We start from the raw sequence: 56,845 nt of genomic DNA on the forward strand, positions 1-56,845 counted from the left end.
ATACCGAGTTAAACGTGAGACGGACGAGAACATCACCCACGACTCGCCGGCCACGATCCGATTGATCTGCCCAGCAGCTTAATTTAACGGCATTGGTCCATGATGGACGCTGCCGCATCTCCGCCCGCCCGAGCCAGCGACATCGGAAGTGCCTCGTGATGCACAGCGACCCCCGCCAAGGCGAAGAATCCTGCTCGATGCCGCACTGTGGCCGTCCGTCGTGTTTCCACGTGCGATTGGAGGCGGCCGCACGCGGAAACACGGCGGACACCGGGCGCGATTCCTGCGGCACCCATCTCGCCGAAGTCGTCCAGCAATTGGCGCTGCGCGCACGCGAGCGCCGCAAACGGCCGGCGCGCCTCGTCGTGTACGCCACGGGCGCCCGCGGGCGGGCGAATGAGCCCGGCCCTTTCGACCGGCTCGCGCTCGGCACCATCCCGGTATGAACGTCCGGCGCGGCGGGCCATTGCCCATCGCCGCGCGGCTTCCGATACTGGGCGGGCCATGCCGGACGACGCCGGACGAAAGAGGTCGCCATGGGATTCCAGCTCGGCTTGTTCTCCCCCAACACCGAATCGGGACTGGCGATCACGAAGGCACCGGAAAGGTGGCACGCGACCTGGGAGAACAATCTGCGGCTCGCCCGGATCGCGGATGAGAGCGGTATCGACTTCCTGCTCCCCGTCGCCCGCTGGACCGACTGGGGCCCCGACACCGACTTCCACAAGAGCGCCCTCGACCCGCTCGTGTGGGCGTCCGGGCTCCTCGCCCGCACCACGCGGCTCCGCGTGTTCAGCACCGTCCACACCGCGTTCCACCACCCGGTGGTCGCCGCGAAGCAGCTCGCGACCGCCGACCACCTCAGCCAGGGCCGGGTCGGGCTGAACATCGTCGCGGGCTGGCACGCCCCCGAGTACGAGATGTTCGGCCTCACGCTGCCGGACGACCACGACACGCGGTACGCGCTCGCCCAGGAGTGGTGGGACGTCGTCAAGCGCATCTGGTCGACCGACGAGCCGTTCGACCACGACGGGCGGTTCTTCAAGCTCCAGCACGTCGTGGGGCGTCCCAAGCCGTTCAACGGGCACAGCCTGCCGGTCATCAACGCGGGGTCGTCCAGGCAGGGGCGCTCGTTCGCCGCGCGCAACGCCGACCGCGCGTTCACCGTCGTCGCCGGGCCGGAGGACGGCGCCGAGATCGTGCGGGCCATCCGCGCGGAGGCCGCGTCCTACGGCCGGAAGGTCGGCGTCTTCACGCTCGGGCACGTCGTGTGCCGGCCGACCAGGAGCGAGGCGGAGGACTTCCTGCGCTACTACGCCGACGAGCAGGCCGACTGGCCCGCCGTCGATGAGGTGATGCGGCTGCAGGGCCTGCACGCGCAGTCGTTCACGCCGGAGATGCTCCAGATCTACCGGGACAGGTTCGCCGCCGGCCACGGCAGCTGCCCGCTGGTCGGCGACCCCGACGACGTGGCGGACGGCCTCGCGGAGTTCGCGCGTGCGGGCTTTGACGGTATCGCTCTGTCGCTCCTCAATTACGCTGATGAACTGGGCTACTTCGCCGCCGAGGTCATGCCTCGGTTGAGGACGCGAGGTGTCCTGCCCATCGACCGTCCCGAACCGGCTCCCTCCACATGCACATGACTCTTACCGATACCTCGCCCGATACCTCGCCCACCTCGCCGCCACTGTCCGCCTACCAGCGCGTCAGCAGCTCGGACATCGACGTTCTGCACGACTCGGTCGAACCGTTCGCCGTGGGCCACGACCTCCAGGCCCGCGCACCGGACGCCCGCCTGGACGGTGCCGTCAACGCCCTCGCCTTAGGTGCGGTCAACCTGGTCTGGGTGCGCTACGGGGGCAGCGGGGTCATCGTCGACACACCACCGACGGAAGGCCACTTCGCCTTGTGCGCGCCCATGGCACCGATGGGCGTCGAGTACCGGTCCTCGCACCACAACGACGTCGCCGGCGGCAGCCTGGTGCTGTCCCATGACGAGGCGATGCGCATGACGCCGCATCCGACGCTGGGCTGCCTCGTCATCGCCACGAGCACGGGACGGCTCGCCGACCACCTCGCCTCCCACCTCGGGCGTCCCTACACCGCGCCGCTGCGCTTCCACCGGGTCGGCAGGCCCGCGATCGCGCCGGCCTCGATCGTGGAGCGCACCTGGCGGCACGTGTGCGACGTCCTCGACCATGCGACGGGCCGGGGCGGGCTGCACCCGATGGCCGCGCGCACGCTGGAGGAGTCGCTGCTCACCGCCATCCTGCTGGGCCTGCCGCACACGGCCACCGAATGCCTCGCCGAGCCGCCCGCGCGGTCCCCGCACCATCTCGCCGGCACCATCCGCGAGTGGGTGGAGCACCACCACCACCGCCCCATCGGCGTCACCGACATCGCGGCCGCCGTGGGCATCAGCGTCCGCCAGCTCCAGGCGATCTGCCAGGACCAGTGGGGTCTCACCCCCACCCAGCTCCTGCGCGGGGTCAGGCTCGACCACGCGCGCGCGGCGCTCAGCGTGGCGCAGCGCGGGCCCGGCACGGTCGCGGACGTCGCCAGGGCCGCCGGCTACTTCCATATGAGCCGGTTCGCCGCCCATTACAAGCAGCGCTTCGGCGAGACGCCGACGCACACGCTCAAGCGCATCGGCTGAGCCGCTCCCCAGCCGCACAGACCGCCTCAGCGCCGCACAGACCAGCTCAGCACCGCGCGGGGCCGTTCAGACCGCGCGGGGCCGTTCAGGACGTCGGGCTCGCCGACAGGCCCGTGCAGCCGCGCAGGCCGTTCCACCGCTTGAGCTCCGTCCGGGCGGCGGCGCCCTTCATGGGGATGGGAAGGCCGCCGCTGATCTGGGCAGGGCTCCACTTGTCCTTGGTGACCTTGCCGTCCTGCACCTTCAGGAACAGCACACCGGACTTCGCCGTCTGGCCGTTGGCGGAGTAGAACACGAAATTGCCCATGCCGTAGTGGACGTAGGCGTTGTCCATGTAGCCGCCGCCCAGCGGGATGTGCGCATGGCCGCCCACGATGATGTCGGCACCGGCCTCAACGAGCTGCCGGGCGAGTTCCTTCTGGCGCGGCAGCGGGCACGGCTGAAGCTCGGCGCCCCAGTGCAGGTGGACGATGACGACGTCCGCGCCCTTGCGCGCCTCCTTCACCGCCTGCACCATCCGCGGGACGTTCTTGGCCGAGGCGAGACCACCCTTGGTGTCGGTGGCCGTCCACGCCTGGATCAGGTTGTCGTCCAGCACCTGCGTGGCGCCGACGACGGCGAGCTTGTTGCCCTTCACCGTGACGCGGTACGGCTTGAAGGCGTCGTCCGCGTCCTTGCCGATGCCGACGACCGGGAAGCCCGTCCGCTTGATGGCGGCCAGGGAGTCGCGCAGGCCGCCCTCCATGTAGTCCATGCCGTGGTTGTTCGCCATGGAGACGACGTCCACCCCGGCGGCCTTCAGCGCCTTGAACGCGGTCGCCGGGGCCCGGAAGGTGAACTGCTTGCCGGGCGCGGGCGTACCACCGGTCGTGATGGCGGTTTCGAGGTTGAGCATGGTGAAGTCGGCGGCGCGCAGCTGCCTGGCCACCGGGCCGAGCGCCGTGGACGGGTTGCCCAGCCGGCCGCGGAGCTGCCCCTCGAAGTGGGTGTCGCCGCCGAACGCGATGACGATCGGCTCCTTCGCCGGCGCCGCGGGCTTGGTGCTCCCGCCCCCTCCGGTACCGGACGTCGCGGGCGGCGGCGCGTCGCCCTCCGCCTCGGAGCCGCCCGAGCCGCCGCACGCCGCGGCCGTCACGGCGGCCCCGACCAGGACCGCGACCACCGCCGCCTTCCCCCGCCTGCTCATCGCCTCGCCTCCGTCCGGCCCAGTCGACCTGCTGGGTCGGCCAAGCATGCCATGAGCGGGGGACCGGGCAGCCAAAGGCGAACGATTCATTATCTTGAACCGGTCGTATCTATGGCGTTAGATTGAGCCGACCGCGACGCGGTCCACGGTCCATCACCAGAGGGACGGCACGGCCTCGAGCCGCCTCTCACCCATGAAGCGGCCGGGTGGCCTCCCCCGCCCGGCCGCTTCCTTTGCGCGCCTTCCTTCGAGCACCGCCCGCCTGACCTCCCGCGTCAGGGCGATGCCCGGGGTCGGCCATGGCGCGTTAAGGACTCACCGGTCATCATGGGACAACGGTCCCGTTTGACAAGGAGTGCCTCGATGGGCGACCGCACAGCGTTCCGCACCTGTCCTCTTTGCGAAGCCCTGTGCGGGCTGGAACTGACCCTGGACGACACGGGAGCGGTGACCCGCGTACGCGGCGACGCCCAGGACCCGTTCAGCAAGGGCTTCATCTGCCCCAAGGGCGCGACCCTCGGCAGCCTGGACGGAGACCCCGACCGCCTGGCGGAGCCCCTCGTCAACGGCGAAACGACCGGATGGGACGAGGCGTTCGAGGCCGTCCGCCGGGGTCTCGCGGGCGTCATCGAGCGGCACGGGCGCGACGCCGTCGCCGTCTACATCGGCAACCCGACCGCGCACTCGATCGCCGGACCGCTGTACGTCGCCGCCATCGTGAAGGCGCTCGGCACCCGGAACCTGTTCACGGCCAGCACCGCCGACCAGATGCCCAAGCACGTCTCCTGCGGCCACATGTTCGGCGACCCCCTGGCGATCCCCGTCCCGGACCTCGACCGCACCGACCACCTCCTCATGCTGGGCGCGAACCCGCTCGAGTCGAACGGCAGCCTGGCCTCGGCCCCCGACTTCCCCGGGCGGCTCAAGGCGATCCAGGCGCGCGGGGGCAAGGTCACCGTCGTCGACCCGCGCCGCACACGGACGGCCGCGCTCGCCGACGAGCACCTGTTCATCCGCCCGGGGACGGACGCGTTCTTCCTCATGGCACTCGTCCACACCCTGTTCGCCGAGGACCTCGTCGCGTCCCCCGAGCACCTGGCCGGACGCGTCAACGGCCTGGACGACCTGCGCGCCCTCGCCCGGGACTTCGCGCCGGAGCGGGTCGCGGACGCCACCGGCATCCCGGCGGAGGCCATCCGGCGGACGGCCCGCGAACTGGCCGGAGCCGGACGCGCCGCCGTCTACGGGCGCATCGGGACCTGCACGCAGGCGTACGGGACGCTCAACAGCTGGCTCGTGGACGCCCTGAACGTCCTCACCGGCAACCTCGACCGGGAGGGCGGCGCGATGTTCCCGCGTCCCGCCCACATGCCCGTGTACCGGCGCAAGAAGAAGCCGTTCACGACCGGGCGGTGGCGCAGCCGCGTCCGCTCGCTGCCCGAGGTCAACGGGGAGCTGCCGGTCGCCACGCTCGCCGACGAGCTGGAGACCCCCGGCGAGGGGCGGATCAGGGCGCTGATCACGATCGGCGGGAACCCGGCGCTGTCGGCCCCGAACGCCGCCCGGCTGGACGGCGCGCTCGCCGGGCTGGAGTTCATGGTGAGCGTCGACCCGTACCTGAACGAGACGACCCGGCACGCGCACGTGGTGCTGCCGCCGCCGCGCCCGGCGCAGACGCCGCACTACGACATCGCGCTGACCGGGCTCGCCGTCCGCGACTACGCGCGCTACTCGCCGCCCGTCGTGCCGCTGCCGGAGGGACGCCCGAGCGAGGCCGAGCTGCTCGCCCGCCTCGCCATGGTCGCCGCCGGGACCGACGGCGACCCCGCCGCCCTCGACGAGATGATCATCACTTCGACGCTGGCGAAGGCCACGGCGCTGCCGGGCTCCCCGGTGCACGGCCGCGAGCCGGACGAGCTGCGCAAGATGCTCGACAGCGGCACGCCCACCGAGCAGCGGCTCGACATGATGCTGCGCCTCGGCCCCTACGGCGACGGCTTCGGCGCCGACCCGTCCGGCCTCACGCTCACAAGGCTGCGCACCGAGCACCCGCACGGCATCGACCTGGGCGCCCTCAAGCCGCGCCTGGACGAGGTGCTCTGCACGACGTCCGGACGGGTCGAGCTGTGCCCGTCCACGTTCGCCGCCGACGTCGACCGGCTGCACGCGGCGCTGAACACCCCGCAGAGCGAGGGCTTCGTGCTGATCGGCCGCCGCCACCTGCGCTCCAACAACAGCTGGCTGCACAACGTCCCCGAACTGGTGCGCGGCTCCAACACCTGCACGCTCCAGCTCAACCCCGCCGACGCCGACCGTATCGGCGTCACCGCGGGCGGCACCGTCCGCGTCACGTCGCGCACGGGCACCGTGGAGGCCGTGGCCGAACCGACCGACACCGTCATGCCCGGCGTCGTCAGCCTGCCCCACGGATGGGGTCACGACCGCCCCGGGACACGTACCGCCGTCGCGCAGAAGCACGCGGGCGTCAACGTCAACGCCGTCACCGACGAGCAGGAGATCGACCCGCTGTCGGGCAACGCGGTCTTCAACGGCGTCCCCGTCACTCTGGAGGCGGTCACCCCCGCACCGGTGCTCTGACCCCGTTGTTTAGCCCCTCCCGGCCGCAGGTAGGTATGACTGGCCGCAGGAGAACGCGAAAGACTAATGTCGCACCAGGCGTCTCATAGCCGCGGAGGAGGGACATGCACCGACGGGTGAACATATTCCGGCGCGGGTCCCGGCCACAGGCGGCACCGGGCTTCGCGGACGCCACCGAGGCGCTGGAGCAGGCGACCGGCTTGGACCGTACCATCCGCGTCCTGTCCAGGGCCGTGCGCCGCACGCTGCGGCCCGGCCCGGCCAAGGACGCCCTGCACGGCGTCCCCCTCGGCCAGCCCGCCCACCCTCCGCTCACCGACGTGCCCGTCGGCCTGTGGGTCTCCGCCGCCGTCCTCGACCTCATGCCGGGGACGCGGCGTGCCGCGCAGGCCCTCGTGGCCGCGGGCCTCGCCGGAGCGATCCCGACCGTGCTCACCGGCATCGCCGACTGGGGCTCGCTGCACCGCGAGCAGCAGCGCGTCGGGCTCGTCCACGCCGCCGGGATGGCCACGACGAGCATGCTGTACTCGGCGTCGCTCCTCGCCCGCTACCAGGGCCGGGACGGCGCCGGCCGGGCGCTCGGCTTCGCCGGTCTGTCCACGCTGGTCGCGGGCGCCTACCTCGGCGGGCACCTGGCGTTCCGGCAGGCCGCCGGCGCCAGCCACGCCGACCAGGTCGCCCACCTCGTCCCGCTCGGCTGGCACGACGTGTGCGCCGCCGAGGAGCTGCCGGACGGCTGGCCCGTCACCCGCAGGCTCGGCTACATCCGGCTGTTCGTGCTGCGGACCGGCGAGGACGTCCACGTCCTCGCCGACCGCTGCAGCCACCTCGCCGGGCCGCTCCACCAGGGCCGCGTCATCACCGACGACGAGGCCGACGTCTGCGTCGTCTGCCCCTGGCACGGCAGCACGTTCCGCGTCGCGGACGGCTCGGTCGTGCACGGCCCCGCCACCGCCCGCCAGCCCGCCTTCGAGACCCGCGTCACCGAAGAGGGCATGCTCCAGGTACGCCCCACCTGACCCGCACGCCCGAGCCCCCGCGGCCGGGCTAGCCCGTCTCGCCGCGCTCCGTGGTGACGGGGTGCTCCACCAGGGCCAGCACCCGGCTCGACATGAAGCGCGCCGTCCGGACGGGGGTACCGGTACGGGTGACCTCGGTGACCTCCACGACGCCGCGCCTGGTCGCGATCTCCACGCGGCGGCCGGCACGGCTGGCCGTGACCTCGTACGTCCGCGTTCCGTCGCCCCCGGCGTCGACCACGATCTCGACCCTGTCGCCCTTCATCCGCGCGAACCTCCGGTAGTCGAACGTATATTCGACATATACCCGAAATACCGGGCAGCGAATCCCGCGCCGGGGCTCGAAAACGCTGGTCAGCCCAGCAGCAGGTTCACGACCGCGGCCACCCCGACGGCCACGATCACGCCGCGCAGCACCAGCGGCGGGATGCGCCGGCCGATCCGCGCGCCGATCACGCCGCCGCAGGTCGAGCCCGCCGCGATCAGCAGCACCGCGAGCCAGCTCACCTCGGTGTCGGCGAACAGCCACATGAGGGTGAACAGGATCGCCGCGGTGCCGTTCACGACGGCCGACAGGACGTTCTTGCCCGCGTTGATGCGCTGCAGGTCGTCGTCCAGCATGATGCCGAGCAGCGCGATGAGGATGATGCCCTGCGCGGCGCCGAAGTAGCCGCCGTACATGCCCGCGAGCAGCACGCCCGCCCACAGCACCGGGCCGCCGTGCGGGCGGTGCTCGCCCTCGCGGCGGCGCACCATCCAGCCCTGGAGCCGCGGCTGCACCACGACCAGCACCAGCGCGATGAGGATCAGCGCGATGACGATGACGTTGAACGCCTCGGCGGGCAGGCCGAGCAGCAGCAGGCCGCCGATCACCGCGCCGATGAAGGACGCGCTGGCCAGCCGCACCAGCCGCCCCCGCTGCCCCTTCAGCTCCTCGCGGTACCCGTACGCGCCGGTCACCCCGCCGGGGACGAGCCCGATGTTGTTCGACACGTTCGCCACCACGGGCGGGTAGCCGAGCGCGAGCAGCGTGGGGAAGGTGATCAGGGAGCCGGACCCGACGACCGTGTTGATGCTTCCGGCGGCCACCCCGGCCGCGAAGATCGCGGCCGCGTCCAGCAGGTTCACGTGCGTCCCATCTCAGCGCTGCGGTTCACGGCGGTGCGCACATCGTAGGGACACCGGTACCCGGCACCACCGATCGGGGGGTGGTTCGGGTGCGTTCCGCCCGAATTCAGCGGAGCGAGCGGGCGTACCAGCGGCCGTTCTGGCGGTCGATCGCCAGCGGCAGCCCGAACGTCTCCGAGAGGTGCTCCGGGGTGAACACCTCGTCCACCTTGCCCTGCGCGACGACGCCGCCGGAGCGCAGCAGCAGCGCGTGCGTGAAGCCCTCCGGGACCTCCTCCACGTGGTGGGTGACCATCGCCATCGTGGGGGCGGCCGGGTCGCCGGCCAGCGCGGCGAGCCGGGCGACGAGGTCCTCCCGGCCGCCAAGGTCGAGGCCCGCGGCGGGCTCGTCCAGCAGAAGGAGCTCGGGGTCGGGCATGAGGGCGCGGGCGATCTGCACGCGCTTGCGCTCGCCCTCCGACAGCGTGCTGAACGTCCGCCGGACCAGGTCGGCGCAGCCGAGCGCCTCCAGCAGTGCGACGGCGCGGCCCACGTCGGTCGTGTCGTACTCCTCGCGCCACCGGCCGATGATCGCGTAGGAGGCGGTGAGCACCAGGTCGATGACCGTCTCACCGGGCGGGACCTTCTCGGCGACGGACGAGCTGGCGATCCCGATCCGGGGGCGCAGCTCGAACACGTCGGTGCGGCCGAGCTCCTCCTCCAGGATCTCGACGCCGCCCTCGGTGGGATGCAGCAACGCGGCGGCCACCTGGAGCAGCGTCGTCTTGCCGGCCCCGTTCGGGCCCAGGACGACCCACCGGTCGCCCTCGTTCACCGTCCAGTTGACATCGCGCAGCAGGGACGCCCCGCCGCGCCTGACCCCGACTCCGCGGAGCTGAAGCACCTCGCCGGCCATCGCGCGCCGTCGTCTCCCATCCGGTAGCCCGTGATCCCTCAGGAAAGAACCTATGCGATCCCGGAGGGCCGTGGGCCGCCGGATCCCCGGCGGAAACGGCGGTCCCACCGTGCTCCTCCGCCGCGATAGGTCCCTTACGTCCGGTGGAACCGGCGATCCGAGCGCTTATCGTGGATCGCATGCCCATTGGGAACTGTCTGGGAATGAGCCCGAACGCATGAGCGGGGCCGTCGCCACCGCGCTGGTCGCCTGGGGCAACGCCTGGCTGACGGGGAACGTCGGGCTGGACGAGGCGGTCGACGCGGTCGAGAAGAACGCCGGCCCGCAGATCCTCGGCGGCGAGCCCGCCGAGGTGACGCTGCGCCGCGGCCTCGGCGACCTGCGCGTCGGCGGGCTGTCGGCGCTGCGGCTCGCGCTGCCCGAGCCCGGCGACCCGCTCGGGCTGACCGGCCCGCCCGCGTTCAACGCCGCGGCGATCGAGGCGGGCGCCGCCGTCGTCGCCGTCCTCGACGGGCGGGCGATGGGGCTCGTCCCCGCCGAGGACCGGCGCGGCTCGTCCTACGTCGGCGTCCGCTGGACGCCCCACGAGGCGTCGGCGGCGCTGCCGGACGTCCCGTCCCTCGCCGAGGCCGACCGGAGCCTCACGCTCGCGATGCGGGACGCCACCGAGGCGCTGCTGACGGTGGACGACTTCGCCGGCGTCCCGCCCGAGATCGCCGACGCGCTCGGCGACCTGCGCGACCCCGACCGCGGCGACCACCCGCTCGCCCCCGGCTACCCGCAGCGCGCGCACCGCGTCGCCGCGCTCGCCGGGCGGCTCTCCCTCGTCGTGGACCTCGCCCGCCGGCTCGACGACCGCGGCCTCATCGCCGACCAGATGGCCCGCCGCGGCGAGGCCCTCCGCCTCCTCGACGCCGCCGTCCGCCGCGCCCTCGTGGCGGCGTGCAATTCGGCGTTCGACCCGGTACCGGGAACGGAGCGCTAGCGGAGTTCCCGGTACCGGGTCGAACCGGCCCTTGCCGGGGGTTGTGGGGGTCGCCCCCCACAAAGGAAACAGACCCGGCACCGGGAACGGAGCGCTAGACCCCGCTGCTCCCGGGGGCGTGCATGCAAAACGGGGCGTCCCCGGTGGGGACACCCCGTCTCAGTGGCGTGCGTCAGGCGCGGACCACGATCGTGTTGCAGATCTTGTCGGCGAAGGTCTGCTTGCGGTCGTCCCACAGCGGCCAGAGGAAGCCGAGGTAGCACAGGAAGCTGTCGGCGACGTGCGCGATCTTGCGGACGAACGCCATGCCGAAGCCGATGGGCTGGCCCGTCTGCGCGCTCACCAGGCGGATGCCCATCTGGCGCTTGCCGATGGACTGCCCGGTGGTGCCCTCCTGGTAGCAGATCCACAGGCCGCCCGCGATGGACAGCGCGAAGCCGACCAGCATGAACAGCAGGCCGAGCACCGCGGCGCCGCCGCTGCCGGAGCTGGTGAGCAGCATGCTGAGCAGGTAGAGCACGAAGACCGGACCCGCGAAGATCAGGTAGTCGATGATGTAGCCACCGGCACGCGAGCCCCACTCGGCCAGCTGGCCGGTCGAGCCGTAGTGGTGGTGGTGGACCTCCTGGTAGCCGGGCTGTGCGGGCGCCCCGGGGGCGCCGTAGCCGGGCTGGGCGGGAGGCTGCTGGCCGTAACCGGGCTGCGCCGGCGGCTGACCGTAGCCCGGCTGCGCCGGCGGCTGGCCGTACCCGGGCTGCGCCGGGGGCTGCTGGCCGTAACCGGGCTGGGCCGGGGGCTGCTGGCCGTACCCGGGCTGTTGCTGCCCGTAGCCCGGCTGCTGACCGTACGGGTCGTAGGGGTTACCCACACTTGCTCCTTTTTGATTGACCCTGTGGTTATGTGACGCCCGCCGGACCCGGTGGGCTCCGCAAGTCTGACCGAGTATCGACTTCGGCTCAAACCCGCAGGATGTCCAACCGGACGAGCTGCCACAGCTCCGACCCCACGAGGGCGGTGCCGAGCATCCAGGCACGGGTCTTCGGCTGGAGTGCCCACCACCGTCGTCCCAGGCCCAGCGGTGCGGCGGCGACGGCGATCGCGCCGGTCAGGGCGACCGGGTTCGCGAGGACGGCCTGGCCCGGACGGCCCGCGCCGAACTCGATGAACACGGTCGTGCCCCCGCACATGGGACACGGGATTCCGGTGAGCGCCCGTAGGGGACAGAGCACGCCGGGGTCGTTGACGCGGTGGATCCATGACGCGCCGATGGCCGCGACGGCCATCGCCGCGACGCGCAGCGCCGTCCCCATGGGACCGTGCCGCGCCGCGGTGAGGGTCCGGCTGACGAGCCCGCCGAGCACACCGTCCGGTGCACCGGTGGCCGCCGCCCCGGGCGCTCCCCCCAACGAATCCTCCGCCTCGATGACATACAGGTGAGTGACCCGTATATCGGGTGCACCCGGAGGCAGGTCAAGTGCGGGCAACGATCCGCGACAGGACCGTTACGGAGTGCACGACGACTCCACCCCGAGGGTAAGAGTAAGACAAATAGGCAGGTACGTGGGCACTCTTTCTCGCTAAGAGTGCCATGAATCGTCGGCTGCACGGCGTGCGGCGGCCTCGTCCAGGTCGCTCGAGGCGCGCCGGTCGCCGGACATCGCGGCCCCGGCACCGTCGGCGCGGCGACTGGCCTGCCTCCTCGCCGCGCCGGTGACCCGGCTGGGCGATGGCGGGCGCCTGACACGGCTGCTGCTGCGCCGCGCCCCGCGTACGCGACCAAGAGCCTGCCGCAACCCCCACCGGCAAGGCGCGTGCAGCCGCGTCCCGATTTCGGGGCGCCGCCATAACGAGGTCGCCTTTGCTACGTTCGCCATTGTCTTCCATGGCGAGAGGGAGTTGGCCCATGAATTTCTTTGAGAGTGATCAGCTTTGCGCGTACCGGCGTATGCGCACACGGGGCGGCAGGGCGGGCCGCGCAATGGTCGTCCTGTCGGTGGCGGCGCTGACCATGCTGGGATGCAGTGGCACGAAAGGCGGTCCGAAAACCGGTTCCAAGACGTCCGCAAATCCGTCCGGTAAGGCGGCGGATTTTCCGGTCCTGCAGTCGCAGTTAATGACGCACGAGAGCGGGCCGGTACTCGTCCAGGCGCAGGTTTTGAACCGGATCGCCGGAGACAGGATCACCAGCCGCTTCCGGGTGGTCAACCAGGGCCGGCAGACGGTCGACATGCGCCAGGCCCTGTCCGATGAGAAGAACCCGACCGGCAGCGGCTTCTTCGCGCACGGCCTGGCGCTGCTGGACGCGGCGGCCGACAGGGCGTACTACCCGCTGCGCACCGCCGACGGGGAGTGCCTGTGCAGCGAGCTCGGCGACCTCGCGGCCGGGCAGTCGCTGGAGGTCTACGCCGTCTTCCCCGCACTGCCGGCGGAGCTCTCCAAGGTCACCGTCCAGGTGCCGCACACGGCCCCCATGGTGGACCTGCCCATCGGCAAGGGCGATGTCGCCCCGGTGCCCGGCCAGAAGCCCGACATCGGCAGGCTGTCGCTCGGACGGCCGATCATCCGGCCGATCGTCAGCAAGGCCGACGGCGTCGAGCTCTCCGAGGACGAGATCGCCGGCGACAAGCGCGTCCGGCTGTCCGCGGACGTCCTGTTCGCCGTGAACAAGGCGGATCTCAGCCCGCGGGCCCAGGCGCTCCTTCAGGATCTGGCCCGGCAGATCGACCGGTCGCCGGGGACCACCGTCAAGATCGACGGCTACACCGACGACACGGGCGACGACGCGATCAACCAGCCGCTGTCGGAACGGCGGGCGCGGGCGGTCGAGGCCGGGCTGAAGAGCCTGGTGACCAGGACGGGCCTGACCTACCGGTCGGCCGGCCACGGTTCGGCGGACCCGGTGGAGAGCAACGACACCGATGAGGGACGGCAGCGCAACCGGCGGGTGGCCGTCACCTTCGCCCGGCCCGTGCAGCGCCGGGCGGCCCCGTCCGGCGGCCCCGCGGGCGGACCGCCGGTGACGTGGTCGCCGGGCGGCAAGCTGCCCGCCGTGGCGCGGGGGCGACTGCCCGACGACCAGGAGCTGACCGTCACCATCAACGGCCTTCACCGCGATTCCAGCGGCCTGGTGTCGCTCGTGTGGACGGTCACGAACAACGGCGCCGAAATGGTCGACGTGGCCGGAGTATTCGACGCCGGCCTGCTCCAGTACGACGGCAGGACCGCCGGCGGCGTCTCGCTCCTCGACAGATCGGCGAAGCTCGACTACCGCACCCTGCGGGACGACCAAGGCGTATGCCTCTGCACCTCGTTCGCGTTCCACGAGAAGCGCGAAATCAACCCCGGCGAGAGCGGCACCTACGCCAACCTGTTCAAGCCCGCCTCGTCCACGACGACCGTGGACGTGGAGATCCCCTACGACGACCGCAAGACCGTCATCAAGAACGTGCCCATCACATAAATGCGGTAGCGGGAGTGGCACGGCGGCTGCGGCGGCCAGGTCGCGGCCACCGGCCGGACGGCACGTGGGTGGACGGCCGGTCCGCCGGCACGCGTGCGGAGAGGGTGCGCGGGGCGGAGGGCGCACGGACGGCGCAAGGGAGGCGTGGGGGGAACAGAGGGCGCACGGGGGAGAACAGAGGGCGCGCGAAAACGCACGGAGGGCACCGGCCCGGCCGGGGCCGCGGCGCCCGCGTACGGCGAGGCCGCGAGGTGTCAGCTCTGCGCGGCGGCGCCGACGACCATGGGGCCGGCGCCGGCGGGCAGGTGCTCGGCCTCGACGACGTCGGCGATGACCGCGGTGATGTTGTCGGGGCCGCCGTTCTCGCGGGCCAGCTCGATCAGCCGGTCGACGGCGCGCTGCGGATCGGCCTCCGCCGAGACGACCTCGTAGATCGCCTGCGCGTCGACCGGGCCGCTCAGGCCGTCCGAGCACAGCAGATAGCGGTCGCCGAGCCGGGCCTCGCGCAGGCGCAGGTCGGGCTCGCGGTCCTCCCGGCCGTCCAGCACCCGGTACAGCACGTGGGACAGCCGCGAGGTCTCGGCGGGGTCGGCCTGCTGGCCGGCCTGCTCCGCCTCCGCCTTGAGCAGCTCGTCCATCGTGTGGTCCTGGGTCATCTGGAACAGCTCGCCGTCGCGGAGCAGATAGCCGCGCGAGTCGCCGACGTGCGCCAGCGCCACGGACTCCCCGGACCAGAGCATCGCGGTGAGCGTGGTGCCCATCCGGCTGAGGTCGGGACGTTCCTCGCGGACGATGCGGAGCTTCTCGTTGGCCTCGGCCACCGCGCGGCCCAGCATGTCAACAAGATCGTCCTTGGGGGCAGCGGTGTCCAGCGAGCGCAGTGAGCCGATGACGGTCGAGCTCGCGACCTCGCCGCCCGCATACCCGCCCATGCCGTCCGCGACCGCGATCAACCACGCACCGGCGTACCCCGAGTCCTCATTGTTCTCGCGGTTGCACCCGATGTCGCTGCCTGCTGCGTACCTGATTGCTACGTTCATACCAATTTCGATGACGATCCTGTCAGAGGAGTTGTATCAGTAGCGGACAGTGGATTCCCCGGTTTCCCCGGCGGAGCCGGACGATCCGACACCGTGCCGGACCGCGTACAGCGCCGCCTGCGTCCGATCCTGGACTCCCAGTTTCATGAGCAGATTACTGACGTGCGTCTTGACCGTCTTCTCGGACACCACGAGCGCGCGCGCGATCTCCCGGTTGGACCTGCCTCGCGCGATGTGCACGAGCACCTCCCGTTCCCGTTCGGTCAGCGCGGCCATGCCGCGGTCGTCGTCCCGCTGCGCCGTCCCGTCGCGCAGCATCGCCTCGGCCGCGTCCGGCGCGAACAGGACGTGCCCGTCGTTGACCGCCCGGATCGCCTGGACGAGCGCCTGCGGGTCGACGTCCTTGTACAGATACCCGGCCGCACCCGCCTGCACGGCCGGCAGCACGTGGCCGCGCTCCGTGACGCTGGTGAGGACCAGGACCCGTGCCTTCACCCCACGAGCCCGCAGCTCCGTCAGCGCGGCCAGACCGTCGGCGCCCGGCATCTTGAGGTCCAGGAGCACGATATCGGGCTCCAGCGATTCGGCCAGTGTCACGGCCGACGCGCCATCCTCGGCCTCGCCCACGACCTCGATGTCGTCCTGGATGCCGAGGAACGTGCGCAGCCCCTGCCGGACGACCGGATGGTCGTCGGCGATGAGCACCTTGATGACGCCCGGACCCGCCGTCACAGCGCCACCTCCAACCGGACCGTCGTGCCCTTGCCCGGCACGGCGTCGATGGTGAGCTCACCGCCGATGGAGTGCGCCCTGGCGCGCATGGAGGCGAGGCCCAACCCGCCCTGCGGTTCGGTGTCGGACGCGTCGAACCCGGCGCCGTCGTCGGCGACCTCTAGCACGGCCTGCCCGTCCGCTGTGGCGAGCCGTACTTCCACAGTGCGCGCGCGGGCGTGTCGCAGCGCGTTGTAGAGCGCCTCCTGCGTGATGCGGAACGCGACGGCCTCGTGCTCCTCCGGCAGGACGACGGCCTCGTCGGCGTGGAAGCGCACGTCGGTCTCGTGCGCGCGGTCGAGGACCTCGACGTGCTTGCGCAGCGACGCGACCAGGCCGTCCGCGAGGTCGGCGGGCCGCAGCTCGAAGATCACGGCGCGGAGCTCGGCGAGGGCCTCGGCGGCGAGCCGCTCGACCTGCGCCAGCTCCCGGACGGTCCGCTCCGGGTCGCGCTCGGCCAGCGCGGACGCCGTGCGCGCGGTCAGCCGCAGCGAGAACAGCTTCTGCGCGACGGCGTCGTGCAGCTCGCGGGCGAGCCGGTTGCGCTCGGCCACGACGGTCAGCTCGCGGTTGTGCTCGTAGAGGCGGGCGTTCGCCATCGCGATCGCGGCGTGCGCGGCGAACAGGGTGAGCAGTTCCTCGTCGCCTTCGGTGAAGCCGCCCGGGGTGCGCTTGTTGGCCAGGAAGATGATGCCGAGGACGTCCTCGCCATCGCGTATCGGGACGCCCAGGAAGTCCTTCAGGACGGGGTGCGCGACCGGCCAGCCCTCGAACTCCGGCTCCCGGCGGATGTCGCCGAGCCGCTTCGGCGCGTCGCTCTTGAGCATCGCGGCGAGCATGCCGTGCTGGCGGGGGAGCGGGCCGATCCGCTCCCAGTCCTCCTCCGACACGCCCTCGACGACGAACTCGGCGAACGACCCCTCGTCATCGGGCACGCCCAGCGCCGCGTAGCGGGCGTCCAGCAACTGGGCCGCCGCCCGCACGATCACCTGGAGCACCTCGTGCACGGACAGGTGCCGGGTGACCGCGAGCACGGCGGAGCTGACGGCGTGCAGGGTCGCGCCCTGGCCGCCGTGGCACCCGTCGTCGGTCTGCATCCCGGCCTTTCGTCCTCCCCGGGCCGCCCCTCGTGGGCGCCCCGGGTGAGCGCCCCGCGGTGCTCACTGGTGAAGACCGTACTCTCTGGGCGGGTCTTCCCGAATCAGCCTGGACGAGTATCCCCGCGCTCTCTTCCGGACCGGGGTCCTACGACCATCAGCCGAGGCGCCCGGGAACCGGCGACCGATGCCCTGGGACGCCCCGGATTCCTAGCGTCGAAGCCATGAAGACGGCACTGATCACAGGAGGCTCCCGGGGCCTCGGGCGGGCGCTCGCGGCCGCGCTGGCCCGGGACGGGTGGACGCTCGTCATCGACGGCCGCGACCCCGCCGCGCTGGCCGCCGCAGCGGCGGAGACCGGCGCGACCGCCATCGCCGGGGACGTCACCGACCCCGCGCACCGGGCCGCCCTCGCCGAGGCCGTGTCCGGCGGGCTCGACCTGCTCGTCAACAACGCGAGCACGCTCGGGCCGACACCGATGCCCCGGCTGGACGCGCTCCCGGTCGCCGACCTCGCGGCCACGCTCGCGACCAACGTGCTGGCGCCGCTCGCGCTGATCCAGGAGGTCCTGCCGAGCCTGCGGGGACGGCGCGGGGCGATCCTCAACATCACGTCCGACGCGGCCGTGGAGGGCTACGAGACGTGGGGCGGCTACGGGACGTCCAAGGCGGCGCTGGAGCAGCTGTCGAACGTCCTGGCGGCCGAGGAGCCCGACGTGGCCGTGTGGTGGGCGGACCCCGGCGAGATGAACACCGACATGCTGCGCGCCGCCGGCGAGGACGCGGACGCCGCGCCGCCGCCCGCCGAGGCCGCCGCCGCGCTGCATCGGCTGATAACCGACCGGCTCCCGAGCGGGCGGTACCAGGCCGCCCACCTGGTGAGGGCGCGGTGACCGCGACCCTGGACCATGATCACGTGGTCGATTCGGGGCGGGGCGTCCTTTCTGCTGGTTTTCGTGGTGCGACGTTCGGGATCGTGCTGGTCGTCACGCTGCTGGCGTTCGAGAGCATGGCCGTCGGCACGGTCATGCCGGTGGTCGCGTCCGGGCTGGACGGCCTGGCGCTGTACGCGTGGGGCTTCAGCGCGACGCTGATCAGCACCCTGCTGTCCACGGTGCTGGCCGGTGGCTGGGTGGACCGGTCCGGGCCCTCCAGGCCGCTCATGATCGGCCTCGCGACGTTCGTGGCCGGGCTCGTGGTCGCGGGGGCGGCGCCGGACATGGGCGTCTTCGTCGCGGGCCGCGCGGTACAGGGCCTCGGTACCGGCGTCGCGCTCGTCGCGATCTACATCGTGATCGCCCGCGTGTACCCGGAGGCCCTGCGGTCGCGGGTCTTCGCCGCGCTCTCGGCGGCGTGGGTGCTGCCGTCGCTGATCGGCCCGGCGGTCGGCGGCGCGGTGGCCGAGCACGCCGGCTGGCGGTGGGTGTTCCTCGGGCTGGTCCCGCTGGTGATTCCGCCGGCACTGCTGCTGGTGCCCGTCCTCCGCGGCATCAAGCCGGTGGACGCCGGCAAGGGGGCCCGCCCGGAGTCCGGCAAGGCGCGGTACGTCGCCGCCGCGGCCGTGGCGGGCGGCGCCGGTGTGCTCCTCTACGGTCTCGACGGCGCGGGCTGGGTCGTGCTCCCCGCCGCCGCGGCGGGGCTCGTCGCGCTGGCGTTCGGCCTGCCCCGGCTGCTGCCCGCCGGGACGCTGCGGCTGCGCCGCGGGCTGCCGAGCGTCGTCCTCGTCCGGGGCCTGCTGTCGGGCGCGTTCTTCGGCACCGAAGTGTTCATCCCGCTGGCGCTGACGAAGCTGCACCACTTCAGCGCGACGCGGGCGGGCGTCGTCCTCACCGTCGGCGCCCTCGGCTGGTCGGCCGCGTCGCAGATCCAGGGCCGCTCGCGGCGCCCCCGCGAGTTCTACGCCCTCCTCGGCGCCGTGCTCGTCACCGCCGGGATCGTCCTCGCCGCCGTCGCGCTCCAGCTGTCCGGCTGGCTCACCGCCCCCGCGTGGATCATCGGCGGCGCCGGGATGGGCTTCGCGATCGGCAGCCTCTCCGTCCTGCTCCTCGACCTGTCCCCGGAGGCCGAGCAGGGCGTCAACTCGTCCGCGCTCCAGATCAGCGACACCCTCGGCTCCTCCCTCGTGGTCGGCGTCGCGGGCGCGCTCGTCACCGGCTTCGGCGCCGCCCGGCTCGGCACCGGGCTGGCCGTCGCCGGCGCGCTGTTCGCCGCGATCGCCCTCCTCGGGGTCGTGGCCGCTCTCCGGCTGGAGGTCCCGAAATGACCGTCGACTTCACCCTGCCGCCCGCCCTCGAGGCGCACGAGCCGCCGGAGGCGCGCGGCCGGACCCGCGACGGCGTCCGGCTCCTGGTGTCCCGGCGCGCCACCGGCGCGGTCTCCCACCACGCGTTCCGCGACCTGCCCGCGCTGCTCGATCCGGGCGACCTGCTGGTCGTGAACACCTCGGCCACGCTGCCCGCCGCCGTCCGGCTCGACCGGATCAGCGTGCACTTCTCCACCCCGCTGCCCGGCGACTCCACCCCGCTGCCCGACGACGACGACCGGCTGTGGCTCGTCGAGCTGCGGCGCCTCGCCGGGAAGGGCAGCCTCCCCTACGCGGGCGGCTGCCCCGGGGAGTGGATCCCGCTGCCCGGCGGCGCCACCCTCACCCTCGTCGAGCGGCACACCCCCCGGCTGTGGCGGGCGCGGCTCAGCACCGACGTCGTCCCCTACCTGCGCCGTCACGGGACGCCCATCAGGTACGGGTACGTCCGCGGCGACTGGCCCACCGCCGCCTACCAGACCGCGTTCGCCCACGACCGGTCGACCGGCAGCGCGGAGATGCCGAGCGCGGGACGCCCGTTCACGCCCGAACTCGTGACGGAGCTGGTCTCGCGGGGCGTCCTGGTCGCCCCGATCACGCTGCACACCGGCGTCGCGTCGCCGGAGGCGCACGAGCCGCCGTACGCCGAGCGCTACCGCGTCCCGGAGCCGACCGCGGCGCTGGTCGAGCACGTCCGCGCGCGGGGCCGGCGGGTGATCGCGGTCGGCACGACCGCCGTCCGCGCCCTGGAGACGGCCGTGGACGGCTCCGGACGCGTCCGCCCGTCCTCGGGGTGGACGGAGCACGTCGTGACGCCGGAGGGCGGCGTCCGGGCCGTGGACGGCCTCCTCACCGGCCTGCACGAGCCGGAGTCGTCCCACCTGATGATGCTCACCGCCCTCGCGGGCCGCGACCTGCTGGCCGCCACCTACGCGGCGGCGCTGGCCGAGCGGTACCTGTGGCACGAGTTCGGCGACCTCAACCTGATCTTGTAGCCGTCTCGCATGCCGGACCTGCCGGGCGCCGCCCTCGTCACGGCCGGTAACGTGGGGAGCAGCTATGGACGGCTCAGCACAGCGCACGCTCCTCATCACACTCACCGGACGCGACCGCCCCGGGGTGACCTCGCGACTGTTCCGGACGCTCGCCGAGTTCCCGCTCACGGTCGCCGACGTGGAGCAGGTCGTGATCCGCGGCCGGCTCGTCCTCGGGGTCCTGCTCGCCTACAGCGAGGGCGCCGACATCGGCCGCGTCTGGAACGCCGCCGAGCACGTCGCGAACGACCTCGACATGGAGATCGAGCTCTCCACGGGCCGCAACCGGCGGATGCCGAAGCGCACCGGGCGCCTGCACGTCACCGTCCTCGGCGCCCCGCTGCGGCCCGCCGCGATGGCCGGGATCTCCGGGCGGATCTCCGCGCACGGCGCCAACATCGACCGTATCGAGCGGCTCGCGCAGAACCCCGTCACCTGCATCGAGATGGACGTCTCCGGCGCCGACCCGGACGCGCTGCGCGCCGCCCTGACCGCCGAGGCCGCCGAGCAGCAGGTCGACGTCGCCGTCCAGCAGAGCGGGCTGAGCCGGCGCGCCAAGCGGCTGATCGTCATGGACGTCGACTCCACCCTCATCCAGGGCGAGGTCATCGAGCTGCTCGCCGAGCACGCCGGCTGCCTCGACGAGGTCGCCAAGGTCACCGAGGCCGCGATGCGCGGCGAGCTCGACTTCGAGGGCTCCCTGCGCGAGCGCGTGGCGCTGCTCGCCGGGCTCGACGCCGCCGCCATCGACGACGTCCGCGGCAGGCTGCGGCTCGCCGCCGGCGCCCGCACCATGGTCCGCACGCTGAAGCGCCTCGACTACAAGTTCGCGATCGTCTCCGGCGGCTTCACCCAGGTCACCGACGCCCTCGTCGACGACCTCGGCATCGACTACTCCGCCGCGAACACGCTGGAGATCGTCGACGGCAAGCTCACCGGGCGCGTGACCGGCCGCGTCATCGACCGCGCCGGCAAGGCCGCCGCGCTGGAGCGGTTCGCCCGCGAGGCCGGCATCCCGATCAGCCAGACCGTCGCGATCGGCGACGGCGCCAACGACCTCGACATGCTCCAGGCCGCCGGGCTCGGCATCGCCTACAACGCCAAGCCGGTCGTCCGCGAGGCCGCCGACACCGCCGTCAACGTCCCCTACCTCGACACGATCGTCTTCCTCCTCGGCATCTCCCGCGACGAGGTCGAGGCCGCCGACGCGGCCGACGCCGCGGATCACCGCGACGCCGCCTCCTAGCTCCCCCGCTCCCGCTAGGGTCGCGGGTCATGATCTTTCGGCGGACGGGCGGAGCCGGTGCGACCGACTGGGCCTCCCTCCAGGACGCCTGCGGTCCGGCAGACGACGTGCCCAGGCTGCTGCGCACCGGCATCGGGCGCGACGAGGGCGCCGCGCAGAAGGCGCTGAGCAAGCTCGCCGGCCGCCTCACCCACCAGGGCACGCTGTACCCCGCCACCGCGGCGGCGGTACCCGTCCTGATCGAGCTGGCCGCCTCCCGGCGGACGCGGCGTCGTCCGGAGCTGCTGTGGCGGCTCGCCGTCATCGCCGAGAGCACCGGCGCCGCGCCGGAGCTGCTGGAGGAGGTCCGGGACGCGCTGCGCGCGGGCGCGCGGCGGCTGCTGAAGCTGCACTCCGACCCCGACGCCAGGGTGCGGCGGATGGCCTCCTACGTCGTGGGGCACCTCCCCGCCGACAGCGTGGAGTTCGCGCGGCTGCGGAAGATGCGGGACGCCGAAGGCGACGACGAGGCCGCGTCCGAACTGCTGCTGGCCGCCGGGGCGCTCCATCCGAAGGAGGCGGCGTCCTGGCTGCCGGACGAGCTCGCGGCGGGGCGTCCCGTCCTCACGCGGGCCGCCGCCGCCTGGTCGCTTGCGGTGTACGGCGAGTCGTTCGGCCCGGCCGCCGTGACGGCCGTCCGGGAGTGCTGGGCGAAGTACGACCCGTTGCGCGACAGCCCGTGGTCGGACAGCTCGCTCAGCGAGATCATCTCCGCCGCCCCCCTGGCGGACGCCGTCGAGCTGGCGAGCGCCTTCCTGCGGGACGAGCCGGGCGAGAACGCCTCGCACGTCGTGAGCGGGATCCGGTGGCGCTGCCTGTTCTTGCGGTCCGCCCGGACGGGCTTCGGGGACGTGCTCGCCGAGGCCGTCTCCCACCCCGACACGGCGGTGCGCGCGGCGGCGGCCGCACTGCTCGTGGAGGTCCGGCAGCCCGTCCCCGCCGCCGTCGACGCCCTCGCGGACTACGTGAAGGACCCGCCGGAGACCGCGCTCGACGACCGGCGGCACTGGCTGCACGGCCTGCGCACGCCCGAGGGGCGCCTCCTCGCCGCCGCGCTCCGCCTGCTGGTCATGGCGGACCACCCGGACTGGCGGCCCGCCGTCCTCGCCGCCTTCGGCACGGGATTCTTCGACGGCGAGACCGTCGGCCTGCTCGCGAAGCGCGGGCTGCCGCCCGACCCGGCGCTGCTGGACGTCCTGCGCCCGCATCTGGCGTCCGCCGCGATGGAGACGCTCATGCCCCACGAGCCGGACGTCGCCATCCCCGCCCTCCTTACCGTCTGGGGCCCCGACGCCGCCGCCGCGACACCCGAGCTGGCCGGCTTCGTCCCCCACGAACGGCTCCCCGCCGTCACCGCGCTGCGGGCGATCGGGCCGGGCGCCTCCGCCGCCGTGCCCGCCCTCACCGAAGCCGTGACCGGTCCGGGCCCCTGGGAGTTCCGCGAGGCGTGCGCCGAAGCGCTTACCGCCATCACCGGCGAAAGCGAGCACGTCACCCGGTTCGTCCGGGACGCCGCGGACGCGGGCGAGACGGTCATGGCGGCACAGCTCGGCCGAGCGCACGGGCTCCCCCTGGACGACCTCCTGCCCGCCCTGCGGGAACTCGCCACCACGGACACTTCGGACTTCACCGGCCGGGAGCGGCGGATGGCCGCGGCCGAGATCGTCATGGACCTCACCGGCGACACCGCCACCGCGCTACGCGCCGCCGAGGCGATGAAGGCGGACGGCGACGCCATGTTCCGCTACCCGGCCGCCCTGGCGATCAAGCGGATCACCGGCGACACCGGCCCACTGCTCGACGCCACCGCCCAGCGGCTCCTGGAGCACGGCGCGGGCCCCTGGTTCGCCGAGGCCGCCCGCGAACTGGGCGACGCGCTCGAACCGCTGGTCCCGGGCCTGCGCCGGCAGGCGGGCATGGACCGCAACACCCTCCCGCCGACCTCCCTCGACACCCTCATCCCCGGGGACCTGGACCAGCTCGCCGTCCTCGCGGACGTGCTCGCCGCCTGGGACGGCCGCGACCGCCCGGCCGATCCGGGCCTTAGCCGGTGATCATCGGGGTACGGGTGAGGCGCGGGGGGAGGGCACTCCGCGAGCGGGCGACTGAAGGCGGAGGGACCGGCGGTGCTGCAGCGTGCGCGGAAGGCGTACGTTCAGGTACACGGGCAGGCGACGCCCATGTACGGGGTCGTCGCGGCCATCGCGGTGGCGGTGCCGCTGCTCGCCGGGGCGCTGACCGGGCACGCCGCGCAGGGCTCGATGATCGCCCTCGGCGCGTACCTGGTGGCGCTGCGCGCCCCTGAGGGGCCGTACGGGGCGCAGGCCCGCAGCCTCACCGTGGGGGTGCTGGTCGTCGCCATCGGGTCCGGCGTCGGCGGGCTGCTCAGCGGGCACCTGTGGCCGACCGTCATCGTGGTGCCGCCGCTGATCGCGCTCGGCGTCGCGGTGCCGCGGATCGGGTCCACCGCCGGGCTGGCCGTGCTGCTCAGCGCGGTCCGGCCGCCGTCCGGCAGCGTCCTGTCCATCGGGCTGCTGGAGCTGATCGGCGGGATGCTCACCGCCGCGCTGCTGCTCGCGCCGTGGCCCGCGCGGCGGCTGCGCCCGCTGCGGGCGTCGCTCAGCGAGTGCGCCGAGGCGGTCGCCGAGGCGCTGGACGCGGTCGCCGAGGACGTCCCCGGCCCCGACGCCGGCACGCTCGACGCCGTCGAGATCACCGACCCGGACCTGCGGGCCGTCACCCGGATCCCGGACTGGGAGGCCAAGCGGCGGGCCGCGTCCGAGGCGCTCACCGACGCCCGCGCCACCTACCGCCTGTACCGGACGGGACGCGGCCGCAGCGACCCCACCCGGCCCGAACGGTTCATCGACGCGCTCAGCCGCATCCTGCACGAGACGGTGACGCTCCAGGCCGTCGTGGAGGCGGCGAAGAACTACCCGCCGGACCGCGATTGGCGGCTGGAGGCGCAGACCGCGATCTCCGCGCTCGCGGCGCGGCTGCGGCTGCTCGCCGGGGCGGTCGCGACGGAGGGCGAGGCGCCGCTCGGCCGGGAGGAGTCCGCGGCCGTGCGGCGGATGGGCCGGGCGGCCGAGCACATCCGGCGCGCCGGACTCGCCGGCGACGAGGACCTCGTCGCGGTCGCGCTGATCGGCCAGGTGCGCCGCTCCATCGACCGCATCGCCGGCGAGGTCGCCTCCGCCCGCCGGATCGTCGCGAGCGGCCTGCGGATCGGGATCGGGCCGCCGCGGCTGCCCGGCAGCCTCGACCCGATGCCGGTGCTGGACCGGATGCGCCGCGCCGTCCGCACCCGCTCCCCGGCCTTCCGGCAGGTGTCGCGGGTGTTCGTGACGGCGGTGGTGTCGATGGCGCTGACCGCCGCGCTCGGCATCGCGCACGGGCACTGGCTGACGATCACCGCGATGCTGAGCCTGCGCGCCACCTACGGCGAGACCGTCGACCGGCTCGTGCAGCGCGTCGGCGGCACCGCGGCCGGGTCCGCCGTCGCCGCGGTCATCCTCACCCTGGCGCCGGGGCAGCTCACCGTCGCCGTGATCGCGTTCGGCTTCGCCGTGGCCGGGTTCGCGATGCGGTCGGTGAACTTCGCCTACTGGGCGCTGTTCGGGACGCCGCTCGCGATGATGCTGCTCGACTTCAACACCCCCGCCGACTGGCGCACCGCGGGGGAGCGGATCGGCCTGACCATCGCCGGGACCGCGCTGTCGTACCTCGCCGTCCGGCTGCTGTGGCCCGCCGGGCACCTGGAGCGGCTCCCCGCGCAGCTGAACCGGCTGCTGCGCACGCACGCCGACCTCGTCCGCGCGACGGCGGACGTCCTCGCGGGCGAGCAGGTCCGGCTGCCGCACGAGACGATCGTCGCGGCCGAGCGGGCGGCGGAGGCCGTCGCCGAGACCCGCGCCCGGCTCGGCCAGGAGCGGGTGCCCGACACCGAGCTGATCAACGAGCTGCGGACCGCCGTGGACGCCGCGCACCGCACCCGCGACCACCTCATCGCGGTCGCCCGGCTGTCCCGGGAGAAGGCCGTCGACATCGGGCCGGTCCCCGAGATCCTCGACCGGCTCGCCGACGAGTTCGAGGAGGCCGCCGTCCTGCTGGAGGAGCCGGAGGGCCTCGACCCGAAGGACGTCCCGCCGGTCCAGGAGCTGGACGAGGAGCTCGCCGACCTCGACTCGCACCTGTCCACGATCACCCGGCGGCGCCGCGCCGAGATCAAGGCGGGCGTCGACCGCGAGGAGGTCACCCCGCTCCGGCAGGCGCTGCTCCAGGTGTCCGGCACCGCCTACACGATCAGGTCGCTGCGCCGGGACGCCGGGACGGTCGTCGAGTCGTCGCTCATCGCGGCGGCGCCCCGCCCCTGAGCTCAGCCCTTCGGGGTGCGGACGGTGCGGAGCGTCCCGAGGCCGGGCCTGGTCTCGCTCCACGCGCCCGGCAGGTCGACCACGGCGAGCGCGCAGGTCGGGAACGCCGCCGGCGCCCGCCCGGTCAGGTCGTGGACGAACTGGTGCACGGACGGGTTGTGCCCGACGAGCAGCAGCGTCCCGGCGTCCTCGGGGGCCTCGGCCGTGAGGGCGAGCAGCTCGTCCGCGTCGTTGGCGTAGATCACCGGCTCGTAGTCGACCGGGGCGTCCACCGCGAGCAGGTCGAGCGTCTCCCGCGTGCGGGCCGCCGGCGAGCAGAGCACGCGGTCCGGGACGAGGCCGCCGGCGCGCAGCCAGTCCCCCGTCGCCGCGGCGTCGCGGCGCCCCCGGTCGGTGAGGACGCGGTCGATGTCGGCCGTGCCGAACCCGGTGACGGCCTTCGCGTGCCGGAGCACGATGAGCGTGGGCATGACCGCCAGATTAGGGCGCGGCGAGCGCCGCGAGCCCCCACAGCACGAGAAGGATGCCGAGCATCCCGCAGAGCACGAGGGCGAACCCCTTGGGCCCCGACATCGCCGGCTTCCCGCCGCCGCTCGCCACAGCGCCTCCCGAATTCCGTCCGGAGCCGGAGACGTCCGGCCCTCCCCTCAAGCGTACGGCGGCCCGCCCATGCTCCGGACCCGCCCCCGGACATGCGGAAGGGCCGGCGGTGGCTGCGCCGCCGGCCCTTCCAGGGTGATGCGTCTACCCCTTCTTCGCGGACTCCTCCTCGGTGGCCGCACCGTTGGCGTCGGCGCCGACGGCCGCCTCCTCGGGAGCGGCCCCCTCGACGGCCTCGGCCTTGCCGCCGTCCACCGAGCCCTTGCCGGACGTGCCGCCCTCGACCGGCGCGCCGCCCGCGGGCGCCGCGTCGGCGATCGGGTCGGCGCGGCGCTTGGAGACCACGATCGCGGCGACGACGACCGCGACGGACAGCACGGTCACGCCGACGCGCAGCGCCGTGTTGCCCGCGTAGGTCACCACCGCGTCCGCGATCAGCAGCGCGACCAGGTTCATCACCTTGATCAGCGGGTTGATCGCGGGACCGGCGGTGTCCTTGAACGGGTCGCCGACCGTGTCGCCGATGATCGTCGCCTCGTGCGCCTCGCTGCCCTTGCCGCCGAGGTGGCCCTCCTCGACGAGCTTCTTGGCGTTGTCCCAGGCGCCGCCGGAGTTGGCGAGGAACACCGCCATCAGCACGCCCGCGGCGATGGCGCCGCCGAGGAACGCGCCGAGCGGCGCGTACCCGAGCGCGAAGCCGACCGCGATCGGCGTCATGATCGCCAGCAGGCCGGGGGTGGCCAGCTCGCGCTGCGCGTCCCGGGTGCAGATGTCCACGACCCGGTCGTAGTCGGGCTTCTCGGAGTAGTCCATGATCCCGGGCTTGGTGCGGAACTGCTCGCGCACCTCCACCACGACCCGGCCGGCCGCCCGGCCCACCGCCATGATCGCCACGCCGGAGAACAGGAACACCACGGCCGCGCCGACGATCAGCCCGATCAGCACGTTCGGGCTCGCGATCGACAGGTTGAAGTCGAGGAACTCGGCGCCGATCGCGTCCTTCGCGCTGTCGGACGCGTCGTTGAGCGCCGCGATCACCGTCGTCCGGAACGAGCCGAACAGCGCGGTCGCGGCGAGCACCGCCGTCGCGATCGCGATGCCCTTGGTGATCGCCTTGGTGGTGTTGCCGACGGCGTCCAGCCGCTCCAGCACGGACGCGGCCTCGCCCTGCACGTCCCCGGACATCTCGGCGATGCCCTGGGCGTTGTCGGAGACGGGCCCGAAGGTGTCCATCGAGACGATGACGCCGACCGTGGTCAGCAGCCCGGTACCGGCCATCGCCACCGCGAACAGCGCGACGGTGGTGTTGCCGAAGCCGAGCAGGAACGCCCCGTACACGGCGCCGCCGATGACGAGCGCGGTGTAGACGGCCGACTCCAGGCCGAGCGAGATGCCGGAGAGGATGACGGTCGCCGGGCCCGTCCGGGCGCTGTCGGTGACCTCCTTGACCGGCTTGCGGTTGGTCTCGGTGAAGTAGCCGGTGAGCAGCTGGATGACGCTCGCCAGCACGATGCCGATGATCACCGAGCCGAGCGCGACCCAGCGCGGGTCGGCGTCCAGCCCGCGGATCGCCTCGTCGGTGACGCCCTTCAGGTCGGCGAACGACGACGGCAGGTACACGAACGCGGCGATCGCCACCAGGACCGCCGAGATGCCCGCGGAGATGAAGAACCCGCGGTTGATCGCCGACATGCCGGAGCGGTCCCCGGCGCGGGGCGCCACCGCGAAGATGCCGATCACCGCGGTGATCACACCGATCATCGGGACGATCAGCGGGAACACCAGGCCCTCGGTGCCGAACGCCGCGGTGCCGAGGATGAGCGCGGCGACCAGCGTCACCGCGTACGACTCGAACAGGTCGGCGGCCATCCCGGCGCAGTCGCCGACGTTGTCGCCCACGTTGTCGGCGATCGTCGCGGCGTTGCGCGGGTCGTCCTCCGGGATGCCCTGCTCGACCTTGCCGACGAGGTCGGCGCCGACGTCGGCGGCCTTGGTGAAGATGCCGCCGCCGACCCGCATGAACATGGCGAGCAGCGCGGCGCCGAAGCCGAAGCCCTCCAGCACCTTCGGCGCGTCGCCCTGGTAGGCGAGGACGACGACCGCCGCGCCGAAGAGGCCGAGGCCGACGGTGAACATGCCGGCGACGCCGCCGGTGCGGAACGCGATCCGCATCGCGGTCTTCTCGCCGTCGGCCTCGCGCGCGGCCGCGGCGACCCGGACGTTGCCGCGCACCGCGAGCCACATGCCGGTGAACCCGGTGACGGCGGAGAACAGCGCGCCGATGACGAAGAAGATCGACCGGCCGATCCGCTCGCTCGTCGAGTCGGCGGGGAGCAGCAGCAGAACGAGCGGGATCAGCACGACGAAGACCGCGACCGTTCGGAACTGGCGTTTCAGGTAGGCGCTCGCGCCCACCTGTACGGCCCGCGCGATCTCTTGCATCTTGGCGGTGCCCTGGCCCGCGGCCAGGACATCGCGGACGAGACCCGCGGCGACGGCCAGTGCGAGCAGCGCGATCACGGCGACGACGACGACCAGGGAGAGGTCGCCGCCGCCGAGATCCACTTCTGCGCTGGCCGGGCTTGACAGGGAAAACCCGGACATCCGTCCTCCTCGACAGGGGCGTTGCGACTCGATCGTCACAAAGAAGACGATCTTTACCGCGTACCCCGCGAGTCATGATTTCGAACACCTCGCACGGCAACGCGGGTGCCGGGAGTCTACGCACGCGCAAGTCGAATGTTAAGGCCGCACGGCCCTTCACAGAGATGTCGCCGAAATGCAACGAGCAATACGCCGGGATTTGACCCATACGCCCACGCGCGCGCCATCGCCGCAGGTCAGCCGGGGTAAACCGTCCCTTACCTCACCGACGCCCCGATTGCGGCATACGGCGGCGGACGCATCGGCCCGGCGACCGGCGTCCCATTCAAGCTAGGCATTAACACGGATTATGTCCAGGCCCAAATCGGATGAACCGAGATCAACTGCACGAGAATCTCACACCACGAGTAACACCAGCCCCACCACCCCCAAAAACCTCGTCCACCAGAACCGCCCCACCAGACGACGGCGACCCCGCGAGCCGGAAGCGAAGGTCGGACACGCGGCAACCACCGGGCAAGCGCGCGGGACGCGGTGCTGAGCGGCGATGTCGGCCAGGACCGGGTCGCGGTGCTGAGCGTGTGAGGAGCCCAGGCGGGGGTCACGGCTCTGGGCGTGTGAGAGGGCCGGGGCGGGGACGGGCGCTGAGGGGAGCTGTAGAGGGGCCGGCCGGGGCTACGCGGGGTGCGGAGACGACTGAGGCCCCGCCGGGGGTGGCGGGGCCTTGAGTCGTCGGTGGGGGCGCGCGCTTCTCAGATGGTCGCCTCGGCCTCGGCGGGCCAGCTCATCCGGATCTGGACGCCCTTGGGCGTCGCGGCGATCTCCACATCGTCCGCGAGCCCGGCGATGACCGCGAGGCCCAGCTCGGCGGTCCCCTCGCCCCAGCCGGACTCCAGTTCGCCCTCGTCCAGGGCCGCCGAGAGGTCGCTCGGCGTGCCGTCGCCCGGGACGGTGTCGCTGACGGTCACCTCGAAACGGCGGTCGGCGCCGTTCAGTTCGAGCCGGACGGGCTCGTCCGGGCAGTGCCGGCGATGCGCCTCCACGGCGCGCGAGCACGCCTCGCCGACCGCGAGCCTGACCTCGTCCAGCAGCGGCTCGGCGACGCCACTGCGGCGGGCCACGGCGGTCACGATCAGGCGGGCGGTCCGTACGTGGACGGGCAGCGCGCTGAAGGACAGTTCAACGGTCGACATCTTCGAGCCGCGGGCCGCCTACTTGGCGCCCTTGCGCTTCTCCTCGGCCTCGGCGATCGAGTCGTGGATGCCGAAGACCTTGGTCAGCCCCGTGATCCGGAAGATCTTGAGGATGCGCTCCTGGGTGCAGACCAGTTCCAGGGAACCGTCGTGCGCGCGGACGCGCTTCAGCCCGCCCACGAGGACACCGAGGCCGGTGGAGTCCAGGAACTCCACCTTCTCCATGTCCACGAGCAGGTGGAACTTGCCCTTGTTGACCAGGTCGATGAGCTTCTCGCGAAGCTTCGGCGCCGTGTAGACGTCGATCTCGCCCTCCACGTTGATGACGGTGAGGCCATCGTCGGTGGTGTAGTCGTTCACCTTCAGGTCCACAGATCCTCCACGCGCCGTGCAGCACTATCCGATCCCGATGCCCGAACCGCCGGACGGTGGCCGGCCACCGAGACTTCGCCGTGATTCAACCACGCTCCGGCGTCGTACACGCACGTAATCGCCCACTCGGGCGAAAGTTCGCGCCATCCCGTCTGACCTGCTGATCCATCGACCGGGTCGGGGGGACGGGCATACCGACGCCGGGGCGTTCCCGTTGTTGTGCCCCGGCTGGCAAACTGAAAACCTGATGGGCGTCCAAAGATCTTCAACTCCCCTCGACCGGCTCCTCGCCGACCCCTCGCGCCGCGACCGCATCACCCATGTGGAGAGCGTTCCCGCACGTCGGGGCCGACGGGCCGGGTGGCCGTCCTGGGCGACGCCGCTGCTGGTCGAGCGGCTCGCCGCGGCGGGCATCGAGGCGCCCTGGGAGCACCAGGCGGCGGCCGCCGAGCACGCCCGCGCCGGCCGGTCTGTGATCATCGCCACAGGGACCGCGTCCGGAAAATCCCTCGCCTACCTGCTGCCCTGCATCGACGCGATCTATGCGGGCGAGGAGAACCCGCGCCACGAAGGGACCGTCCTCTACCTGTCGCCGACCAAGGCCCTCGCCGCCGACCAGCTCCGCGCACTGCGCTCCCTGCACCTCACGCGTGTGCGCGCGGCGACCTACGACGGCGACACCCCGCAGGACGAGCGGACGTGGGTCCGCCGGCACGCGAACTACGTGCTGACCAACCCCGACATGCTGCACCGGTCGATACTGCCGGGGCACGCCCGGTGGTCGTCCTTCCTGCGCCGCCTCCGGTACGTGGTCATCGACGAGGCCCACGGGTACCGCGGTGTGTTCGGGTCGCACGTCGCGCAGGTGCTGCGCCGCCTGCGCCGGGTGTGCAAGCGGTACCACGCGTCCCCCACGTTCATCCTCGCGTCTGCGACGACGTCATCCCCGGAGTGGGCCGCATCCCGCCTCACCGGGGTGGACGTGGTCGCGGTGGACGACGATGCCTCGCCGCGCGGCCCGGCGACGTTCGCGCTCTGGGAACCGCCGTTGACGGAACTGCGCGGTGAGCGCGGGGCACCCGTCCGCCGTACCGCTACGGCCGAGGCAGGCGACCTGCTGGCGGACCTCGTCGTCGAAGGCGTCCAGACGCTCGCGTTCGTCCGCTCCAGGCGCGGGGCGGAGTCGGTCGCCCTCAGCGCCAAGCGCGCGCTGCACGAGGTCAGCCCCGACTTGGCCGACCAGGTCGCCGCCTACCGCGCGGGCTATCTCCCCGAGGAGCGGCGTGCGCTGGAGGCCGCCCTCCGCTCCCGCTCCATCATCGGCCTGGCCAGTACGAACGCGCTGGAGCTCGGGGTGGACGTCTCCGGGCTCGACGCCGTCCTCGTCTGCGGCTGGCCCGGCACCCGGGCGTCGCTCTGGCAGCAGGCCGGACGCGCCGGACGGTCCGGGCAGGCCGCCCTCTCCGTCCTGGTCGCCCGGGACGACCCCCTCGACACGTTCCTCGTCCACCACCCCGAGGCGATCTTCGGCAGGCCGGTCGAGGCGACCGTCCTCGACCCGGACAACCCGTACGTCCTGGAACCGCACCTCTGCTCCGCCGCGTCCGAGATCCCGCTCACCGAGGACGACATCCCCCTGTTCGGCCCGGCGACCGAAGACCTGCTGCCCGACCTCGTCCGCCGGGGCCTCCTCCGGCGCCGGCCCGCGGGCTGGTACTGGACGCGCCGCGACAGGGCCGCCGACCTGGCCGACATCCGCGGGGCGGGCGGCGCTCCCGTCCAGGTCGTGGAAATGTCGACGGGACGCCTTCTCGGCACCGTGGACGAGGCTTCGGCGCACACCACCGTCCATGAAGGCGCGGTGTACATCCACCAGGGCGAGTCCTACATCGTCCAGACCCTCGATCTGGACGACTCGGTCGCGCTCGTGGAAGCGGCCGACCCCGACTACTCGACGACCGCCCGCGATGTCACCGACATCAGCATCGTCGAACGGCTGCGCTCGATCTCCTGGGGCGAGGCCACGCTCAACTTCGGAACGGTCGAGGTCACCCGGCAGGTGGTCGCCTACCAGATGCGCCGCATGCAAACGGGGGAGATGCTCGGCGAGAAGCCCCTGGACCTACCGCCGCGCACCCTCCGCACCCGCGCGGTCTGGTGGACGCTCTCCGAAGCACAGGTGTCCGCCCTGGACGACGACCTCGACCTGGCGGGATCCGCCCACGCGGCCGAGCATGCCTCGATCGGTCTGCTTCCCCTGTTCGCCACATGCGACCGCTGGGACATCGGCGGCGTGTCCACGGCACTCCACCCCGACACAGAGCTCCTTACCGTCTTCGTATACGACGGCCATGAGGGCGGTGCGGGGTTCGCCGAACGCGGCTACGCGGACGCCGCCTCCTGGCTGCGCGCCACCCGCGACGCGATCGCGTCCTGCGAGTGCGAGTCCGGCTGCCCGTCCTGCATCCAGTCACCGAAGTGCGGTAACGGCAACGACCCCCTGGACAAGCACGGCGCGCTCTCGCTCCTCGACGTCCTCCTCGCCAAGGCCCCGGAGTAGACCGGGCCTCAGTTCGGCGCGACGCGCTGGGCCGGGACGGACGGCTGGTCGCCCATGCCGCGGCGCGCCTGGGCGAGCGCCTGCTGCAGCTTGCGCCGCTCCAGTTCGAGCGTCTGCAGGGACTCCTCGTGCTCGTCCCGCAGTTCGCGCAGCTCCCGCCGCACGTTCATCGCCCGGCGGAACCCGAGCGCCGCGACCATCACCCCGGCCATGAACACGATCGCGACCACGGCACCGGCCATGAAGATGTGCCACTGCTGCGTGACCCCGGGAATCTCGTCCCCGAACACGGTCAGCCGGGCGGCACCGGAGTTGTCCAGCACGATGGCGACACCGGCCGCGGTGGCGGCGAGCGCGACGATCAGCCCCAGAAAGATCATGCGGGGTCTCCTCTCCGTCAGGCCCGAACGGGACAGGGCCGAGGTCTCGGACGACAGGGACGCATTGCCGGACTATCCGGGCGATCCGACTGGCAAGGCAGCCTAGACCCTGCCCCTACGCCCCGCCAGCCCGCCTGATCAACAGCCCTCCCACCTGCCGGGACGCCGCCCTCAGCCGGTCGGCGCCGCGCGCTCCAGCTCGTCGACGCCGCCGGACATGATCGTGCGGATGTGCTCGGTGATGTGCTCCAGAGGCCAGTCCCACCAGGCCAGGGCCAGGAGCCGGCGGATGTCGTCCTCGCCGTAGCGGCGGCGCAGCAGTCTGGCGGGGTTGCCGCCTGCGATGCCGTAGTCGGGGACGTCGTCCACCACCACGGACCCCGACGCGATGATCGCGCCGTGGCCGATGCGGACGCCGGGCATCACCATGGCCCGGTATCCGAGCCAGACGTCGTTGCCGAGCACCGTGTCGCCGCGTCCCGGCAGGCCGGTGATCAGGTCCATGTGCTCGGCCCAGGAGCCGCCCATGATCGGGAAGGGGAACGTCGACGGGCCGTCCATGCGGTGGTTCGCACCGTTCATGATGAACCGCACGCCCTCGCCGAGCGCGCAGAACCTCCCGATGACCAGCTTCTCCGGCCCGTAGTGGTACAGGACGTTGCGGGTCTCGAACGCCGTCGGGTCGTCCGGATCGTCGTAGTAGGAGAACTCTCCGACCTCGATCAGGCGGGAGGTGACCAGCGGCTTCAGCAGCACCACGCGCGGCTGGCCGGGTATCGGGTGCACCACGGTCGGGTCGGCGGGGACAGGCGGCATGTGATCGCGTCCTTTCTCTGGCGATGCCGGGAGATGTCAGGCTCGGGCGCCGGACGTCCGATCCGCCCGCATGGCCAGCCGGGCGCCCCACCAGCGCCGCCGCAACCGGCGGTCGTGGCTGACGATGACGACGGCGCCTTCGTACCCGGTCAGCGCGGCCTCCAGCTCCTCGATGAGGGCGGGCGACAGGTGGTTGGTGGGCTCGTCGAGCAGTAGGACGTCCGCCGGGGCACTGAGCAGGCGCGCCAGCGCGAGCCGCTGCCGCCCGCCGGTCGACAGCCGCCCGACCGGCATCGTGAACCGGTCCGGCTCGAACAGGCCGAGGGACAGCAGCAGTTCGGCGTGCTCGTCGGGATGTCCGGGGCGTCCGCGGGCGAAGGCGGCCAGCAGCGGCTCGTCCGCGTCATCGAACACCGGTTCCTGGGGCAGGTAGCCGATCCGGCCGCGGCGGACGACGCTCCCCGCATCCGCCTCCAGCTCACCCGCCAGGACGCGGAGCAGTGTGCTCTTTCCGGCTCCGTTCGGGCCCGTGACCAGCACGTGCTCTCCCGCGGAAACGGTGAGGCTCACGGGGGCGAGCCGATCGGCGACGGCGATGCCGTCCGCTTCGAGCACGGCACCCCGCAGCGGGCGAGCGCCCAGCACCGGGGTGAACCGCAGCGGTTCCGGCGGGGCCGGGACCGGGTCGGCGAGAAGGCGGCGGAGCCGTTCCTCGGCGTTGCGGACCCGGCTGGCCAGCGACTGCTGCACGCGGCCGCCCGCCCGGTCGTACGCCATCTTGTTGCCGTCCTTCATCGCACGGCCGGGAGCCACCTGCCGGGCCGTGGTCGCGGCGGCCTCGCGGAGCCGGTCGACCTCGGCCCGCCACCGCTCCTGCGCCTGCGCCCACCGCCGCCGCTCCGCCGCCTTCTCCGCGAGGTGGCCGGCGTAGCCGTTCCCGTACCGCACGACACGGCGCCGGTCGGCGTCCACCTCCAGCAGGTCCGTGGCGACGTTCTCAAGGAAGTCCCGGTCGTGCGAGACCGCGACCGTCGTCCCCCGCCGGGTGCGCAGGTGCTCCTCCAGCCAGGCCAGCGCGCTCTCGTCGAGGTGGTTGGTCGGCTCGTCCAGGAGCAGTACCTCCGGCGCGGACGCCAGGACGGCCGCCAGCCGCAACCGGACCTGCTCCCCTCCGGACAGGCTTCCCGCGGTACGGTCGCGGCCCACGAGCCCGAGGCCGAGCCCGTGCAGCGCCCGCTCAACGCGGGCATCGGCGTCGTAGCCGCCGCGCAGCTCGAAGACGGTCAGCAGCTCGCCGTACTCGGCCATCCCCGACTCGTCGCCGGCCGCCATAGCGGCCTCCAGGCGGCGCATCCGCCGCTCGACCCTCCGGAGATCGCTCAGCGCCCGGTCGATGACCTGCTGGACGGTCTCGCCGGGCGGGAGCCGCTCGTCCTGAGCGAGGTAGCCGATGCCGCCGTCGGCCTGGACGACGACCTCGCCCCGGTCGGGGCGCTCACGTCCGGCGAGCAGCCGCAGCAAGGTGCTCTTGCCGGAGCCGTTCTCGCCGATGATCCCGGTGCGCCCGCCGGCGGCGAGCGAGCAGGTCACCTCATCGAGGACGACCCGGCCGTCGTAGGACTTGCCGACGGCGAGCGCGGTGATCTGTGCGGACAAGCGAGCACTCCAAAGCATTCGGGGACGGGACGCGACGAACGCTTCGGATGAGCACCGATCACTCCACTAATACGACAACTGATGCATTAAGATGCTGCCACAGCCCCTCCCCCAGAGCAACGGACGACCGGGAATGAACTCCGCCACAGCCGCCCGCCGCCCGGGCGGCCGCACCGCCCGCATCCGCGCACAGGTACTCGACGCGGTCCGCGCCGAACTCGGCGAGCACGGCTACGACGGACTCACCGTGGACGCCGTCGCCGCCCGCGCCGGCGTCCACCGCGCCACGGTGTACCGGCGCTGGACCGACGTCGGCGGCCTCCTCGCCGACGTCCTCGACGAGGCCGGCGCCGACGACTGGCGCCCACCGGACACCGGCACCCTCGAAGGCGACCTGACGGCCCTCAACCGCGAGATCCAGGACGCCATGGCGGCCGAGCCGCCGATCATGGCCGCCCTGATCGCCGCCTCGTTCCGCTCCGACAAGGCCGCCCGCGCCCAGCAGCGCCTCTGGGAGGACCGCTACACCCGCTGCGAGATCGTCGTCACCCGAGCCGTCGAACGCGGCGAGACCCCGCCCGGCACCGACGCCCGCCGCCTCCTGATCTCCGCCACGGCCCCCCTGTACCACCACCTGGTCCTACTCCGCACGCCCCACGACCCGCACCTCCCGGCCCACGCGGCACGAACCACCACCCTCGCCGCCAAGTCCGGCGCCTTCATCTGACGCCCCCACACTCCATCCGGCGAACATCTGGCCACGGCGACCCAGCACGGCCCACCCGCGCCCGGCCATGTCCAACACGGGCAGCCGGAGAACGCGCGCTTGCGAACATGAGCGCGCGCTTTGCGGACATGAGACTGCGGCGGTCCTGGGCAGAGCGCACCCACGGGACGCCCTCGGCGAGAGTGGCGTCTGCCGAGTCGCTAAGGAACGGCCGGTCGGTTCACTTGCGGCGGCGGCCGCCACGCTTGGGCTTGGCCTCCGGGCTGGCGATCCGGACGTTCACGCCGCCGGACCCCTTGCCCGCACTCGCGGAGCGTCGCGCGGACTTCGCCTTGGTCTTGGCCGCCGCACGGCCGCCGTCCTTCACGCCGGCGGGCTTGGCCGCCGCGACGGCGGACATGACCGGGGCCGTCTTGGCGCGGGCCTCAGCGCGGGCGATGTGCTCGCGCGCCTTCTTGACCCGCTTCCGGCCGGTCCCGCTGCGCGCGACCCGGGCCGCCATGCCGTTGCTGCTCGTGCCGGCCTGGGCGACCCGCAGGCGGCGCGTCCACGTGCCGAGGTGCGCGGCGACGATCAGGAGGATCAGCGCGATGCCCACGCTCTTCCCCCACTGGAGCCGGTCGGTCGCCGCGACGTTCTGCGCCTTGGGCGCGTCGGTGGCGATCTGCGGCGCGGGGTAGGCGAGGCCGGGCGTCGCGCCTTCCGGCTGGACGGACGGCAGCGTGATCGGCGACTCGTTGTTGAACGGCGTCAGCGGCGTGCTGGCGCTCGGCACGCTCGAACTGGACGGGAGGGACGGCGCGGAGCCGCCGGGGACCGTCGAGCCGGTTCCGCCACCGCCCACCAGCGCCGTCGCCGTGGAGGTGGTGGAGTACAGCGTCCCGCCGTTCCCGTTCGACCGCATCGCCCGGACGCCCACGGAGACCGCACCGCTCGACCTGGTCAGCGACAGGGTGGCGGAGCAGCTCGTCCCCTGGCACAGGGACGCCGGCGAGCCGGACTTGGACTTCACGCCGGAACCCGAGAGCGCGTAGCCGGTGAGGTCGTCCTCGACGCCCCGGCTCCACTTCACGACGAGCTTGCCGCCCGACACGTTCGCGCTGACGCCGCCGGGGGCCGCCGGGGCGATCCGCACGGTGAAGGTGTTGGAGTCGTAGATGTGGCCGGTCTGCTTGCCCCGCAGGAAGACCTTGTAGGTCCCGTTCCGCGTGATCGGGAAAGTCCCGGACATGTCGCCGGAGAGGCCCCGCTCCGCGAGGAAGGTGTCACCGATGCCGGGGCCGCTCACCCGCAGCTGCATCGTGATGGCGAAGTCGAAGTGGGCCTTGGCGGTCACCTGGGAGCCGCTCGTGATGACGGCGCCGTCCGCGGGGGCGATCACACTCGTCGTGGCGGCCTGCGCCGGCAGGGCGCCGAGTATCGGGAAGCTCATCGCAAGGGGCGCCGCGAGCGCGATCGCACCGATCCTGCGAGTGATGGTCACGCCTGAGTCCCTTCGACAGTGTCCTGCTCGTCTCGTCCCGCCGGGCCTCGCGGGGGCACACCGCTTCTGGCGATAACTATGCGCTTACAGCAGCGTAACGTACCACTGGGTAGCAGAAGTCACAGAGAGATGACAAAGCCGAACGCGTGGGCATCCTCCGCGACTCCTCCCATTCTATTGACAATCAGTGCAACGAGTCGTGTCGCGTCAGGGTACGCCGTCCCGCCCCACAGGACCAGCCCTGGCCCGGGAAATGACGCGCGGCCTCCCGATTCCCATCGGCACCTTCAGCGGGACGGCCACCGAGACCTCGACAACGCCGCCCCGGACCCGGCACTGCGCCAGCCGCGCACCCGATCCGGCCGCGACCTCCCGAGCCCGCGCGCACGCCGGACGACCGCCCTCAGCCACCCGGCCGGCCGCCGCCAACGCCGCCATGTCGGCCGCCGCGTCACCCCGATGCCGCGCTGCCCGCACCCCGCCGGCCGCGATCGCCGCCACCCCGCCGACCCACACGACGGCGGCGAAGGCCACCACCCAGATCGTCCCCGCCCCCCGATCCGCCCCAAGAGTCCACTTCACGGCTCCTCCCCTCCACCCATGGCAGTCCGGCCCCATCTCCCCTTCCATCCACCGCCCGGCGGCCGCCCGGCATGCCCGGGAGCATCAGGGCGGCCGCCGGGCCTGGCCGGCGGGCGCGGAAGCGGAGTCGGGGCCCACGCCGGGTTCGGCCGGAGCTGCGACGTGGGCCTCGACCATCAGGGGTGGAAGGCCGATCGCGGCCGGGGCCCGCACCGGGGCGGAGACGTCCACGCGGACCGTGGCCCCGTCCCGGTGCACCCGCACGGTCGCGCCCTTCGGAACCGCCCTCACCACCAGCTCGCGAACCGCGGTGAGGGACTCTCCGCGGGCCGCCGCGCGGGCTCCGGTCCGGGCGGCGTCCGTACAGGTGAGCTGTACGGTCACCGCCATCAAGCCCCACAGCGCGGCCGCGGTGACCAGCACGAGGGCGGGGAGCGCCACGGCGATCTCCGCCGTGGCCATCCCGCGGTCCCTCAGCTCGCGATCTTGAGGGCCTTCTCGATGATCTGTAAGAGCAGGGACTTCACCTGCGAGCTCGTCACGATCTTGAACAGCAGGCCGGCGAAGGCCGCCGCCGCGATGGTGCCGACCGCGTACTCGGCGGTCGACATCCCCCGGTCCGCGCACGTCCTGGACCATCGCCGCATCACCATCTTCATCGCCCGCATGCGGGCTCCTTTCGCTCGTGGTTCGCGTTCAGGCTGCCGGGCGAGTGCGCCGGCCGGCGGCCGAACCGAGTTCTGTGGATAACCAGGTCACCGGGGCAGAAGGATCGTCTCTGCGATCCCCGCGACGGCCGGCACGACGCCGAGCAGGACGAAGGCGGGCAGGAAGCACAGCCCCAGCGGTGCGAGCGCTCGGATCCCCGCGGCGCGAGCCCTGGTGGCGGCCGCCGTCCGGGCGACGCGACGCTGGTCGCGCGCCAGGCGGCTGAGGGACGGCGCGAGGGCCGCGCCCGTGGACGTCGCTCGGACGGCCGTTCGAGCGAGCGGCGCGAGCATCGGTTCCCTGGTGAGCGCGAGCCAGGCGTCCGCCGGATCCGCACCGAGGCTGATCTGGACGGAGACGTCGCGGAGTTCGTCCCCGAGCGGACCTCCGACCGCGTCCGCGACCGCGGCGACCGCACCGTGCCACGGAGCACCGCCGCGCAGGCACGCGGCGAGCAGGTCGACCGCGATCGGAAGGTCGGCGACGAGACGTGCGCGCCTCCGCCGGTCCTCCGCACTTCCGACACGACCGAGCCCGAACCAGACGGCCCAGGCGGTGAGGAGCCCGACCACGGCACCGAGCAGGCCGCCCAGCAGCACAAGGCACAAGACCGCGGCTGAAACCGCAGCCCCATGCCGTAAGAGAGCGTCGCGCCGCCCTCTCTCCGGTGAGGCGCCTCCTTCCTCTCCGCCGAGCCGACCTCCTGCACCACGCTTAGAGCCCCAGGGCATCAGGAGCCGGTCGCCTGCACCCCCTCGGCTCGAACGAAGACCCCGGAACTGGGCCGCCAGCCTCTTCTCAGCGGCTTGCGTCCCCCTGGGAAGAAGGAACGCCGAGAGCGCCGCACAGAGCACGGCCGCCAAGGCGATCATCACCTCACCTACTCCCTCTCTCCTGGTTCGTCGGGCGGGTCAGTGAGGGGCCTCGGCGGCTCTGGCCAGGCGACGCGTCCAGTGGAGGCCCAGCACGTTGAGGGCCGTGCCAGTGATCAGGCACGCCAGGCCGGGAAGGGTGCCGCAGAGAAAGGAGACCGGGTGGGCGCCGAGGGCCGCAGCCATGCCCATGCCGAGCAGTGGAAGGGCCGCCAGCAGACGTGCCGTGGCGCGCGGGCCCGCCAGTTGGACGGACACCTCCTGCCGTTGGGCCTCTTCATCACGCAGGGCTCCCGCCAGGCCGTCCAGGACGGTGGCGAGGGTGCCGCCGCGCTCCGCACCGATGCGCCAGCACGCCGCCAGGAGGCGTAAGCCCTCGGCCCCCGGGCGTTCCGCGAGGTCATCCAGGTGATCGGGAGGCGCGCGAGTGGTGCGCGAGAGCTCTGCCGAGATCTGGGGGTCGAGGACGCTCGCGGCGGCTCTGAACGCCTCGTCGGGGGTTCGGCCGGCGGCGAGTTCGGCGGCCATGGCGTCGCAGAGTTCGATCACGGACGTCCGCCATCGTTGCGGCCGCGCTCTGCGCTCCTTCAGCGTCTCGCCCTTGGCCCTCAGAACGTCGAGGGGATGCGGGCGGCGAGGCGCTGTGAGGCGGTCGAGGCGGCGCCGGGCGGCAGGGGGCGCGAGGACGGTCCAGACGGCGGCCGCCGCGCAGAGGGCCGCGAGTGCGCTGGTCAACGGGCACCCCGCAGTCGATCGTGGAGTGCGGAAGCACCGGCGGCAGGGACGACCTCGCCGGACGTGGTGAACGAGACCGCGGGAGTGACACCGACCAGCCCGTCGGAGGCCCGGTCCAGAACGCAGATCTCGGCCACGCGCCGCCGTCCCCCACCCGGATCGCGCACCAGGTGGACGATGATGTCCAGCGCGGCGGCCAGCTGGCTGTGGACGCCTTCCCGACTCAAGCCCGCCGCGCACCCCAGCGCTTCGATGCGGGCAGCGACGTCCGCGGCGGTGTTGGCGTGGAGGGTGCCGCAGCCGCCTTCGTGCCCCGTGTTCAGCGCCTGCAGGAGAACGACGACCTCCGAACTCCGCACCTCGCCGACCACGAGGCGGTCGGGGCGCATGCGGAGCGCCTGTCTGACGAGGTCGTTCAGCGTCACTCCGCCGGCGCCCTCCACGTTCGGCGGGCGTGCCTCCAGCCGCACGACATGCGGATGGGACGGTTTCAGCTCGGCGGAGTCCTCGACGAGCAGCAGCCGTTCGGCCGGGTTCACCAGCGACAGCACGCTGCTCAGAAGGGTGGTCTTCCCGGTCCCGGTGCCGCCGGTGATCAAGAACGCGGCGCGGGACTCGATCAGGGCCGCGAGGATGTCGGCGCCCTCGGGCGGGACGGTGCGCGCCGCGACCAGCTCGTCCAGGGTGAAGGCCCGGCGCCGGGGCAGCCGGAGGGATAGGCAGGTGCCGCCCGCGGCCACCGGGGGCAGGACGGCGTGAAGCCGGACCCCGCCCGGAAGGCGGGCGTCGGCGTAGGGGGCCGCGTCGTCGAGGCGGCGCCCGGCCGCGGCGGTGAGGCGCTGCGCCAGCCGCCGCAGCGACGCCTCGTCCGCGAAACGCACCGGCGTGCGGACGAGACCGGCGCCCGTGTCGGCCCACACCTCGTCCGGACCGTTGACCAGGACGTCGGTGACATCGGGGCTGCGCAGCAGCGGCTCCAGCGGCCCGGCGCCGACGAACTCGGCGCGTAACTCGTCCGCCAGGGTCAGAACCTCGCGGTCGCCGAGGAGCCGTTCCTCCGCCCGCAGCGCCGCGGCGACCCGGCCGGTCGTCGCCTCCCCGCCGCTGCCCGCGAGCCGGTCCCGCACCGCGTCCGACAGCTTCGTCATACCGCCTCTCCTCTTCTCAGCGCTGGTCGTTCAGGCTGCTTCTCGGTAGGCGTAGGGCTGGAGGGCCAGGTCGGCGAGCGTCTTGGTGCAGAAGTCGGCCAGGGGGCCGCGCCGGCAGGCACGGGCCAGGTCGCCCTCTTCCACGGCCACGGGCAGGCGGCGGTCGCGGTCGTAGGTGCCGGCGAACGGGAGGTCCAGGGCGCGGGCGATGGCGGCGGCGGTGAGGCCGCCGGGGGCCGGGCCCTGGACGACAAGGCGCAGGTCGGATGTGTGGCGCTGGAACGTAGCGGCGATGCCCGCCGCGGCGACGGTGGCGCGGACCTCGGCAGGGACGAGCAGGAAGGTGGTTGCGGCGGCGCTCAGCGCGGCGCGGCCGATGTCGCCGGGGTAGCGGGGGACGTCCGCGATGACCAGGTCGAAGCCGCGGGCGGCGGCGTCGAGCAGGGCGCGCACGGCCTCGTCCGGGATCGGGCCGGGTTCGCCGCGCCGCCACGACAGCACGGACAGGTCGCCCGAGCCGGGAAGGGTCTCGCGGAGGGCGGCGGTGTTCAGGCGGCCGCGCCGTTCGGCGAGGTCGGGCCAGCGGACGCCCTCATGGCCTTCCAGGCCCAGCATGAGGTCGATGCCACCGCCGTACGGGTCGGCGTCGAGGAGGAGGGTGCGCAGGCCCTGGTCCGCGGCGGCCAGGGCGAGCGCGGCGGCGAGGACGCTGGCGCCGACACCGCCCCGGGAGCCGCCGACGCAGACGGTGCTGCCCCAGCCGCCCTCGGGTTCGCAGGCGGCGGCGAACGCGTTGATCAGCCAGTCCTCGTGGTCGGGCAGCACGGCGACGTCCTGCGCGCCGGCCTCGACCGCGAGGCGGTACGCCTCCGAGGTGTCGCCGTCGCCGGTGACGAGGACGACGCCCTGGCGGCGCGGGAGGGCGGCCGCCGCCACGTCCGCGGCCATGTCGGCGCCCACGAGGATCAGCGCGGGCCACGTCCAGGCGGGCCCGGCCTCGTCGGCGCCGTAGGCGACCTCCGCGTGGGCGTCGGCGGCGGCCGCGAGGCGGAGCAGGCCGTCGGCGAGGGCCGGGTCGCTCGTGACGATCAGTGCCGCAAGGTTCATCGGATGCTCCTCGGTGGTCGGAGACATCCACCTTGCGGAGCGGGACGGCCGGCGCGACGAGGTTCCGCGACCTGTGGATAACTTCGCCGGCGGGCGAGCCGGCGGGCGGGCGGTGGCGCGGGAACCGCCACCGCCCGGCCGCTCGACGACTGGGCGACCCCCGCCGGGGGGGAGAGCGGGGGTCGCCGGGCGGTCCGGCTCCGGGGGGGTAGAGCCGGTCCGCTTTCCAGGAAAGTCGCGGTGGAGTTCGGGCTGCGCCGTGCGTAAGTCCGCCCTATGGGAGAGGCAAACTCACTGACTCCAGTCTAGGCAGTACAACATATGCTGCCCGATCGTCGAGAGTTCCGTCGAGACACAAACTGACCCGGCATACGGCGATTTTCTCACCTAGCGGTACGGCGCGCTCGCCGGGGCACCGCGGGGGCACCGCGGAGCGTCCGCGCCCCTCAACGACGGGGCGTCCCGCACCCGTGCGCGGCCCATGCGCAGCGAGGCGGAAGTGGGAGCGTACAGCAGAACTAAAGATCTTTCGGGGCGCACGGCTGATCGGCCGCCAAAAAGAAACGATCACGGTGAGTGATCAATTCTCTGACCGTCATCGCAGTTACGGATAGCCCGGAATATCCCGCGGCGGCCTCGGCGGGCGCCGACGCCCCCTTCGGAGCCGACCGCGACCGCGGTCGGCACTTTGCGAATAGGGGCTTGTCAACTGGGTCGATGAGGCGTAGACAGGTTGCAGGACCACGTGTCCCAGCACGGCAGCCGGGCACCCACGCGCGACCAGCCGCGGGAGGCGCGTCGAGACGGGCTTGACCCGATCCGACGGATATGAGGTGCACGCTTGGTAACCCGGTGTGACGTGCTCGGCGGCGGCGCTCCCGAGGGGGCGCCGTCCGCTTCATGTTCCGGCCGGCGCTAGTCGCGGACCTCCAGCCCGAGCCCCATCGCCAGGACGACCGCCTGATGCGGGTCGATCACCGCGCCCTTCAGCAGGGCGGTGGACGGGTCGACGGCCGACAGATCGCTGCCGCGCAGATCGCATCCCGTGAAGTCGGCCTGGTGGAGGTACGCCCCCGAGAGGTCGACCCGCCGGATCTCCGCTCCGGCGCACCGCGCACCGGTGAGGTCCGCCTCGCGCATGCGGACGCCGGTGAACGACGTGCGCCGCAGGTCGGCGCCCGGAAGGCCGGTGAACGACCAGTCGCCACCCTCCACCTTCAGCAGGTCGTAGGTGCACGCGTCGAACGCGCTCCCCACGAGCTTGCAGCCTGTGAAGGCGGCGTCGAAGAAGCCGCACCGCACGAACGTGCAGTTCACGAACGCCGCGTCCGTGTGGGTGGACGCGTTGAACCGCACCCCGCGGAACGTGCAGCCGGTGAAGACGGCGCCGGTGCCGGTGGCCTCCGTCATGTCCACGTCCACGAACAGGACGTTCTCGTGGCTCTCACCGGTCAGATCACGCGAATCCCAGTTCGCCGACGAGAGCGTGGTCTCGGTGGGCGCCGCAGGTCGTCCATGCATGCGTTCGGCCATGCGGACCAGCATGTCCGAGTCGACTGACAGTACTCAGCCCCGCATGAGCGGCTCAGCCCCGCATGAATGCTTCGCAGATGGCCTGGGAGTCGCGGGCGGCGGCGGCCACGGCCGCGGAGCAGTGGACGACCCAGCGCGCCACGCCCTCGGACGTACCTGACGCGTAGTCCCGCAGCGCGGGCGCGTAGCCGTCCACAAGTTCGAGGTGCCCGACCTCGGGCGCGACCAGCGATTTGGGGTCGAGCCCACGGGAGACCAGCGTGAGCCGCTGGGCGGCGCGTGCGACCAGCCCGTCCCCCCAGCCGAAGGGACGCAGGGTGAGCAGTTCACCGTGCACGATGGCCGCGACCACCAGCGCGGGGGCCTTCGTCGGGGAGGTCAGCAGCCCGCTCAGGGCATCCAGGCGCGCCGCCGCCTCGGACGGCGACGGCGGCTCGCCGAGGTCGAGGACGTCCTTCACCGCGGCATCGGTCGAGCGGGGACGGCCGAGGTCGGCGTTGTCCACCGCGTCCGCCGCCGCCAGGACGTGGAGCCGCGCGAGCGCCTGCCGGGGAGCGTTCCGCCAGACCTCCGTGAGCGTCCCCAGCTCGGCCGACACGCGCAGCGAACCCTGCACGACAGGGTCGGACGGGCTCTCGGTGGTGCGGAGCTCGTCCAGCGTGACCGACGCGCCGTCGAGGACGGCCGAGGCCCTGGCGCCGCGCAGCGCGGACTCCGTGGACACCTCGGCACTGCGCCGCCGCAGGATGCGATGGCCGAGCAGCCGGTCGACAGCCTTGCGCGCGTCATCGACGGCGCCGGCCACCCCGGGCAGTTGCGCTACATCAGCAAGGGCATCGGTCACGGCCCGACTTTATGCGGTCCCCACCAGCGCCTGCGAAGCGCCCCATACGGTCACCGTCCGCCCGGACGCTCGCGAACGGCGCCGGGGAGGCGTAGAACGGAGACGGTTCCCGGTTGGCGGGCCGGGGAGTGCCGGCGTGCCGGGGATCACACCATGCCCGATCCGTGGGAGCCGGTCGCGTTCGTCCTTCCACTTCAGGGGGTCCGGCCTTGTGAAGACCCGGATGTTCCTGGTGAAGTGGGGATACCGGGCGACCCCGCATCACCTAGCAAGGAGTTCGCGTTGAGCCAGAGCCAAGAGACACTGTCGAACCTTCTGCAGGAGACGCGCCGCTTCGCCCCGCCCGCCGACCTCGCCGCCTCCGCCAACGTCAAGGCCGACGCCTACGAGCGCGCGGCGGAGGACCGCCTGGGCTTCTGGGCCGAGCAGGCCGAGCGCCTCACGTGGACCAAGCGGTGGGACGAGGTCCTGGACTGGAGCAATCCCCCGTTCGCCAAGTGGTACGTGGGCGGTGAGCTGAACGTCGCCTACAACTGCGTCGACCGGCATGTCGAGGCCGGGAACGGAGCGAAGGTCGCCTACCACTGGGAGGGCGAGCCCGGCGACACCCGTACGCTCACCTACGCCGACCTCCAGCGCGAGGTCAACAAGGCCGCCAACGCCCTGCTCGAACTGGGCGTGCGCAAGGGCGACCGGGTGGCGATCTACCTGCCGATGATCCCGGAGCTGCCGATCTCGATGCTGGCGTGCGCGCGCATCGGCGCGACCCACTCGGTGGTGTTCGGCGGCTTCTCCGCTGAGGCCCTCCGGACCCGCATCGACGACGCGCAGGCCAAGGTCGTCATCACCGCCGACGGCGGGTTCCGGCGCGGCAAGCCGTCCAACCTCAAGGGCATCGTGGACGAGGCCGTCGCGCAGACGCCGACGATCGAGCACGTCCTCGTGGTGCGCCGCACCGGCGAGGAGGTCACCGAGCAGGACCGCGACCTGTGGTGGCACGACGTCGTCGACCGGCAGAGCGAGGAGCACACCGCCGAGCCCATGGACTCGGAGCACCCGCTGTACATCCTGTACACCTCCGGGACGACGGGTAAGCCGAAGGGCATCCTGCACACCACGGGCGGCTACCTGACGCAGTGCGCGTACACGCACTGGGCCGTGTTCGACCTCAAGCCCGAAACGGACGTGTACTGGTGCTCGGCCGACATCGGCTGGGTGACCGGGCACTCCTACATCGTGTACGGGCCGCTCGCCAACGGGTCGACCAGCGTCATCTACGAGGGCACCCCCGACACCCCCGACAGGGGACGCTGGTGGGACGTCATCCAGAAGTACAAGGTGTCGATCTTCTACACCGCGCCCACGGCGATCCGCACGTTCATGAAGTGGGGCGACGACATCCCCGCGCAGTACGACCTGTCGTCCCTGCGCGTCCTCGGGTCGGTCGGCGAGCCGATCAACCCGGAGGCGTACGTCTGGTACCGCAAGAACATCGGCGCCGACCGGACGCCGGTGGTCGACACGTGGTGGCAGACGGAGACCGGCGCCATCATGATCAGCCCGCTGCCGGGCGTCACCGAGGGCAAGCCCGGCGCGGCGATGCGCCCGCTGCCCGGCATCGCCGCGGACGTGGTGGACGACCAGGGCACGTCGGTGCCGAACGGCGGCGGCGGGTTCATGGTGGTCCGCGAGCCGTGGCCCGGCATGCTCCGCACGATCTGGGGCGACGACGAGCGGTACGTCAAGACGTACTGGTCGCGGTTCGACGGCCTGTACTTCGCCGGCGACGGCGCCAAGAAGGACGAGGACGGCGACATGTGGCTCCTCGGCCGCGTGGACGACGTCATGCTCGTGTCCGGGCACAACATCTCCACCACGGAGGTGGAGTCGGCGCTGGTCGCGCACCCGAAGGTCGCCGAGTCGGCGGTGGTCGGCGCGACCGACCCGGTGACCGGGCAGGCGATCGTCGCGTTCGTCATCCCGCGCGGCGACGCCGGCGGCGACGTGGAGGGCGAGGACTTCCTGCGCGAGCTCCGCGAGCACGTGTCGAAGACGCTCGGCCCGATTGCCAAGCCGCGGCAGATCATGATCGTTCCGGAGCTGCCGAAGACCCGCTCCGGCAAGATCATGCGCCGGCTGCTGCGGGACGTCGCCGAGAACCGCAGCATCGGCGACGTCACGACGCTGGCCGACAGCACGGTCATGGACCTGATCTCGGAGAAGCTGCCCGCCGCCAAGTCCGACGACTGACAGGCGACGCCGGCACCCGCGCCGGCCCTTGAGAACGGCCCGCGCCCACCCGGGGCGCGGGCCGTTCCGCGCTGTACGGGGCGGGCCGCCGGGGCGGGTGAGGCGAGCGAACAGGTAAAATGTCCAATGGTGCGCCGGGAAGTCTGGTCGGCAGGGCCGTCCCGCCGTGGTGCGCGGGCCGGGTCTTGACCGACCGTCCCCCACCTTCCCGGGAGTCCCTGCATGGCGCGCCCTACTTTGCGGCGCCGCGTCGCGACGACGTGGCCTGTCCGCCCTACCGTCCGCTACAGCACGCAAGTCGCCAGCGCGTTGCGCATGGAGACGATCGGCGGGGTGGTCATGCTGCTGGCGGCGATCGCCGCGCTGGTGTGGGCCAACACGCCGTGGGCGGACGCCTACGAGAGCCTCCGCAAGTTCGAGATCAGCCCGCACTGGCTGCACCTGGGGCACATGGACGTGCAGCACTGGGCGTCCAGCGGACTGCTGGCGGTGTTCTTCTTCGTGGCCGGGCTCGAACTGCGCGAGGAACTGACGCACGGCGAGCTGCGCAAACCGCGGGACGCGGCCCTACCGGTGATAGCGGCGGCGGCCGGTGTGGTGTTGCCCGCGCTCATCTTCCTCATGGTGAGCGCAGGCGAGTCCGGGGCGCTGCGGGGCTGGGCCGTGCCGACGGCGACGGACATCGCGTTCGCCCTGGCCGTGCTGGCTGTGACGTTCACGTCATGCCCGCCGCCCCTGCGCGCCTTCCTGCTGACCCTCGCCGTGGTGGACGACCTGATAGCCATCACCATCATCGCGCTCTTCTACACGGAGACCCTGCACTGGACGTGGCTGGGCCTCTCGGTGGTCCTGATCGCCGTCTACGGGGTGCTGCAACAGAGGAATTTCCGCTCGCCGTGGGTGTACGTGCCCCTCGCCATCCTGGCCTGGTACTTCCTTCAGCGGAGCGGGATCCACGCAACGGTCGCCGCGGTCGCCCTCGGAATGCTCACCAGCCCCAAGGAAACCCCTGACGGACGGCCCACCAACGCAGAGCGCACTGACCATTTCCTACGGCCGTTGTCGGCGGGCGTGTGCGTGCCCGTGTTCGCCTTCGTGTCGGCCGGTGTCGGGCTCGGCGCGTCCCAACTGGGCGCCGTGTTCACCGACCGGGTGGCCCTCGGCGTGATCGCCGGACTGGTGATCGGTAAGTTCTTGGGGGTCTTCGGCGGCGCCTGGGCGGCGGTACGGCTCAACCTGGCGACCCTCGGGGAGGACCTGCACTGGCACGAGATCGCCGGCGTCGCGCTCCTCGCCGGGGTGGGTTTCACCGTTTCGCTGCTGATCGGCGGTTTGGCCTATACCGACCCGTCACAATTCGAGAGAGTGACGACTGCGGTCCTGATCGCGAGCGTTCTCGCCTCGGCGGCCGCGGCCGTCGTCTTCCGGAGAAGGGTGCGTGTGCGCGCGCGCCCGGACTAAGGAGTAAAGCGATATGTCCGAGGCACTACCGGGCGAGCGCATGGAGGACAAGTCCGTCGGCGAGCTGGTCGCGCTGGCGTCGAGCAACGTCTCCGACCTTGTCAGGGCCGAGATGACCCTGGCCAAGATGGAGCTGAAGGCCGACGCCAAGAAGGCGGCGCTGAGCAGCGTGATGGTCACCATCGCCGCGGTGATGGGCGGACTCGTCGTCATCCTGCTGTCGATCTCGTTCGCGCTCGGGCTCGCGGAACTCGGCATCTGGCCGTGGCTGGCGTTCCTCATCGTCGCGATCGTCTACGTGGGGCTCGCCGGGGGGCTGATGCTCCTCGCCAAGCGGTTCATCAAGCGGATCGAGGGCGCGAAGCGCACCCGCAAGACGCTGAAGGACGACTTCACCGCGCTGCGCCGCCGCGGCGACGCGGACGAGATCGAGGCCGGCGGCAAGGACGCCGGCGAGCTAGAGCCGACGGGCTGACCCACGCCATGTCGGGGCACGATGCGTCGCTGGTCGAGGTCGAGGGGCCGTGGGTCCACCGGCAGGTCAGCGCCGGGGGGACGCGGTTCCACGTCGCCGAGGCCGGCGAGGGTCCGCTCGTCCTGCTGCTGCACGGCTTCCCCGAGTTCTGGTGGTCGTGGCACAACCAGCTGGTCTCGCTGTCCGAGGCCGGCTACCGGGCCGCCGCCGTCGACCTGCGCGGGTACGGCGGCAGCGACAAGCCGCCGCGCGGCTACGACCTGGTGACGCTGGCCAGGGACGCCGCCGGGCTGGTCCGCGCGCTGGGCGAGGCGAACGCGATCGTCGTCGGGCACGACTGGGGCGGGCTACTCGCGTGGACGACCGCCGTCTACCACCCCAAGACCGTCCAGCGGCTGGCCGTGGTGAGCGCGCCGCATCCGCTGCGCCTGCGCCAGGCCGTCGCCGGGGACCCGCGCGGCCAGGGCTGGGCGACGCGGCACACGTTCGGCTACCAGGTGCCGCTGTGGCCTGAACGGCGCCTCGTCCGCGACGACGCGGCGCTCGTGGGCAAGCTCCTGCACGACTGGTCCGGGCCGGGCTGGCCGGACGAGCGCACAGAGCAGCTCGTACGGAAGGCAGTGCAGATCCCCGGGGTGGTCCATAGCGCACTGGAGTACCACCGCTGGTTGATCCGGTCGCAGGCACGTCCGGACGGCATCCGCTACGCGCACCGCATGCGCGCCCCCATCGAGGTGCCCACGCTGCAACTGCACGGGGCGCTCGACACCTGCACCCTCCCTGCCAGCGCACAGGGCTCTGGCCGCTACGTATCGGCCCCTTACCGGTGGAAGCTCATCGAAGGCGCCGGCCACTTCCCCCATCAGGAACGCCCCCGCGCGTTCGACGCCGAGCTCCTCGGCTGGCTGTCCGACCCGGAGCCGGAACGCTGACCCCCGGGCGTACGGTGGAGCCATGCGCGATCGGGACGAGTCTGGACGCCCACGCAACGCACGCCCGAGGGACGCCTACGGTCGTCCACTGCCCCACGGCGCGACAGGCATCCCCACCATGCCGGACGACCTCGACATGCCGCCGGACGAGGCGCTGGCCGAGGCGCAGCGCCTGCTGGACGCCGACCGCCCGTTCCACGCCCACGAGGTACTGGAGGCGGTCTGGAAGGCCGCCCCTGAGCCCGAACGGGAGCTCTGGCGGGGGCTGGCCCAGGTCGCCGTGGGGATCACCCACCTGCGCCGGGGGAACGCGCGCGGCGCCGAGGCGCTCCTGAGCCGCGCCGCCGAACGCCTCGTCCCCTACGAGTCCGGCACCCCGCACAACATCGACGTGCGGGGAGTCGTCAAGCAGGCACGGGAACTGGCCACAAGCCCCGAGCGCGGCCCGATATCCCTCCGCCTCACGACCACCGCCTGAGAGCCGGCACAACGGCGCGGAGGGTCAGTCGGAGCAGTTCTGGGTGGAGACCGGCGCCGTGGCCTGGGCGCCCGCGCGCGCGTCGGCGGCGACCTCCGCGGCGGTGAGCGCGTAGCCGGTGGACGGGGTGTCGAGCGCCGCCGCGAAGATGACGCCGTAGACGCGGCCGTCCGTGGACAGCAGCGGCCCGCCGGAGTTCCCCGGCTCGACCTTGCCGCGGATGGCGTAGATCTCGCGGCTGACCTGCCCGGAGTGGTAGATGTCCGGGCCGCGCGCCGTCTGCCGGGCGCGGATCCGGGCGGCGCCCGCCGTGAACGGCTGGTTCTTCGGGAACCCGGCGATGATCGCGTCGTCGCGGACGCGGGCCTCCTTGGCGAACTGCAGCGCGGGCGCCCGCAGCCCCGGCACGTACAGCACGGCGACGTCCCGCTTGGGGTCGTACAGGACGACCCGCCCGCGCGCGCTGTCGCCGTTGATCAGCGACACCTTCGAGGAGCCGCGCGCCCCGGCGACGACGTGCGCGTTGGTCATGACGTGCTGCGGCGCGAACACGAACCCGGTGCCCTCGATGCGGCGCTGGCACTGCGGCGCGGTGCTGACCACCTTCACGATGCTGTTCTTGGCGGCCTTCAGCCCGCGGGTGCTCAGCACGGACTCGTCCGGCGGCGGCACCTGCACCACCGACTCGCCGCCGAGGCCGTTGAACACCTGCGGGAACTCGCTGCTCTTCACGAACCCCTGGAACGAGGTGAACCAGGTCTGCGCCTGGGCGGGCATGACCTCGTCGATCCCGTTGATGATCGAGGAGCCCTTGACCTGCGTCCGGACCGGCTTGAACTCGGAGTTGGCGACCAGGCTGCCGAAGAACCACGCGACGATCAGCAGCGACATGGCGCTGACGAAGGTGCCGCCGACCGCGTCCGCGGTGCGGGCGTTCATGCCGGTCACCCGGTTGCGCAGGACGGCGCCGACCGAGGAGGCGATCAGCTGGCCGAGGGTGGCGGCCAGGAACGCGATCACGATGGCGAGCAGGGCCTGCTGCGCGGCGCCGTCGACCGCGGACTCGGCGATCGGCGGCGCGATCAGCACCCCGATGACGCCGCCGCCGACGAAGCCGGCGAAGCTCAGCAGGCTCACGATGAAGCCCTGCCGGTAGCCCGAGACTCCGAACAGCACGACGAGCACGAGCAGGATCAGGTCGAGAACGTGGTCGTGCAGCACCGCTCAACCGTATAGTGCCGCGCCGCCGCGGCACGTCCCCTCGATGTACCAGATTGGGGTGCGCCGGGTAGCCGTCAGGAATGACACGCGGCCGTGACCATGGCCATGCCCTTCACTTACGGGGCTGTGACCTGCTGATCTTTCCCGCCGGGCCGGAGATGTCGATTCGGTCGCGATTCTGGAGATCGTCAGCCGCGGGCGGCGAGATCCACGTCCCCGGGCGGCAGGTCCTCGACGCGGGACATGTCCCACGGCCGGTTCCAGCCCCCGGCGTCCAGCACCCGGATGAGCAGCGCGGCCGTGAAGCCCCACACGAGCATGTCGCGTACGCGGAACGCCGGCCCGAGCCGCGTCCCGGACGGGTGCCTGATCATCAGCCGGTTCGCCGGGTCGACCAGCTCGCCGATCGGGACGCGGGCGACCATCGCGACCTCGCCGGGGTGGCCGGGGGCGATCTCCGACGGCTCGCGCCACCAGCCGGCGACGGGCGTGACGCGGTGCTCGCTGTGCGGCAGGTACAGCTCGGGGAGCGTGCACAGGACGTCCACGCCGGACGGCTCGACGCCGGCCTCCTCCCACGCCTCGCGCAGCGCCGCCGCCACCGGGCCGTCGTCCTCGGGGTCGATGCGGCCGCCGGGGAACGCGGGCTGCCCCGCGTGCTTGTTCAGCGTGGCGGCGCGCTCGGTGAGCAGGACGTCGGGGCCGTCGGGTCCCTCGCCGAACAGGATCAGGACGGCGGCGGCGCGGGCGCCCGGCGCGGGCCGGAACATCGACGGCACCGGCATCCGGGGGCCTTCCACGCGGAAGCGGGCGAGCCAGTCGGGAGTGTTGGGGACGGTCTCGGTCACAACCGTCCCAACCCCGGAGCACCCGCGTTCCTTCCCGCGGGCGTCCTTCTCGCCGTTTCGCCGCCGCGCCGAGCCGTCATGAGAACGGCCCCGGCTTGACGAGCTTGCGGGCGGTCTCCTCGTCGGTGGGCCCTTCGCCGAAGGACGGGCAGAGCCGCGCGAGCGGGCACGCGCCGCACGCCGGACGCCGCGCATGGCAGATCCGGCGGCCGTGCCAGATGAGCCTGTGGGACAGCATCGTCCAGTCCTTGCGGGGGATGAGCTCGCCGACCTCCTGCTCGACCTTCACGGGGTCGTCCTCGGCGGTCCAGCGGAACCGCCGGGCGAGGCGGCCGAAGTGGGTGTCGACGGTGATTCCGGGGACGTCGAACGCGTTCCCCAGGACGACGTTGGCCGTCTTGCGCCCGACACCGGGCAGCTTGACGAGGTCTTCGAGCCGCCCTGGGACCTCACCGTCGAACTGGTCGCGCAGTGCCGCCGACAGCCCCATCACCGATTTGGTCTTGGCGCGGAAGAACCCGGTGGGCTTCAGGATCGCCTCGACGTCCTCGGGGTCGGCTGCGGCCAGGTCTTCCGGGGTGGGGTACTTGGCGAACAGTTCCGGCGTCGTCAGGTTCACCCGCATGTCGGTGGTCTGCGCCGACAGGACGGTTGCGACGAGGAGCTGGAACGGGCTCCCGAAGTTCAGCTCGCAGTGCGCGTCCGGGTAGGTCTCGGCCAGGATCCGGTTCATCCGGCGCGCGCGCCGGACGAGCCCCAGCCTCGTCTCGTCCTTCCACTTCCGAGCACGCGCCTTCGGGGACGCCTCCGTCGCCATACGGCCAGCCTAAGGCGTCCGTCGCCGGATCCCGCCGCAGCGGCGATTTCGGCGGAGGCGCGTAATCGGACCGTGGCCGCACCGTCTCTCCTGCACGTCGTTCCCCGAAGGTTCAACACCCCGTTCCCGAAGGAGATCGCATGCCCGACCTCAGCGAGGTGGTCCGTCTTCCGGTGCGCCGGATCGAGCTCGACCTGTCGTTCGAGGACGCCGCCCGGATCGCCGAGGATCTCCGCGGCCACGTGCCGGGCATCGCCGCTGAGGCGGTGCGGCGGATCGAGGAGCGGCTGCCGGAGTTCGTGCGGCCGCACGACCCCCGGTACGCCAGGGCCGTCCTGCTGGGCGTCGAGTGCGCCATCGGCCACTTCCTGGAGCTGATGGCCGACCCCGGCGCGTCCTCGGCGGAGGTGGTGGAGTTCTGGCGGCAGATCGGCGCCGGCGAGGCCAGCGAGGGCCGGACGCTGGACGCCTGGCAGGCGGCGACGCGGATCGGGACGGGCCTCGCGGTGGAGCAGCTCACCGGGTGCGCCGAGCGGCTCGGGCACCGGATGAGCCCGGCCGACATCGCCGCGATCGCGAACGCGGCGCTGGACTACCTGAACCAGGTGGCGGTGTTCGTCGCCGAGGGCCACGCGGACGCCGCCGCCCGCGCCGAGGGGACGCGCCAGGAGCACCGCAGGCGGCTGCTGGAGCTGCTGCTGGGCGAGGCGTCCGAGCGGGACCTGCACGACGCGGCGCGGGAGGCGGACTGGGCGCTGCCCCGCACCGTCGCCGCCGTCGCGCTCCGCGAGCACGGGCCCGACACCCGGCACCCGGCGCTGCCGCCGGACGTCCTGCTGGGCCTGCACCTGGCCGAGCCGTGCCTGGTCGTCCCCGACCCTGAGGGCCCCGGCCGCGCCCGGATGCTGGAGCGGCACCTGCACGGCTGGACGGCGGCGATCGGCCCGGCGGTCGCGCCGGCCGAGGCGGCCACGTCGCTGCGGCCGGCGCGCGAGGCGCTGGAGCTGGCCCGCCAGGGGCTGATCACCGCCGCCTCGCCGGTCGTCGCCGAGCGGCACATGCCGCTCATCGTGATGATGCGGGAACGGGTGCTGGTCGAGAAGGTGATCCGCCGGCGGCTCGCGCCGCTGCTGCGCGCCCGCCCGGCGCAGCGCTACAGGCTGGCTGAGACGCTGCTGACGTGCCTGGAGTGCGGCTTCAACGCCACGGAGGTGTCGGGCCGCCTGCATCTGCATCCGCAGACCGTCCGGTACCGGCTGCGGCAACTGGAGGACCTGTTCGGCGACGACCTCTACATGACGTCCGACCGGCTGGAGCTGCACATGGCCCTGCACGCCTGGCTCGCGCTCAACGCCGAACCCGCCGCCGCCCGGGACGACGTCAACTACGGGTAGGAGCGGGTGGTGTCAGTGCGTGGCCTCGATGGCCCAGCCTTGGGCGGCCATCCCCGCATAGGAGGCCGGTTTCAGCGACACCGGTTTCAGCCCGGACCAGCTTGCCTGAAGGTAATAGCCTTCGCCGTTGCTGAGCCGGTAGACCGACGGAGCGGTCCGCGCCATCGTCCAGACCTGGTGCGCGCCCCCGCACGGCGCCATCACCACCGAGTACTCGCTGCCGCCTTCCCATGGGACGCCTGCCGACGCCTCACCCCGGGCCATGCACTGCCCTGTGGTGGAGCTCGTCAGCGTGAAGCCGCCGCCGGTGTTCTCGCGTTTCCAGCCGGTAGTGGAGTCGGAGCAGGGACGCTGCACCACCGCCGATCCGCTCGGCGCCAGGCACGAGCGAAGCGTCGTGTTGCGCACCCGGTAAGGGCCCGCCCCCGATGCCGTTTCGGGATTGGTGCCCGCGCCAGGGGCCGTGCTGTCCGGTCCAGGGCTTCGTGTGGCAACGGCGTAGTCGGACCGGTGGACGTCCTCCGGGGCCCCCGGCGTCTGCGAGGCGGGCGCAGCGGGCGGCCGGGCGGCCTCTGGGGGCGCCTGGGCACCGTCCCCGCCCGTGCTGAACAGGATGATCGCGAGCCCGGTCGCGATGCCGCCCGCCACGGCGGCGGGCAGTGCCCACCCTGCCCCGGACGCGGCCGAGCCGAGCGGGGCGAGCGGGCTGAACGGCGCTGAAGGGGCGCCCAGCAGGACGGCACCGATGGGCAGGGCGCGCCGCAGCCGCCCGTTGAGGTCGGCCATCTCCTTGGACGCGCGCCTGCAGTCAGCACAAGCCTCCAGGTGGCGGCGCAGCGCGCGCGTGCGGCGACGCCCTGGGCGGCGGACGTTCGCGGCGAGTTGTGCGGTGAACTCGGCGCACTCGGGGCGTCCGCCGGCGCTGGCGGCGAGGAACGCCTGGCGGAGCCCTTCGCGCGCGCGGAACGACAGCTGGGAGACCGCGCCCTTCTCCATGCCGAGCAGGTTCGCGACCTGCGCGATGGGTTCGTCCTCGATGACCGTGTACCAGAGCACGGTCTGCCACCGCTCGGGGAGCGAGCGGAAGGCGCGGACTAACGCGTCCAGTTCGTCGAGGTCCGGCGGAGGGTCGTCCTCCGGGGCGGAGGCCCAGTCGGCGACCTCGTCGGTCACCACAGTGCGGCGGTCACCACGGGCCCAGTCGGTCGCCGTGTTGC

At 72.7% G+C, this 56,845-nt stretch carries 51 protein-coding genes (1 of these 51 cut by a window edge); 21 read left to right on the plus strand and 30 right to left on the minus strand.

What is annotated here, in order from left to right; genetic code table 11:
* Positions 1–230 precede the first annotated feature (230 nt).
* The 3 genes from CHF16_RS39775 to CHF16_RS31640 all read left to right on the plus strand — a co-directional run bounded on the left by CHF16_RS39775 (position 231) and on the right by CHF16_RS31640 (position 2,656).
* Positions 231–446 (plus strand): hypothetical protein, encoded by a 216-nt coding sequence (locus tag CHF16_RS39775; protein WP_143228191.1) that lies wholly within the window; start codon positions 231–233, stop codon positions 444–446.
* Positions 447–536: 90 nt separating this feature from the next.
* The gene (locus tag CHF16_RS31635) at positions 537–1,643 is read left to right on the plus strand and encodes an LLM class flavin-dependent oxidoreductase (protein WP_089329833.1); all 1,107 of its coding nucleotides are present in this window, start codon (positions 537–539) and stop codon (positions 1,641–1,643) included.
* Positions 1,640–2,656, plus strand: a complete 1,017-nt coding sequence (locus CHF16_RS31640; protein WP_179271798.1) for an AraC family transcriptional regulator — start codon at positions 1,640–1,642, stop codon at positions 2,654–2,656. The genes CHF16_RS31635 and CHF16_RS31640 overlap by 4 nt, the downstream gene beginning before the upstream one ends.
* A gap of 85 nt (positions 2,657–2,741) precedes the next feature.
* Here CHF16_RS31640 and CHF16_RS31645 read toward each other — a convergent pair whose 3' ends face one another.
* On the minus strand, positions 2,742–3,842 hold the full coding sequence (locus CHF16_RS31645; RefSeq protein WP_089329835.1) for a CapA family protein: 1,101 nt from the start codon (positions 3,840–3,842) through the stop codon (positions 2,742–2,744).
* A 363-nt stretch (positions 3,843–4,205) separates the two neighbouring features.
* Between CHF16_RS31645 and CHF16_RS31650 the strand changes: the two genes are divergently transcribed.
* Entirely contained in the window at positions 4,206–6,440 is a 2,235-nt protein-coding gene (locus tag CHF16_RS31650) for a molybdopterin oxidoreductase family protein (RefSeq protein ID WP_089329836.1), read from the plus strand.
* Between the two features lie 104 nt (positions 6,441–6,544).
* Positions 6,545–7,459 carry a Rieske (2Fe-2S) protein gene (locus CHF16_RS31655; RefSeq protein ID WP_089329837.1) on the plus strand — a complete coding sequence of 305 codons (915 nt, stop codon included), beginning with the start codon at positions 6,545–6,547 and terminating at the stop codon, positions 7,457–7,459.
* A gap of 28 nt (positions 7,460–7,487) precedes the next feature.
* Here CHF16_RS31655 and CHF16_RS31660 read toward each other — a convergent pair whose 3' ends face one another.
* The 3 genes from CHF16_RS31660 to CHF16_RS31670 all read right to left on the minus strand — a co-directional run bounded on the left by CHF16_RS31660 (position 7,488) and on the right by CHF16_RS31670 (position 9,482).
* Entirely contained in the window at positions 7,488–7,724 is a 237-nt protein-coding gene (locus CHF16_RS31660; RefSeq protein ID WP_089329838.1) for a hypothetical protein, read from the minus strand.
* Between the two features lie 89 nt (positions 7,725–7,813).
* On the minus strand, positions 7,814–8,587 hold the full coding sequence (locus tag CHF16_RS31665; protein ID WP_089329839.1) for a sulfite exporter TauE/SafE family protein: 774 nt from the start codon (positions 8,585–8,587) through the stop codon (positions 7,814–7,816).
* 106 nt (positions 8,588–8,693) lie between these two features.
* Complete coding sequence (locus CHF16_RS31670) at positions 8,694–9,482, minus strand: ABC transporter ATP-binding protein (protein WP_089329840.1); 789 nt, start codon at positions 9,480–9,482, stop codon at positions 8,694–8,696.
* A 217-nt stretch (positions 9,483–9,699) separates the two neighbouring features.
* Here CHF16_RS31670 and CHF16_RS31675 point away from each other — a divergent pair, with 217 nt between their 5' ends.
* Positions 9,700–10,467 carry a hypothetical protein gene (locus CHF16_RS31675; RefSeq protein WP_089329841.1) on the plus strand — a complete coding sequence of 256 codons (768 nt, stop codon included), beginning with the start codon at positions 9,700–9,702 and terminating at the stop codon, positions 10,465–10,467.
* 172 nt (positions 10,468–10,639) lie between these two features.
* Here the strand turns inward: CHF16_RS31675 and CHF16_RS31680 are convergent, their stop codons facing one another.
* Both CHF16_RS31680 and CHF16_RS31685 read right to left on the minus strand, forming a co-directional pair.
* The gene (locus CHF16_RS31680; protein WP_218826938.1) at positions 10,640–11,335 is read right to left on the minus strand and encodes an RDD family protein; all 696 of its coding nucleotides are present in this window, start codon (positions 11,333–11,335) and stop codon (positions 10,640–10,642) included.
* A gap of 88 nt (positions 11,336–11,423) precedes the next feature.
* On the minus strand, positions 11,424–11,873 hold the full coding sequence (locus CHF16_RS31685) for a DUF2752 domain-containing protein (RefSeq protein WP_245869596.1): 450 nt from the start codon (positions 11,871–11,873) through the stop codon (positions 11,424–11,426).
* A 707-nt stretch (positions 11,874–12,580) separates the two neighbouring features.
* Here CHF16_RS31685 and CHF16_RS31690 point away from each other — a divergent pair.
* Positions 12,581–13,927, plus strand: coding sequence for an OmpA family protein (locus tag CHF16_RS31690; protein WP_245869598.1), 1,347 nt, complete (start codon positions 12,581–12,583; stop codon positions 13,925–13,927).
* Between the two features lie 254 nt (positions 13,928–14,181).
* Here the strand turns inward: CHF16_RS31690 and CHF16_RS31695 are convergent, their stop codons facing one another.
* Genes CHF16_RS31695 through CHF16_RS31705 form a run of 3 tightly spaced genes read right to left on the minus strand, consistent with a single transcriptional unit; the run spans position 14,182 to position 16,835 of the window.
* On the minus strand, positions 14,182–14,967 hold the full coding sequence (locus CHF16_RS31695) for a PP2C family protein-serine/threonine phosphatase (RefSeq protein ID WP_089329842.1): 786 nt from the start codon (positions 14,965–14,967) through the stop codon (positions 14,182–14,184).
* Positions 14,968–15,003: 36 nt separating this feature from the next.
* Positions 15,004–15,699 carry a response regulator gene (locus tag CHF16_RS31700; protein ID WP_089329843.1) on the minus strand — a complete coding sequence of 232 codons (696 nt, stop codon included), beginning with the start codon at positions 15,697–15,699 and terminating at the stop codon, positions 15,004–15,006.
* Positions 15,696–16,835 (minus strand): GAF domain-containing sensor histidine kinase, encoded by a 1,140-nt coding sequence (locus tag CHF16_RS31705; protein WP_089329844.1) that lies wholly within the window; start codon positions 16,833–16,835, stop codon positions 15,696–15,698. Before CHF16_RS31705 ends, CHF16_RS31700 begins: the two co-directional genes overlap by 4 nt.
* Positions 16,836–17,059: 224 nt before the next feature.
* On the opposite strand from CHF16_RS31705, the gene CHF16_RS41645 reads away from it, so the two are divergent.
* From CHF16_RS41645 to CHF16_RS31735, 6 genes are all read left to right on the plus strand, one after another.
* Positions 17,060–17,728 carry an SDR family NAD(P)-dependent oxidoreductase gene (locus CHF16_RS41645; RefSeq protein ID WP_089329845.1) on the plus strand — a complete coding sequence of 223 codons (669 nt, stop codon included), beginning with the start codon at positions 17,060–17,062 and terminating at the stop codon, positions 17,726–17,728.
* A complete protein-coding gene (locus tag CHF16_RS31715; protein ID WP_089329846.1) occupies positions 17,725–19,098 on the plus strand; it encodes an MFS transporter in 1,374 nt (457 codons plus the stop codon). The genes CHF16_RS41645 and CHF16_RS31715 overlap by 4 nt, the downstream gene beginning before the upstream one ends.
* Positions 19,095–20,132, plus strand: coding sequence for an S-adenosylmethionine:tRNA ribosyltransferase-isomerase (locus CHF16_RS31720; protein ID WP_089329847.1), 1,038 nt, complete (start codon positions 19,095–19,097; stop codon positions 20,130–20,132). The genes CHF16_RS31715 and CHF16_RS31720 overlap by 4 nt, the downstream gene beginning before the upstream one ends.
* Before the next feature lie 64 nt (positions 20,133–20,196).
* Positions 20,197–21,417 (plus strand): phosphoserine phosphatase SerB, encoded by a 1,221-nt coding sequence (gene serB / locus CHF16_RS31725; RefSeq protein WP_089329848.1) that lies wholly within the window; start codon positions 20,197–20,199, stop codon positions 21,415–21,417.
* 29 nt (positions 21,418–21,446) lie between these two features.
* Positions 21,447–23,510: a hypothetical protein gene (locus CHF16_RS31730; protein WP_089329849.1), complete on the plus strand. Its 2,064-nt coding sequence runs from the start codon at positions 21,447–21,449 to the stop codon at positions 23,508–23,510.
* Positions 23,511–23,582: 72 nt separating this feature from the next.
* Positions 23,583–25,832, plus strand: coding sequence for an FUSC family protein (locus CHF16_RS31735; protein WP_143228192.1), 2,250 nt, complete (start codon positions 23,583–23,585; stop codon positions 25,830–25,832).
* A 2-nt stretch (positions 25,833–25,834) separates the two neighbouring features.
* On the opposite strand, the gene CHF16_RS31740 is transcribed toward CHF16_RS31735, so the two are convergent.
* The 4 genes from CHF16_RS31740 to CHF16_RS31755 form a co-directional block, all read right to left on the minus strand.
* Positions 25,835–26,302: a SixA phosphatase family protein gene (locus CHF16_RS31740; RefSeq protein ID WP_089329851.1), complete on the minus strand. Its 468-nt coding sequence runs from the start codon at positions 26,300–26,302 to the stop codon at positions 25,835–25,837.
* A gap of 274 nt (positions 26,303–26,576) precedes the next feature.
* Complete coding sequence (locus tag CHF16_RS31745) at positions 26,577–29,036, minus strand: sodium-translocating pyrophosphatase (protein ID WP_245869600.1); 2,460 nt, start codon at positions 29,034–29,036, stop codon at positions 26,577–26,579.
* 752 nt (positions 29,037–29,788) lie between these two features.
* The gene (locus CHF16_RS31750) at positions 29,789–30,229 is read right to left on the minus strand and encodes an ATP-binding protein (protein WP_089329853.1); all 441 of its coding nucleotides are present in this window, start codon (positions 30,227–30,229) and stop codon (positions 29,789–29,791) included.
* A gap of 18 nt (positions 30,230–30,247) precedes the next feature.
* The gene (locus tag CHF16_RS31755) at positions 30,248–30,601 is read right to left on the minus strand and encodes an STAS domain-containing protein (protein WP_021597910.1); all 354 of its coding nucleotides are present in this window, start codon (positions 30,599–30,601) and stop codon (positions 30,248–30,250) included.
* A 247-nt stretch (positions 30,602–30,848) separates the two neighbouring features.
* Here CHF16_RS31755 and CHF16_RS31760 point away from each other — a divergent pair, with 247 nt between their 5' ends.
* Complete coding sequence (locus CHF16_RS31760; RefSeq protein WP_089329854.1) at positions 30,849–33,161, plus strand: DEAD/DEAH box helicase; 2,313 nt, start codon at positions 30,849–30,851, stop codon at positions 33,159–33,161.
* A gap of 8 nt (positions 33,162–33,169) precedes the next feature.
* Here the strand turns inward: CHF16_RS31760 and CHF16_RS31765 are convergent, their stop codons facing one another.
* The 3 genes from CHF16_RS31765 to abc-f all read right to left on the minus strand — a co-directional run bounded on the left by CHF16_RS31765 (position 33,170) and on the right by abc-f (position 36,031).
* The gene (locus CHF16_RS31765; protein ID WP_089329855.1) at positions 33,170–33,541 is read right to left on the minus strand and encodes a hypothetical protein; all 372 of its coding nucleotides are present in this window, start codon (positions 33,539–33,541) and stop codon (positions 33,170–33,172) included.
* Positions 33,542–33,712: 171 nt separating this feature from the next.
* Positions 33,713–34,357: a CatB-related O-acetyltransferase gene (locus CHF16_RS31770; RefSeq protein WP_089329856.1), complete on the minus strand. Its 645-nt coding sequence runs from the start codon at positions 34,355–34,357 to the stop codon at positions 33,713–33,715.
* A gap of 36 nt (positions 34,358–34,393) precedes the next feature.
* On the minus strand, positions 34,394–36,031 hold the full coding sequence (gene abc-f, locus CHF16_RS31775; RefSeq protein WP_089329857.1) for a ribosomal protection-like ABC-F family protein: 1,638 nt from the start codon (positions 36,029–36,031) through the stop codon (positions 34,394–34,396).
* Between the two features lie 115 nt (positions 36,032–36,146).
* On the opposite strand from abc-f, the gene CHF16_RS31780 reads away from it, so the two are divergent.
* Complete coding sequence (locus CHF16_RS31780) at positions 36,147–36,740, plus strand: TetR/AcrR family transcriptional regulator (protein ID WP_089329858.1); 594 nt, start codon at positions 36,147–36,149, stop codon at positions 36,738–36,740.
* Between the two features lie 220 nt (positions 36,741–36,960).
* Here CHF16_RS31780 and CHF16_RS31785 read toward each other — a convergent pair whose 3' ends face one another.
* The 10 genes from CHF16_RS31785 to CHF16_RS31830 all read right to left on the minus strand — a co-directional run bounded on the left by CHF16_RS31785 (position 36,961) and on the right by CHF16_RS31830 (position 45,752).
* Positions 36,961–38,223, minus strand: coding sequence for a hypothetical protein (locus CHF16_RS31785; protein ID WP_089329859.1), 1,263 nt, complete (start codon positions 38,221–38,223; stop codon positions 36,961–36,963).
* Between the two features lie 207 nt (positions 38,224–38,430).
* Entirely contained in the window at positions 38,431–38,853 is a 423-nt protein-coding gene (locus CHF16_RS31790) for an Rv3654c family TadE-like protein (protein ID WP_342750149.1), read from the minus strand.
* A gap of 36 nt (positions 38,854–38,889) precedes the next feature.
* On the minus strand, positions 38,890–39,267 hold the full coding sequence (locus tag CHF16_RS31795) for a TadE family type IV pilus minor pilin (RefSeq protein WP_089329861.1): 378 nt from the start codon (positions 39,265–39,267) through the stop codon (positions 38,890–38,892).
* Between the two features lie 11 nt (positions 39,268–39,278).
* Positions 39,279–39,473, minus strand: a complete 195-nt coding sequence (locus CHF16_RS31800; RefSeq protein WP_089329862.1) for a DUF4244 domain-containing protein — start codon at positions 39,471–39,473, stop codon at positions 39,279–39,281.
* A gap of 87 nt (positions 39,474–39,560) precedes the next feature.
* Positions 39,561–40,112, minus strand: coding sequence for a type II secretion system F family protein (locus tag CHF16_RS31805; protein WP_245869614.1), 552 nt, complete (start codon positions 40,110–40,112; stop codon positions 39,561–39,563).
* A gap of 312 nt (positions 40,113–40,424) precedes the next feature.
* Complete coding sequence (locus CHF16_RS31810) at positions 40,425–41,120, minus strand: type II secretion system F family protein (RefSeq protein ID WP_245869602.1); 696 nt, start codon at positions 41,118–41,120, stop codon at positions 40,425–40,427.
* The gene (locus tag CHF16_RS31815) at positions 41,117–42,268 is read right to left on the minus strand and encodes a TadA family conjugal transfer-associated ATPase (protein ID WP_089329863.1); all 1,152 of its coding nucleotides are present in this window, start codon (positions 42,266–42,268) and stop codon (positions 41,117–41,119) included. The genes CHF16_RS31810 and CHF16_RS31815 overlap by 4 nt, the downstream gene beginning before the upstream one ends.
* A 30-nt stretch (positions 42,269–42,298) precedes the next feature.
* Positions 42,299–43,375 carry a septum site-determining protein Ssd gene (ssd, locus tag CHF16_RS31820; protein WP_089329893.1) on the minus strand — a complete coding sequence of 359 codons (1,077 nt, stop codon included), beginning with the start codon at positions 43,373–43,375 and terminating at the stop codon, positions 42,299–42,301.
* A 915-nt stretch (positions 43,376–44,290) separates the two neighbouring features.
* Positions 44,291–44,908, minus strand: coding sequence for a pentapeptide repeat-containing protein (locus tag CHF16_RS31825; RefSeq protein ID WP_089329894.1), 618 nt, complete (start codon positions 44,906–44,908; stop codon positions 44,291–44,293).
* Positions 44,909–44,960: 52 nt separating this feature from the next.
* Positions 44,961–45,752: a Fic family protein gene (locus tag CHF16_RS31830; RefSeq protein ID WP_089329864.1), complete on the minus strand. Its 792-nt coding sequence runs from the start codon at positions 45,750–45,752 to the stop codon at positions 44,961–44,963.
* Between the two features lie 282 nt (positions 45,753–46,034).
* Between CHF16_RS31830 and acs the strand changes: the two genes are divergently transcribed.
* From acs to CHF16_RS31855, 5 genes are all read left to right on the plus strand, one after another.
* Complete coding sequence (acs, locus tag CHF16_RS31835) at positions 46,035–48,002, plus strand: acetate--CoA ligase (RefSeq protein ID WP_245869604.1); 1,968 nt, start codon at positions 46,035–46,037, stop codon at positions 48,000–48,002.
* 315 nt (positions 48,003–48,317) lie between these two features.
* A complete protein-coding gene (gene nhaA, locus CHF16_RS31840; protein ID WP_245869606.1) occupies positions 48,318–49,463 on the plus strand; it encodes a Na+/H+ antiporter NhaA in 1,146 nt (381 codons plus the stop codon).
* Between the two features lie 13 nt (positions 49,464–49,476).
* The gene (locus CHF16_RS31845; protein WP_089329866.1) at positions 49,477–49,938 is read left to right on the plus strand and encodes a phage holin family protein; all 462 of its coding nucleotides are present in this window, start codon (positions 49,477–49,479) and stop codon (positions 49,936–49,938) included.
* A gap of 8 nt (positions 49,939–49,946) precedes the next feature.
* The gene (locus tag CHF16_RS31850) at positions 49,947–50,870 is read left to right on the plus strand and encodes an alpha/beta fold hydrolase (RefSeq protein WP_089329867.1); all 924 of its coding nucleotides are present in this window, start codon (positions 49,947–49,949) and stop codon (positions 50,868–50,870) included.
* A 118-nt stretch (positions 50,871–50,988) separates the two neighbouring features.
* Positions 50,989–51,348 carry a DUF309 domain-containing protein gene (locus CHF16_RS31855; RefSeq protein ID WP_245869608.1) on the plus strand — a complete coding sequence of 120 codons (360 nt, stop codon included), beginning with the start codon at positions 50,989–50,991 and terminating at the stop codon, positions 51,346–51,348.
* A 24-nt stretch (positions 51,349–51,372) separates the two neighbouring features.
* On the opposite strand, the gene CHF16_RS31860 is transcribed toward CHF16_RS31855, so the two are convergent.
* The 3 genes from CHF16_RS31860 to nth form a co-directional block, all read right to left on the minus strand.
* Positions 51,373–52,569, minus strand: coding sequence for a MarP family serine protease (locus CHF16_RS31860; protein ID WP_179271800.1), 1,197 nt, complete (start codon positions 52,567–52,569; stop codon positions 51,373–51,375).
* 188 nt (positions 52,570–52,757) lie between these two features.
* A complete protein-coding gene (locus CHF16_RS31865) occupies positions 52,758–53,354 on the minus strand; it encodes an NUDIX hydrolase (RefSeq protein WP_089329897.1) in 597 nt (198 codons plus the stop codon).
* Positions 53,355–53,493: 139 nt separating this feature from the next.
* Positions 53,494–54,234: an endonuclease III gene (gene nth, locus CHF16_RS31870; protein WP_089329869.1), complete on the minus strand. Its 741-nt coding sequence runs from the start codon at positions 54,232–54,234 to the stop codon at positions 53,494–53,496.
* A 140-nt stretch (positions 54,235–54,374) separates the two neighbouring features.
* On the opposite strand from nth, the gene CHF16_RS31875 reads away from it, so the two are divergent.
* Positions 54,375–55,628 (plus strand): PucR family transcriptional regulator, encoded by a 1,254-nt coding sequence (locus CHF16_RS31875; protein ID WP_089329870.1) that lies wholly within the window; start codon positions 54,375–54,377, stop codon positions 55,626–55,628.
* Between the two features lie 12 nt (positions 55,629–55,640).
* Here the strand turns inward: CHF16_RS31875 and CHF16_RS31880 are convergent, their stop codons facing one another.
* Positions 55,641–56,845 carry the 3' portion of a sigma-70 family RNA polymerase sigma factor gene (locus CHF16_RS31880; protein ID WP_179271801.1) on the minus strand. Its footprint extends 250 nt past the window's final position, so 1,205 of the gene's 1,455 nt are visible here — the last part of the coding sequence; the start codon falls outside the window, past its right edge; it ends in the stop codon at positions 55,641–55,643.

The organism is Actinomadura meyerae, assembly GCF_900188445.1.
Classification (GTDB): Bacteria; Actinomycetota; Actinomycetes; order Streptosporangiales; family Streptosporangiaceae; genus Spirillospora; species Spirillospora meyerae.

Excerpts from the sequence above, each read along its gene's own strand:
- CHF16_RS31635 (WP_089329833.1), top strand. The coding sequence starts at position 537 with ATGGGATTCCAGCTCGGCTTGTTCTCCCCCAACACCGAATCGGGACTG.
- CHF16_RS31640 (WP_179271798.1), top strand. The coding sequence starts at position 1,640 with ATGACTCTTACCGATACCTCGCCCGATACCTCGCCCACCTCGCCGCCA.
- CHF16_RS31645 (WP_089329835.1), bottom strand. The coding sequence starts at position 3,842 with ATGAGCAGGCGGGGGAAGGCGGCGGTGGTCGCGGTCCTGGTCGGGGCC.
- CHF16_RS31650 (WP_089329836.1), top strand. The coding sequence starts at position 4,206 with ATGGGCGACCGCACAGCGTTCCGCACCTGTCCTCTTTGCGAAGCCCTG.
- CHF16_RS31655 (WP_089329837.1), top strand. The coding sequence starts at position 6,545 with ATGCACCGACGGGTGAACATATTCCGGCGCGGGTCCCGGCCACAGGCG.
- CHF16_RS31660 (WP_089329838.1), bottom strand. The coding sequence starts at position 7,724 with ATGAAGGGCGACAGGGTCGAGATCGTGGTCGACGCCGGGGGCGACGGA.
- CHF16_RS31670 (WP_089329840.1), bottom strand. The coding sequence starts at position 9,482 with ATGGCCGGCGAGGTGCTTCAGCTCCGCGGAGTCGGGGTCAGGCGCGGC.
- CHF16_RS31675 (WP_089329841.1), top strand. The coding sequence starts at position 9,700 with ATGAGCGGGGCCGTCGCCACCGCGCTGGTCGCCTGGGGCAACGCCTGG.
- CHF16_RS31690 (WP_245869598.1), top strand. The coding sequence starts at position 12,581 with ATGACGCACGAGAGCGGGCCGGTACTCGTCCAGGCGCAGGTTTTGAAC.
- CHF16_RS31695 (WP_089329842.1), bottom strand. The coding sequence starts at position 14,967 with ATGAACGTAGCAATCAGGTACGCAGCAGGCAGCGACATCGGGTGCAAC.
- CHF16_RS31705 (WP_089329844.1), bottom strand. The coding sequence starts at position 16,835 with ATGCAGACCGACGACGGGTGCCACGGCGGCCAGGGCGCGACCCTGCAC.
- CHF16_RS41645 (WP_089329845.1), top strand. The coding sequence starts at position 17,060 with ATGAAGACGGCACTGATCACAGGAGGCTCCCGGGGCCTCGGGCGGGCG.
- CHF16_RS31720 (WP_089329847.1), top strand. The coding sequence starts at position 19,095 with ATGACCGTCGACTTCACCCTGCCGCCCGCCCTCGAGGCGCACGAGCCG.
- serB (WP_089329848.1), top strand. The coding sequence starts at position 20,197 with ATGGACGGCTCAGCACAGCGCACGCTCCTCATCACACTCACCGGACGC.
- CHF16_RS31730 (WP_089329849.1), top strand. The coding sequence starts at position 21,447 with ATGATCTTTCGGCGGACGGGCGGAGCCGGTGCGACCGACTGGGCCTCC.
- CHF16_RS31740 (WP_089329851.1), bottom strand. The coding sequence starts at position 26,302 with ATGCCCACGCTCATCGTGCTCCGGCACGCGAAGGCCGTCACCGGGTTC.
- CHF16_RS31745 (WP_245869600.1), bottom strand. The coding sequence starts at position 29,036 with ATGTCCGGGTTTTCCCTGTCAAGCCCGGCCAGCGCAGAAGTGGATCTC.
- CHF16_RS31750 (WP_089329853.1), bottom strand. The coding sequence starts at position 30,229 with ATGTCGACCGTTGAACTGTCCTTCAGCGCGCTGCCCGTCCACGTACGG.
- CHF16_RS31760 (WP_089329854.1), top strand. The coding sequence starts at position 30,849 with ATGGGCGTCCAAAGATCTTCAACTCCCCTCGACCGGCTCCTCGCCGAC.
- CHF16_RS31765 (WP_089329855.1), bottom strand. The coding sequence starts at position 33,541 with ATGATCTTTCTGGGGCTGATCGTCGCGCTCGCCGCCACCGCGGCCGGT.
- CHF16_RS31770 (WP_089329856.1), bottom strand. The coding sequence starts at position 34,357 with ATGCCGCCTGTCCCCGCCGACCCGACCGTGGTGCACCCGATACCCGGC.
- abc-f (WP_089329857.1), bottom strand. The coding sequence starts at position 36,031 with ATGCTTTGGAGTGCTCGCTTGTCCGCACAGATCACCGCGCTCGCCGTC.
- CHF16_RS31780 (WP_089329858.1), top strand. The coding sequence starts at position 36,147 with ATGAACTCCGCCACAGCCGCCCGCCGCCCGGGCGGCCGCACCGCCCGC.
- CHF16_RS31790 (WP_342750149.1), bottom strand. The coding sequence starts at position 38,853 with ATGGAAGGGGAGATGGGGCCGGACTGCCATGGGTGGAGGGGAGGAGCC.
- CHF16_RS31795 (WP_089329861.1), bottom strand. The coding sequence starts at position 39,267 with ATGGCCACGGCGGAGATCGCCGTGGCGCTCCCCGCCCTCGTGCTGGTC.
- CHF16_RS31800 (WP_089329862.1), bottom strand. The coding sequence starts at position 39,473 with ATGCGGGCGATGAAGATGGTGATGCGGCGATGGTCCAGGACGTGCGCG.
- CHF16_RS31815 (WP_089329863.1), bottom strand. The coding sequence starts at position 42,268 with ATGACGAAGCTGTCGGACGCGGTGCGGGACCGGCTCGCGGGCAGCGGC.
- ssd (WP_089329893.1), bottom strand. The coding sequence starts at position 43,375 with ATGAACCTTGCGGCACTGATCGTCACGAGCGACCCGGCCCTCGCCGAC.
- CHF16_RS31825 (WP_089329894.1), bottom strand. The coding sequence starts at position 44,908 with ATGGCCGAACGCATGCATGGACGACCTGCGGCGCCCACCGAGACCACG.
- nhaA (WP_245869606.1), top strand. The coding sequence starts at position 48,318 with ATGGAGACGATCGGCGGGGTGGTCATGCTGCTGGCGGCGATCGCCGCG.
- CHF16_RS31845 (WP_089329866.1), top strand. The coding sequence starts at position 49,477 with ATGTCCGAGGCACTACCGGGCGAGCGCATGGAGGACAAGTCCGTCGGC.
- CHF16_RS31850 (WP_089329867.1), top strand. The coding sequence starts at position 49,947 with ATGTCGGGGCACGATGCGTCGCTGGTCGAGGTCGAGGGGCCGTGGGTC.
- CHF16_RS31855 (WP_245869608.1), top strand. The coding sequence starts at position 50,989 with ATGCCGGACGACCTCGACATGCCGCCGGACGAGGCGCTGGCCGAGGCG.
- CHF16_RS31865 (WP_089329897.1), bottom strand. The coding sequence starts at position 53,354 with ATGCCGGTGCCGTCGATGTTCCGGCCCGCGCCGGGCGCCCGCGCCGCC.
- nth (WP_089329869.1), bottom strand. The coding sequence starts at position 54,234 with ATGGCGACGGAGGCGTCCCCGAAGGCGCGTGCTCGGAAGTGGAAGGAC.
- CHF16_RS31875 (WP_089329870.1), top strand. The coding sequence starts at position 54,375 with ATGCCCGACCTCAGCGAGGTGGTCCGTCTTCCGGTGCGCCGGATCGAG.